This window comes from Gluconacetobacter tumulisoli, from assembly GCF_014174155.1.
GTDB classification, from domain to species: domain Bacteria; phylum Pseudomonadota; class Alphaproteobacteria; order Acetobacterales; family Acetobacteraceae; genus Gluconacetobacter; species Gluconacetobacter tumulisoli.
Genome location: NZ_JABEQM010000001.1, coordinates 228,765 through 285,749, shown reverse-complemented (window position 1 = coordinate 285,749; position 56,985 = coordinate 228,765). Strand labels below are relative to the sequence as shown.

The 56,985-nt window shown below is 65.9% G+C and carries 56 protein-coding genes (2 of these 56 running past the window's edge); 8 read left to right on the top strand and 48 right to left on the bottom strand.

Translation table 11 applies throughout. The annotated features are described in order from the left end of the window. The 4 genes from HLH28_RS01330 to HLH28_RS01315 form a co-directional block, all read left to right on the top strand. Positions 1–903, top strand: the 3' portion of a protein-coding gene (locus HLH28_RS01330) for an MdtA/MuxA family multidrug efflux RND transporter periplasmic adaptor subunit (protein WP_408869808.1). Its footprint begins 474 nt before the window's first position; the window shows 903 of its 1,377 coding nt (coding positions 475–1,377); its start codon lies beyond the left edge, outside the window; it ends in the stop codon at positions 901–903. 46 nt (positions 904–949) lie between these two features. Beyond that, positions 950–4,117 (top strand): efflux RND transporter permease subunit, encoded by a 3,168-nt coding sequence (locus HLH28_RS01325; RefSeq protein WP_182953383.1) that lies wholly within the window; start codon positions 950–952, stop codon positions 4,115–4,117. Then, positions 4,114–7,413, top strand: coding sequence for an efflux RND transporter permease subunit (locus HLH28_RS01320; protein WP_182953381.1), 3,300 nt, complete (start codon positions 4,114–4,116; stop codon positions 7,411–7,413). Before HLH28_RS01325 ends, HLH28_RS01320 begins: the two co-directional genes overlap by 4 nt. 140 nt (positions 7,414–7,553) lie before the next feature. Further along, on the top strand, positions 7,554–9,038 hold the full coding sequence (locus tag HLH28_RS01315; RefSeq protein WP_246395603.1) for an efflux transporter outer membrane subunit: 1,485 nt from the start codon (positions 7,554–7,556) through the stop codon (positions 9,036–9,038). Positions 9,039–9,151: 113 nt separating this feature from the next. Here HLH28_RS01315 and HLH28_RS01310 read toward each other — a convergent pair whose 3' ends face one another. From HLH28_RS01310 to HLH28_RS01080, 47 genes are all read right to left on the bottom strand, one after another. After that, entirely contained in the window at positions 9,152–9,325 is a 174-nt protein-coding gene (locus HLH28_RS01310; protein ID WP_182942051.1) for a DUF1328 domain-containing protein, read from the bottom strand. A 98-nt stretch (positions 9,326–9,423) separates the two neighbouring features. After that, positions 9,424–9,678: a CsbD family protein gene (locus tag HLH28_RS01305; RefSeq protein WP_182953376.1), complete on the bottom strand. Its 255-nt coding sequence runs from the start codon at positions 9,676–9,678 to the stop codon at positions 9,424–9,426. 243 nt (positions 9,679–9,921) lie between these two features. Continuing rightward, positions 9,922–10,692: an ABC transporter ATP-binding protein gene (locus tag HLH28_RS01300; protein WP_182953833.1), complete on the bottom strand. Its 771-nt coding sequence runs from the start codon at positions 10,690–10,692 to the stop codon at positions 9,922–9,924. Positions 10,693–10,730: 38 nt separating this feature from the next. Beyond that, entirely contained in the window at positions 10,731–11,501 is a 771-nt protein-coding gene (locus HLH28_RS01295) for an ABC transporter permease (protein ID WP_182953374.1), read from the bottom strand. Further along, on the bottom strand, positions 11,498–12,535 hold the full coding sequence (locus HLH28_RS01290; protein ID WP_182953372.1) for an ABC transporter substrate-binding protein: 1,038 nt from the start codon (positions 12,533–12,535) through the stop codon (positions 11,498–11,500). The genes HLH28_RS01295 and HLH28_RS01290 overlap by 4 nt, the downstream gene beginning before the upstream one ends. A gap of 171 nt (positions 12,536–12,706) precedes the next feature. Further along, positions 12,707–13,132, bottom strand: coding sequence for a 50S ribosomal protein L17 (gene rplQ, locus HLH28_RS01285; RefSeq protein WP_182953370.1), 426 nt, complete (start codon positions 13,130–13,132; stop codon positions 12,707–12,709). 26 nt (positions 13,133–13,158) lie between these two features. Continuing rightward, positions 13,159–14,178: a DNA-directed RNA polymerase subunit alpha gene (locus HLH28_RS01280; RefSeq protein ID WP_182953367.1), complete on the bottom strand. Its 1,020-nt coding sequence runs from the start codon at positions 14,176–14,178 to the stop codon at positions 13,159–13,161. A 120-nt stretch (positions 14,179–14,298) separates the two neighbouring features. Beyond that, a complete protein-coding gene (gene rpsK / locus HLH28_RS01275) occupies positions 14,299–14,691 on the bottom strand; it encodes a 30S ribosomal protein S11 (RefSeq protein WP_012227919.1) in 393 nt (130 codons plus the stop codon). Between the two features lie 91 nt (positions 14,692–14,782). Then, positions 14,783–15,160: a 30S ribosomal protein S13 gene (gene rpsM / locus HLH28_RS01270; RefSeq protein ID WP_182942063.1), complete on the bottom strand. Its 378-nt coding sequence runs from the start codon at positions 15,158–15,160 to the stop codon at positions 14,783–14,785. A gap of 230 nt (positions 15,161–15,390) precedes the next feature. Beyond that, on the bottom strand, positions 15,391–16,050 hold the full coding sequence (locus tag HLH28_RS01265; RefSeq protein ID WP_182953365.1) for an adenylate kinase: 660 nt from the start codon (positions 16,048–16,050) through the stop codon (positions 15,391–15,393). Further along, positions 16,047–17,393: a preprotein translocase subunit SecY gene (gene secY / locus HLH28_RS01260; protein WP_182953363.1), complete on the bottom strand. Its 1,347-nt coding sequence runs from the start codon at positions 17,391–17,393 to the stop codon at positions 16,047–16,049. Before secY ends, HLH28_RS01265 begins: the two co-directional genes overlap by 4 nt. Before the next feature lie 156 nt (positions 17,394–17,549). Further along, a complete protein-coding gene (gene rplO / locus HLH28_RS01255; protein WP_182953361.1) occupies positions 17,550–18,038 on the bottom strand; it encodes a 50S ribosomal protein L15 in 489 nt (162 codons plus the stop codon). Position 18,039: 1 nt separating this feature from the next. Continuing rightward, positions 18,040–18,228, bottom strand: coding sequence for a 50S ribosomal protein L30 (gene rpmD, locus HLH28_RS01250; protein WP_182953359.1), 189 nt, complete (start codon positions 18,226–18,228; stop codon positions 18,040–18,042). After that, a complete protein-coding gene (gene rpsE / locus HLH28_RS01245) occupies positions 18,221–18,796 on the bottom strand; it encodes a 30S ribosomal protein S5 (protein WP_182953357.1) in 576 nt (191 codons plus the stop codon). The genes rpmD and rpsE overlap by 8 nt, the downstream gene beginning before the upstream one ends. 15 nt (positions 18,797–18,811) lie before the next feature. Further along, a complete protein-coding gene (rplR, locus tag HLH28_RS01240) occupies positions 18,812–19,174 on the bottom strand; it encodes a 50S ribosomal protein L18 (protein ID WP_182942075.1) in 363 nt (120 codons plus the stop codon). Continuing rightward, on the bottom strand, positions 19,174–19,707 hold the full coding sequence (gene rplF / locus HLH28_RS01235) for a 50S ribosomal protein L6 (protein WP_182953355.1): 534 nt from the start codon (positions 19,705–19,707) through the stop codon (positions 19,174–19,176). Before rplF ends, rplR begins: the two co-directional genes overlap by 1 nt. Positions 19,708–19,717: 10 nt before the next feature. Then, positions 19,718–20,116, bottom strand: coding sequence for a 30S ribosomal protein S8 (rpsH, locus tag HLH28_RS01230; protein WP_182942079.1), 399 nt, complete (start codon positions 20,114–20,116; stop codon positions 19,718–19,720). Positions 20,117–20,128: 12 nt separating this feature from the next. Beyond that, complete coding sequence (gene rpsN / locus HLH28_RS01225) at positions 20,129–20,434, bottom strand: 30S ribosomal protein S14 (protein WP_182942081.1); 306 nt, start codon at positions 20,432–20,434, stop codon at positions 20,129–20,131. Between the two features lie 104 nt (positions 20,435–20,538). Continuing rightward, positions 20,539–21,108, bottom strand: coding sequence for a 50S ribosomal protein L5 (gene rplE / locus HLH28_RS01220; RefSeq protein ID WP_182953353.1), 570 nt, complete (start codon positions 21,106–21,108; stop codon positions 20,539–20,541). Positions 21,109–21,118: 10 nt separating this feature from the next. Then, on the bottom strand, positions 21,119–21,439 hold the full coding sequence (rplX, locus tag HLH28_RS01215; RefSeq protein ID WP_182953351.1) for a 50S ribosomal protein L24: 321 nt from the start codon (positions 21,437–21,439) through the stop codon (positions 21,119–21,121). Then, a complete protein-coding gene (gene rplN, locus HLH28_RS01210; RefSeq protein WP_007399629.1) occupies positions 21,439–21,807 on the bottom strand; it encodes a 50S ribosomal protein L14 in 369 nt (122 codons plus the stop codon). Before rplN ends, rplX begins: the two co-directional genes overlap by 1 nt. Positions 21,808–21,821: 14 nt before the next feature. After that, the gene (gene rpsQ, locus HLH28_RS01205) at positions 21,822–22,100 is read right to left on the bottom strand and encodes a 30S ribosomal protein S17 (protein WP_182953348.1); all 279 of its coding nucleotides are present in this window, start codon (positions 22,098–22,100) and stop codon (positions 21,822–21,824) included. 13 nt (positions 22,101–22,113) lie between these two features. Further along, positions 22,114–22,353 (bottom strand): 50S ribosomal protein L29, encoded by a 240-nt coding sequence (rpmC, locus tag HLH28_RS01200; RefSeq protein WP_182953346.1) that lies wholly within the window; start codon positions 22,351–22,353, stop codon positions 22,114–22,116. Between the two features lies 1 nt (position 22,354). Then, a complete protein-coding gene (rplP, locus tag HLH28_RS01195) occupies positions 22,355–22,771 on the bottom strand; it encodes a 50S ribosomal protein L16 (RefSeq protein ID WP_182942091.1) in 417 nt (138 codons plus the stop codon). Between the two features lie 55 nt (positions 22,772–22,826). Further along, positions 22,827–23,504 (bottom strand): 30S ribosomal protein S3, encoded by a 678-nt coding sequence (gene rpsC, locus HLH28_RS01190; protein ID WP_182942093.1) that lies wholly within the window; start codon positions 23,502–23,504, stop codon positions 22,827–22,829. A 2-nt stretch (positions 23,505–23,506) separates the two neighbouring features. Further along, positions 23,507–23,911 (bottom strand): 50S ribosomal protein L22, encoded by a 405-nt coding sequence (gene rplV / locus HLH28_RS01185; RefSeq protein ID WP_182942095.1) that lies wholly within the window; start codon positions 23,909–23,911, stop codon positions 23,507–23,509. Positions 23,912–23,913: 2 nt separating this feature from the next. After that, on the bottom strand, positions 23,914–24,192 hold the full coding sequence (gene rpsS / locus HLH28_RS01180; protein WP_182942097.1) for a 30S ribosomal protein S19: 279 nt from the start codon (positions 24,190–24,192) through the stop codon (positions 23,914–23,916). 12 nt (positions 24,193–24,204) lie between these two features. Then, the gene (gene rplB / locus HLH28_RS01175; RefSeq protein WP_182953344.1) at positions 24,205–25,035 is read right to left on the bottom strand and encodes a 50S ribosomal protein L2; all 831 of its coding nucleotides are present in this window, start codon (positions 25,033–25,035) and stop codon (positions 24,205–24,207) included. Between the two features lie 16 nt (positions 25,036–25,051). Further along, on the bottom strand, positions 25,052–25,348 hold the full coding sequence (locus HLH28_RS01170; protein ID WP_012227954.1) for a 50S ribosomal protein L23: 297 nt from the start codon (positions 25,346–25,348) through the stop codon (positions 25,052–25,054). Between the two features lie 35 nt (positions 25,349–25,383). Further along, positions 25,384–25,998, bottom strand: a complete 615-nt coding sequence (gene rplD / locus HLH28_RS01165; protein WP_182953342.1) for a 50S ribosomal protein L4 — start codon at positions 25,996–25,998, stop codon at positions 25,384–25,386. Positions 25,999–26,010: 12 nt separating this feature from the next. Further along, entirely contained in the window at positions 26,011–26,694 is a 684-nt protein-coding gene (gene rplC, locus HLH28_RS01160; protein WP_182942103.1) for a 50S ribosomal protein L3, read from the bottom strand. Between the two features lie 10 nt (positions 26,695–26,704). After that, on the bottom strand, positions 26,705–27,013 hold the full coding sequence (rpsJ, locus tag HLH28_RS01155) for a 30S ribosomal protein S10 (RefSeq protein ID WP_007282720.1): 309 nt from the start codon (positions 27,011–27,013) through the stop codon (positions 26,705–26,707). 104 nt (positions 27,014–27,117) lie between these two features. Continuing rightward, a complete protein-coding gene (gene tuf, locus HLH28_RS01150; protein WP_182953340.1) occupies positions 27,118–28,308 on the bottom strand; it encodes an elongation factor Tu in 1,191 nt (396 codons plus the stop codon). A gap of 94 nt (positions 28,309–28,402) precedes the next feature. Continuing rightward, on the bottom strand, positions 28,403–28,879 hold the full coding sequence (gene rpsG, locus HLH28_RS01145) for a 30S ribosomal protein S7 (RefSeq protein ID WP_182942107.1): 477 nt from the start codon (positions 28,877–28,879) through the stop codon (positions 28,403–28,405). Positions 28,880–28,894: 15 nt separating this feature from the next. Further along, complete coding sequence (gene rpsL / locus HLH28_RS01140; RefSeq protein ID WP_003621118.1) at positions 28,895–29,266, bottom strand: 30S ribosomal protein S12; 372 nt, start codon at positions 29,264–29,266, stop codon at positions 28,895–28,897. 436 nt (positions 29,267–29,702) lie between these two features. Beyond that, entirely contained in the window at positions 29,703–33,890 is a 4,188-nt protein-coding gene (gene rpoC, locus HLH28_RS01135; protein WP_182953338.1) for a DNA-directed RNA polymerase subunit beta', read from the bottom strand. Between the two features lie 105 nt (positions 33,891–33,995). Then, on the bottom strand, positions 33,996–38,171 hold the full coding sequence (gene rpoB, locus HLH28_RS01130; protein ID WP_182953336.1) for a DNA-directed RNA polymerase subunit beta: 4,176 nt from the start codon (positions 38,169–38,171) through the stop codon (positions 33,996–33,998). Positions 38,172–38,457: 286 nt separating this feature from the next. Then, on the bottom strand, positions 38,458–38,829 hold the full coding sequence (gene rplL / locus HLH28_RS01125) for a 50S ribosomal protein L7/L12 (RefSeq protein ID WP_182953334.1): 372 nt from the start codon (positions 38,827–38,829) through the stop codon (positions 38,458–38,460). Positions 38,830–38,930: 101 nt separating this feature from the next. Next, positions 38,931–39,449, bottom strand: a complete 519-nt coding sequence (gene rplJ / locus HLH28_RS01120; protein WP_182953332.1) for a 50S ribosomal protein L10 — start codon at positions 39,447–39,449, stop codon at positions 38,931–38,933. Between the two features lie 308 nt (positions 39,450–39,757). Continuing rightward, positions 39,758–40,453: a 50S ribosomal protein L1 gene (rplA, locus tag HLH28_RS01115; RefSeq protein WP_182953329.1), complete on the bottom strand. Its 696-nt coding sequence runs from the start codon at positions 40,451–40,453 to the stop codon at positions 39,758–39,760. A gap of 4 nt (positions 40,454–40,457) precedes the next feature. Further along, positions 40,458–40,892 (bottom strand): 50S ribosomal protein L11, encoded by a 435-nt coding sequence (gene rplK / locus HLH28_RS01110; protein WP_182942119.1) that lies wholly within the window; start codon positions 40,890–40,892, stop codon positions 40,458–40,460. 108 nt (positions 40,893–41,000) lie between these two features. Continuing rightward, on the bottom strand, positions 41,001–42,626 hold the full coding sequence (locus tag HLH28_RS01105; protein ID WP_182953327.1) for an efflux transporter outer membrane subunit: 1,626 nt from the start codon (positions 42,624–42,626) through the stop codon (positions 41,001–41,003). Next, complete coding sequence (locus tag HLH28_RS01100; RefSeq protein ID WP_182953325.1) at positions 42,623–43,906, bottom strand: efflux RND transporter periplasmic adaptor subunit; 1,284 nt, start codon at positions 43,904–43,906, stop codon at positions 42,623–42,625. Before HLH28_RS01100 ends, HLH28_RS01105 begins: the two co-directional genes overlap by 4 nt. After that, positions 43,903–47,073 (bottom strand): efflux RND transporter permease subunit, encoded by a 3,171-nt coding sequence (locus HLH28_RS01095; RefSeq protein WP_182953323.1) that lies wholly within the window; start codon positions 47,071–47,073, stop codon positions 43,903–43,905. Before HLH28_RS01095 ends, HLH28_RS01100 begins: the two co-directional genes overlap by 4 nt. Positions 47,074–47,293: 220 nt before the next feature. Further along, a complete protein-coding gene (locus HLH28_RS01090; protein WP_182953321.1) occupies positions 47,294–48,706 on the bottom strand; it encodes an ATP-binding protein in 1,413 nt (470 codons plus the stop codon). Then, positions 48,693–49,478 carry a response regulator transcription factor gene (locus HLH28_RS01085; RefSeq protein ID WP_408869796.1) on the bottom strand — a complete coding sequence of 262 codons (786 nt, stop codon included), beginning with the start codon at positions 49,476–49,478 and terminating at the stop codon, positions 48,693–48,695. The genes HLH28_RS01090 and HLH28_RS01085 overlap by 14 nt, the downstream gene beginning before the upstream one ends. A 36-nt stretch (positions 49,479–49,514) precedes the next feature. After that, on the bottom strand, positions 49,515–50,879 hold the full coding sequence (locus HLH28_RS01080) for a DNA recombination protein RmuC (protein ID WP_182953317.1): 1,365 nt from the start codon (positions 50,877–50,879) through the stop codon (positions 49,515–49,517). 217 nt (positions 50,880–51,096) lie between these two features. Here HLH28_RS01080 and HLH28_RS01075 point away from each other — a divergent pair, with 217 nt between their 5' ends. The 4 genes from HLH28_RS01075 (at position 51,097) to HLH28_RS01060 (ending at position 55,601) form a co-directional block, all read left to right on the top strand. Next, on the top strand, positions 51,097–52,464 hold the full coding sequence (locus tag HLH28_RS01075; protein WP_182953314.1) for a dicarboxylate/amino acid:cation symporter: 1,368 nt from the start codon (positions 51,097–51,099) through the stop codon (positions 52,462–52,464). Positions 52,465–52,614: 150 nt separating this feature from the next. Further along, positions 52,615–53,889, top strand: coding sequence for an MFS transporter (locus tag HLH28_RS01070; RefSeq protein ID WP_182953830.1), 1,275 nt, complete (start codon positions 52,615–52,617; stop codon positions 53,887–53,889). A gap of 67 nt (positions 53,890–53,956) precedes the next feature. Then, positions 53,957–54,349: a VOC family protein gene (locus tag HLH28_RS01065; protein WP_182953313.1), complete on the top strand. Its 393-nt coding sequence runs from the start codon at positions 53,957–53,959 to the stop codon at positions 54,347–54,349. A gap of 61 nt (positions 54,350–54,410) precedes the next feature. Continuing rightward, on the top strand, positions 54,411–55,601 hold the full coding sequence (locus HLH28_RS01060; protein ID WP_182953312.1) for a GGDEF domain-containing protein: 1,191 nt from the start codon (positions 54,411–54,413) through the stop codon (positions 55,599–55,601). Between the two features lie 48 nt (positions 55,602–55,649). Here HLH28_RS01060 and HLH28_RS01055 read toward each other — a convergent pair whose 3' ends face one another. After that, on the bottom strand, positions 55,650–56,985 hold the end of the coding sequence (locus tag HLH28_RS01055) for an AsmA-like C-terminal region-containing protein (RefSeq protein ID WP_182953311.1). The gene runs 1,979 nt beyond the window's last position; 1,336 of the gene's 3,315 nt are visible here — the last part of the coding sequence; its start codon lies beyond the right edge, outside the window — the gene reads right to left on this strand; the stop codon is at positions 55,650–55,652.

Here is a 56,985-nt window from a genome sequence, read left to right as displayed (position 1 = left end):
GCCCAGCTCGACCAGGCACGGATCGACAATGCGCGCTACCAGAAGCTGATCCGCCAGAACAGCGTCGCCGCCATGACCGCCGTGGACCAGCAGTACAAGGTCGCCCAGCTGGAAGGCACGGTCAAACAGGACCAGGCGCTGGTCGACAACGAGAAGCTGCAGATCACCTATTGCCACATCATCGCCCCCGTCGACGGCCGCGTCGGCATCCGCCAGGTGGACATGGGCAATTACGTGACGGCGGGGCAGACCAACGGCCTGGTCATCCTCACGCAGATGCAGCCGATTTCCGTCATTTTCACCCTGCCGGAAACCGAGCTCGGCCCCGTCGCCGACCGGCTGCGCACCGGAATCGCCCTGCCGGTCGAGGCCTGGGACAGCACGAACACCCGCAAGATCGCTGACGGCGCCGTCAGCGTGCTGGACAGCCAGATCGACACGTCGACGGGTACCGTGCGCATGCGTTCGATCTTCCCCAACCAGGACGAAACCCTGTTCCCCAACCAGTTCGTCAACGCGCACCTGCTGGTGAACACCGAGCATGACGTGCTGCTGGTGCCGGCGAACGCCATCCAGACCGGGCCGAACGGCCCATTCGCCTACGTGGTCAAGGCCGACAGCACGGTCGAGGTCCGCGACGTCAAGACCGGCCATTCCCATGGCGACGTCGTGGTCGTGACCAGCGGCCTGAAGGCCGGGGAATCGGTCGTGACCGACGGCACCGATCGCCTGCACGCCGGGTCGAAGGTGACCATCCCCGCCGCCACGCCGGACAGTACCACACCGGATACGACGGACACGACGGGCACGCATTCGCCCCGCCATCACGGCCAGTCTGGCGGCAACGGCGCACCGGCATCCTCCAGCGGCGCGGGCGGTTCGGGCGGACAGGGACAGCCGTGATCCTCGCCCGCCGCCCGACCCGTTTTCCCATGCCGGAGACCCGTGCGTGAATCCGTCCCGCCTGTTCATCGAACGCCCGGTCGCCACCACGCTGCTGATGCTCGCCATCATGCTGGCGGGGCTGCTGGGCTATCATTTCCTGCCGGTTTCGGCCCTGCCTCAGGTCGATTACCCGACCATCACCGTCCAGACGTTCTATCCCGGTGCGGGGCCGGACGTCATGGCGACGTCGATCACGGCGCCTCTGGAAACCCAGTTCGGCCAGATGCCGGGGCTGGACCAGATGACGTCGCAATCGTCGGGTGGGGCATCGGTCGTCACCCTGCGCTTCGGCCTGACGATGTCGATGGACGTGGCGGAGCAGGAGGTCCAGGCCGCGATCAACCAGTCGGCCTCGCTGCTGCCCACCGACCTGCCCGCGCCGCCGATCTATGCCAAGGTCAATCCGGCCGACACGCCGGTCCTGACCCTGGGCATCACCTCGTCCACCCTGCCGCTGACCGAGGTCGAGGATTACGTCGATACCCGCCTGGCCCAGAAGATCAGCCAGATCTCCGGCGTCGGCCTGGTCACGCTGTCGGGCGGCAACCGCAAGGCGATCCGCGTCCGCGTCAACGTGCCCAAGCTGACTTCGTTCGGCGTCGATCTCGATACGCTGCGCACGACCATCGGCAACGTCAACGTCAACTCGCCCACCGGCACGTTCGACGGGGCGCAGCGCGCCTCCACCCTGCGCATCGACGGACAGATCAGCGGCGTCGAGCAGTTGATGAACCAGGTGATCGCCTACCAGAACGGCGGTCCGATCCGCATCCGCGACGTCGCCACCGTCGTGCAGGGGCCCGAGAACACGCAGCTCGCCGCCTGGGCGAACCGTACGCCCGCCCTGGTCCTGAACGTCCAGCGGCAGCCCGGCGCCAACGTTATCGCGGTCGTGGACAATATCAAATACGCCCTGCCGCAATTGCAGAAGGCCCTGCCGCCCGGCATCTCGATCACGCCGCTGACCGACCGCACGACGACCATCCGCGCCTCCGTCGCCGACGTCGAATTCGAACTGGCCCTGGCGATGGTGCTGGTCGTGGCGGTGATCTTCGTCTTCCTGCGCAACGTGCCCGCGACGATCATCCCCAGCCTGTCGGTGCCGCTGTCGCTGGTCGGCACCCTGGCGGCGATGTACATGCTGGGCTTCTCGCTGGACAATCTGTCGCTGATGTCGCTGACCATCGCGACGGGCTTCGTCGTCGACGACGCCATCGTCATGATCGAGAACATCGCCCGCTACATCGAAATGGGCGACGATCGCATGACCGCCTCCCTCAAGGGCGCGGGCGAGATCGGGTTCACCATCATCTCGCTGACCGTGTCGCTGATCGCGGTGCTGATCCCGCTGCTGTTCATGGGGGACGTGGTCGGCCGGCTGTTCCATGAATTCGCCATCACCCTGTCGGTGACGATCATCCTGTCCGCGGTCGTGTCGCTGACCCTGGTGCCGATGATGTGCGCCCGGCTGCTCAGCGAACGGCCGCACGGGCCGGACGCCCGTGGCTGGTCCGCGACGGTCGAACGCTGGACCGAGGCCGTGATCGCCGCCTACGGCCGTGCGCTGACCGTGGTGCTGCGCCACCAGCCCCTGACGCTGCTGGTGTTCGTCTGCACCCTGGCCCTGACCGGCGTGCTGGCCTGGTCGATTCCCAAGGGGTTTTTCCCGGTGCAGGACACGGGCGTGATCCAGGGCATTTCGGTGATGGCGCAATCGACGTCGTTCGACGCCATGAAAGTCCGACAGCAGCAGCTGGGCGACCGCATCCTGAAGGATCCCGACGTCACCAGCCTGTCCTCGTTCGTCGGCATCGACGGGCAGAACATGACCCTCAACCAGGGCCGGTTCCTGATCAACCTGCGCCCGCATGACGACCGGGACGGCACCGCCAGCCAGATCGCCGCCCGCATCCAGCAGGAAGTCGCGGACATCCCCGGCGCCCGCCTCTATCTCCAGCCCGTTCAGGACCTCTCGCTGGATACCACCGTCGCGGCCACCCAGTACCAGTTCCTGCTGGAAAATCCCGATTACGACCAGTTCCGCACCTGGGTGCCGAAATTCGTCGCCCGCCTGCAGCAGGAACCCTCGCTGGCGGACGTGACATCCGACCTCCAGGCCGAGGGGCTGGTCGCCCAGGTGACGCTGGACCGGACCACCGGCGCCCGTTATTCGATCACGCCGCAGACCATCGACAACGTGCTGTATGACTCGTTCGGGCAGCGCCAGATCTCGACGATCTACACGCAGTCCAACCAGTATCGCGTGATCATGGAGGCCGATCCGGCCTTCCAGCAGGACCTCGCCTCGCTCGGCAAGCTCTACCTGCCGGGCATCAGCGGCAATGCCGGATCCAGCACGTCGGGCCCGACCCGGACCCCGACCTCGGGCCTGGTGCCGTTGCGCGCCGTCACCACGCTGACCCGCAGCACCGCACCGCTGCTGATCACCCATGTGGGCCAGTTCCCGGCCACCACGATCTCGTTCAACGTGTCGCCGGGCTATTCGCTGGGCGCCGCCACCGACGCGATCGACCGGGCCGAGCAGTCGATGCACCTGCCGGCCAGCTTCCAGACCTCGTTCCAGGGCACGGCCGCGGCATTCCGCAGCAGCCTGGGCAACGAGCTGTGGCTGGTGCTGGCGGCGCTGGTGGCCGTCTATATCGTGCTGGGCATCCTGTACGAGAGCTTCATCCACCCGATCACCATCCTGTCCACCCTGCCCTCCGCGGGCATCGGCGCGCTGCTGGCGCTGCAGTTCAGCGGGGCGGGCCTGGACGTCATGGGCATCATCGGCCTGGTGCTGCTGATCGGCATCGTGAAGAAGAACGCGATCATGATGATCGATTTCGCGCTGGAGGCCGAGCGCGTCGAAGGCATGGAACCCGTCCGTGCCATCCACCACGCGGCGATGCTGCGTTTCCGTCCCATCCTGATGACGACCCTGGCCGCGATGCTGGGCGCCCTGCCGATGGTCATCGGCAGCGGCACCGGTTCCGAACTGCGCCGGCCGCTGGGGGTCGCCATCGTCGGCGGCCTGCTGGTCAGCCAGTTGCTGACATTGTTCACCACGCCGGTCATCTACCTGATGATGGACCGCATCAGCCTGCGCCTGCGCCGCCGCTTCGGATCGGCCGGGAGCCCTGACGCCACGACCCCGCGGACGGCCACGTGACGCCGGTCCGTCTGTTCGTCCTGCGGCCGGTCGCGACGACGCTGCTGACCGTGGCGCTGCTGATCGCGGGGGCCATCGGCTATCGCGCGCTGCCGGTGTCGGACCTGCCGAACGTCGATTTCCCGGTGATCCAGGTCCAGGCCCGGCAGCCGGGCGGATCGCCCGAAGAGGTCGCCAGTTCGGTGGCGGCGCCGCTGGAACGCCATCTGGGCCAGATCGCCGACCTGACGGAAATGACGTCGCAATCGACGCAGAACCAGGCCCGGATCACCCTGCAATTCGCCCTGACCCGCGACATCAACGGCGCCGCCCGCGACGTCGAGGCCGCGCTGCAGGCCGCCCGTGCCGACCTGCCGACGTCGCTGCGCCAGAATCCCAGCTATTTCAAGGCGAACCCGAACGGGGCGCCGATCATGATCCTGGCGCTGACCTCCGCCACCAGCACGATGCCGCAGTTGTATGACCTGACCACCAACGTCCTGCAGCAGCACCTGTCGCAGATCCGCGGCGTCGGCGAGGTCGAGGTCGGCGGCAGTTCCCTCCCCGCCGTGCGGGTGGAGATGAATCCCCTGCCGCTGTACAAGTTCGGCATCGGGTTCGAGGACGTGCGCGCAGCCCTGTCCTCGGCCAATGCCCACACGCCCAAGGGCTTCATCGACCAGGACGGCCAGCGCTTCACCCTGGACACCAACGACCAGGCCCGCAGCGCCCAGGCCTATCGCGACCTGATCATCGCCTACCACAACAGCCGTCCTGTGCGCCTGTCCGACATCGCCACGGTCAACGACGGGGTCGAGGACGTCCGCAACGCCGGCTATTTCAACCGGCAGCCCGCCGTGCTCGCCATCATCTTCGCCCAGGCCGGGGCGAACGTCATCCACACCATCGACCAGATCAATGCCGAAATCCCCGCGCTGCGCGCAGCGCTTCCGCCCAGCGTCCAGTTGCACACGGTACTAGACCGGTCGGTCACCATCCGCGCGGCGCTGAAGGACACGCAGTACACGCTGGTCATTTCCGTGGCCCTGGTCGTGCTGGTGGTGCTGGCCTTCCTCCAGTCGGCCCGCACGACGCTGATCCCCGCCGTGGTCGTGCCGACCTCGATCATCGCGACATTCGGGGCGATGCAGCTTCTGGGCTATTCTCTGGACAACCTGTCGCTCATGGCCCTGACGGTCTCGACCGGCTTCGTGGTCGACGACGCCATCGTCGTGATCGAAAATATCAGCCGCCACCTGGAATCCGGCATGAACCGGCTGGAGGCCACGCTTCTCGGCGCGCAGGAAGTGGCGTTCACCGTCTTTTCCATCTCGGTCTCGCTGATCGCTGTGTTCCTGCCGATCCTGCTGCTGGGCGGGGTGGCCGGACGCCTGTTCCATGAATTCGCGATGACGATGGCGACGACGATCATCGTGTCGATGATCCTGTCGCTGACGCTCAGCCCGATGATGGCGGCGCTGCTGCTGCGTCCCCACACACCCGCGCGCGACGCCGTCCAGTCGTCCCGGCCCTGGAATTTTGCCGCGCGCGGGCTGGAACACGCGCTGCACGCCATGCAGGCGGGGTACGGGCGGTCGCTGGACTGGGCACTGGCCCACCGGCGGGTGATCCTGCTTTCCCTGCCCTGCACGATCGTCCTGATGGTGGCCCTGTTCGTCCATATGCCCAAGGGCTTCTTTCCGGACAGCGACACCGGCCTGCTGATGGGGCACCTGCAGGGCGACCAGTCCATCTCGTTCCAGGCCATGACCCAGAAGATCGACCAGGTGCAGCGCGCGATCCTGGCCGATCGCGACGTCAACAGCGTGACCGGGTTCATGGGGGGACGCGGATCGTCGAACCAGGCCAACATCTTCGTGGTGCTGAAGGACAAGGCGCTGCGCAACGATCCCACCACGGAGACAATCGCGCGAATCGACCGGCGCCTGCGGCACATGGTGGGCGCGCGGTTCTTCGCGATGGCCCCCGGCGCGATCCGGATCGGCGGGCGGCAGAGCAACGCCGCCTACCAGTATACGCTGGAAGCCGACTCGGCGAGCGAACTGTACGACTGGACCCCCAAACTGGTCGCGGCGCTCCAGAAACATCCGCAGCTCACGGACATCTCCTCGGACGTGCAGCAGGGCGGATCGGCGCTGAACGTCGCGCTGGACCGCGACAGCTCGGCGCGAGTGAACATCACGCCCCAGCTCGTATCCAACACGCTCTACGATGCCTACGGGCAGCGGGCGGCCTCGGTCATCTTCAACGCGCTGAACCAGTACCGCGTGGTGATGGAGGTCGAACCCCGCTTCTGGCACGATCCCAACAGCCTGAAGCAGGTCTGGGTCAGCGTCGCGGGCGGCACCGCCGGGGGCGGCACGCGTTCCAACACCATCCGCGTCACGACCACGGCCGCCACCTCGACCACCGCGGGCCTCAGTGCGCAGTCCTTCCGCAACCAGATCGCCAACAGCCTCGCCGGGGGAAGCTCGGCCTCCAACGGATCGGCCGTGTCGACCAATTCCGAGACGATGGTGCCGCTCGACATCGTTTCCACCACCCAGCCGCAATTGACCGCGCTGTCCGTCAACCATCAGGGCCAGTCGGTCGCCACGACGGTGTCGTTCAACCTGGCCACCGGGGTGTCGCTGGACCAGGCGGTCCGGATCATGAACGGTGAAATGGTCCGCCTGCACATACCCTCGACCATCCATGGCAGCTTTGCCGGCAACGCCGCGCAGTTCCAGAAATCGGTCAATAACGAGCCCCTGCTGATCCTGGCCGCGCTGGCGGCGGTCTACATGACGCTGGGCATCCTGTACGAAAGCTACGTCCATCCGCTGACGATCCTGTCCACATTGCCGTCGGCCGGTGTCGGCGCCCTGCTGGCGCTGGACCTGGCGGGCGAGGAATTCTCGCTGATCGCCATGATCGGGGTGATCCTGCTGATCGGCATCGTGAAGAAGAACGCGATCATGCTGGTCGATTTCGCGATCGAGGCCGAACGCGGCGGCCAGACGCCCCTCGAGGCCATCCGCACGGCCTGCCATCTGCGTTTCCGGCCGATCATGATGACCAGCCTCGCCGCCGCCCTGGGGGCGCTGCCCCTGATCTTCGGCAGCGGCTACGGATCGGAACTGCGCCGCCCGCTGGGCATCGCCATCGTCGGCGGCCTGCTCGTCAGCCAGGCGCTGACGCTCTACACCACCCCGGTGATCTATCTCTATCTCGACCGCTTCGGCGCGTGGTGCCGGGCCCGATACCACTCCGCGGCCGCCACCCTGATGGGCCGGCGCCGCCCCCTTAGCCAATAGGATGCCTGACCCGGATGACGCTGTTCCTGCCATCCCACCCGCCGTCCCCGTCGCCCGCGTGTCGCCTCCGCCGTCCTGTCCGGATCGCCCATCGCCTCGCGCGTCGCCTCTCCCTGGGCCTCGGCGTCGCACTGGCGCCGATGGCGCTGGCCGGCTGCATGGTCGGGCCATCCTATCACCGCCCGGATGCCGTCGCCTCGCCCCGCTTCAAGGAACTGACCCCGGCCCCGGGATGGGAACGCGCCCGTCCCGCCCTGGCGGAACTGCCGAAGGACGCCTGGTGGACCATCTATGACGACCCGATCCTCGACAAACTGGAATCGCAGGTCGCGATCTCCAACCAGAACGTCCGGATGTACGAGGCCAATTACCGCCAGGCCCGCGCAATGATCGACAGCGTACGCGCGCAGTTGTTCCCCACCATCAGCGGCAGCCTGGGCTTCAACCGCAACAGCCAGGGGCGGGGATCGCGTTCGGCCTCCAGCGGCAGCCTCGTCAGCTATAGCGGCACCGCCACCAACAGCACCGAGACGACCTATTCGATGGGTCCCAGCGCCAGCTGGGACCTGGATCTGTGGGGCCGCATCCGCCGCAATATCCAAAGCCAGGTGACCGAAGCGCAGGCCAGTGCCGCCGATCTGGCCAACGCCACCCTGTCCTATCAGACCCAGCTTGCGGTGGCGTATTTCAACCTGCGCTACCAGGATTCGCTGCAGGACCTGCTGCGCCGCTATGTGCAGTTCAACACCCAGGCCCTGCAGATCGCCCAGAACCAGTTCGATGCCGGCACGGCCGACCCGACGGCGGTGATGCAGGCCCGGACCCAGCTGGAACAGAACAAGGCCTCGCTGATCCAGGCCGGGATCGCGCGCGCGCAGTATGAACATGCGATCGCCGTCCTGATGGGCCGTCCGCCCGCCGACCTGACGATCACCCCGGGCGCGCTGACGCGCACCATCCCCGCCATTCCCGTAGGCGTGCCGGCCGACCTGCTGCAGCGCCGCCCGGACATCGCCGCCGCCGAACGCGCGATGGAGCAATATAACGCGCAGATCGGCGCCGACATGGCGGCGTTCTTCCCCACCATCACCCTGAATGCCAGCTATTCCTACAGCGGCGATCCGGTGGGCGAACTGGTGCAGGTCGTCAATCGGATCTGGTCGCTCGGCGCTTCCGCGTCCGAGGTCCTGTTCAGCGGCGGGTCGCGCACCGCCGCCGTCCATTCGGCCAACGCCCAGTATGACAGCGCCGTCGCCACCTATCGCCAGACCGTCCTGACCGCCCTGCAGAACACGGAGGACCAGCTGTCCAACCTGCGCATCCTGGCGGACCAGGCCCGGCAGCAGCAGGTCGCGCTGGACTTCGCCAACCAGGCCGTCCAGGTCTCGATGAACCAGTATCTGGCGGGAACGCAGATCTACACCACCGTCATCACCAACGAGACGACGGCGCTCAGCAACGCCGAAAGCGCGCTGGGAATCCAGCAGCAACGCATGGTGGACAGCGTCTATCTGGTCCAGGCGCTGGGCGGTGGCTGGAACGCTTCCCGCCTGCCTTCCAAGGGATCGATGCAGACTGACAATCCGTTCCTGCCCTCCTTTATCCAGAAGGACAAGAACCAGTAGTCGTCCACGGTCCCGCGCGACCACCATCGGACATGAAAAAAGGCCCCGGGGCAGGATTGCCCCGGGGCCTTTTCGTTACTGGCCGTTTTCGGTTCAGGCCGCGCCCGTCCCGGTCACAATATCGTCCGCGCTGTCAGCAAGGCGATCAGCAGGAAAACGACAAAAGCCAGGATGAAGATGAAAAACAGGATCTTGGCGATACCGGCCGAAGCCGCCGAGATGCCGGTGAAGCCGAACAATCCCGCGATGATCGAGATCACCAGAAAAAACAAAGCCAGCTTCAGCATGCTCTACACCCCATCTGCATCACCTGGGTAGAAAACGTTCCGGCGGGCCGTCGGGTTCCCCTGCGGGAACAGCACGACCGGCCCGATCGGGACGCGCCTCAGCGCCGGGACCAGAGCAACGCCGCCAGGAAGCCAATGACGGACGCTACCGCCAGCGCCAGCAGGGGCTGATCGGCCGTCAGGTCACGCACGGTGTCGCCGGCTTCGGTGCAGTACTGGCGCGACTTGGCACATGCGATTCGCACCTTGCCTTTAAGCTGCAGTTCCGGGTCGCCGAACAGACCGCCCGCTCCGTCCTGCACGCGCCCGATCCCCTCCTCCAGCTTCGTCTCGAAACGTTCGGTCTCCACCATGATGCTTCCCCTTGTTCGCACGGGCCACCGGACATGCCGGCATGTCCAGGGCGGGTTCGATAAGATCAATCATGACGACGCGCCGACGATTGTCCACCTTCGGTTCCGCACATCTGTCCCGACGCGAGCCATCCTGTCGGAGGATGGTTTGAAATTCGTTCTATCGGGCGAGAGTGCGTGCTGCCGCGGCACGCCCAGACAAAGCGCGCCAGGTCGTCAACAGGACGATGTTAAACCGGCCTCTCAGATTTCGGACGCGCGCCAGTACCCGGCTTCGGCCGGGTCCGGGTCGCCCGCGATCAGCGCGCGCAGGCGTTCGGCCAGGATCTGCATCGCCGGACCGCCCCGGTCGCGCGGCCTCGGCCCGACCGCCAGATCCCCCCGGACCGACGCCGGATGGCCCGCCAGTACGACGATCCGATCCGCCAGGATCATGGCCTCGTCGATATCATGGGTCACGAACAGGATCGTCTTGCGCGTCTGTGCCCAGATACGCAGCAATTCCTCCTGCAGGCCAGCGCGGGTGATCGCATCCAGCGCGCCGAACGGCTCATCCATCAGCAGCAGGGCGGGTTCCACCGTCAGGGCGCGCGCGACGCCGACGCGCTGCCGCTGTCCGCCGGACAATTGTCGCGGCCAGCGCCCCGCCTGCTCCGCCAGCCCTACCAGCCGCAGCGCGTCCAGCGCACGGGCATGACGCTCCACGTGTCCCAGGGCCAGCCCTTCCAGCCCTAGTTCCACATTCCGCTGGACAGTCCGCCACGGCATCAGCTTGGCATCCTGGAAGACCAGCCCCGCCGGACGCCCCTGCGCCGTCGCCGGCGGGGCAAGCGTCACTTTCCCCTCGGTCGGGGCGATCAATTTCATCGCGATCCGCAGCAAGGTGGATTTGCCGGCGCCCGACGGTCCCAGCACCGCCACGAATTCTCCCCGCCGGATTTCCAGATCAACGCCCCGCAGGATGAAGCTGCGTGACCCGTCATGGGACAGGCCGACATTGCGCAGCCGCACCATCACGTCCGATGCGGCCTCTTCCCCATTCGACACGCTGCCTACCCCTGCCACCCCAGAATCCGGTTCCGCACGAGCATGAACGCCATGTCGGTCAGCGCATAGAGCAGCGCCATCGTCAGCATGTAGATCACCACCAGGTCGGTGGCCAGCAGGCTGGACGCCTGCATCATCCGCGCTCCGATTCCCGGCACGCCGAACAGTTCGGCCGCCACGACCGACATCCACGCCTGGCCCAGACCGGTGCGCAGGCCCGCCATCAGTCCCGGCATGGCCGCCGGCAGGACGACCTTGAACAGCCGCCCCCCGAAACCGCCATGCCCGAACGCCGCCGCGACCTCGAACAGATCCCGGTCGATGGATTGCACCGCGCCATGAGCCGCATAGAAATTGATCCAGAAAACCGAAATCGCGATGACGAAGGTCGCCCCGGCCGTATCCAGGCCGAACCACAGGATCGCGAACGGCACCCACGCCAAGCCCGGAATCGGCCGCAACACCCGGACCACCCCGGACAGCAGCGCATCGAGCATCGGCACGGCGCCGCACAGCAATCCGGCCACGCCCCCCAGAACCGACCCGATCACCAGACCCAGCAGATAATGCGTCATGCTGTCGCGGATGGCGCCCTGCCAGAAACCACCCTTGACCTCATCCAGCCAGGCGGGAATCAGGGCGCTGGGGGCCGGCAACAGGCCGGACGAAACCAGCCCCATCCGGACCGATGCCTCCCACAGGCCGAACATTGCAATTAGCCCCACCGCGCCCAGAAACGGGCGATGCAGCCGCTGGTGGCCGACCCTCCTGCTCATGGATGCGCGCGGCGATAGCTGTCGAGATCGAACAGCCCCTCCACCGGCTCCGCCTTGCGCAGGGTGCCGCTGGCAACCTCGAAGGCCTGCAGGCGACGCACCGACTCCATGATCGTCGATGGGTCGGACACGAAATGGCTGCCGGAGGATTTCAGCGCCTGCAGGATCACCGCCTGCCCCAGGATCCCCCCGCCGAGGGCCTCCTGCACGAAGGGAACCGCAGCCTCGGGGCGCGACGCCAGCAGGTTGGTCGCCCGTATGAACAGACCGACCAGCGTTTCCTTCCACACTGCCCGGTCCGGATCGTCGCCATGGTAGATTGCCAGAACCGATCCCGGCTGATCCGGCATCATGTCATGGCCATTGGCCAGCACGCGGGATTCGGGCAAACGATTGCGCACCACGGACAAGGCCGGTTCCCGCAGCACGGCCGCATCGACGGCGCCCGCCAGGAAGGCCTGCTGCGCCGCGTCGATATCGATTCCGACGATGTCCGCCACCTGGGCGGGCTCGATGCCATTCTGCTGCTTCAGCCAGTACCGCAACAGGGTATCGGGAACCGAACCGACCGGCTGCGTGGCAATCTTGGGCTTCCGCCCCGCAGTATGGGAAAAGGCGTCAAAACGCTGCTTCAGCGCGTCGCCTGCCGGGCCAGCCGCGCCCTCGGTCCCCAGCCCGGCGGCAAGCGGTCCCCGGGCCACGACCTCCAGTTCCTCGATGGCGCCGGCGGCAACAACCTTTACATCCGCACCATGTGCACGGGCCAGCAGCAGCGGCAGGACGCCGGCGACATAGGCATCGATCTTGCCCGACACCAGGGCCTGGATCGCCTGCGGACCAGATTGGAACCGCACGAGACGCAGGTCGAGCCCCGCGTCGCGCGCCCACCCCTCGCCGTTCAGGACGAACAGCGCCGACGATCCCAGGACCGGAATATAGCCGACCCTGATCACCGTAGCCGCCGATGCGGGACCGATACCGGCCAGCAGCCCGACCAGCAGATACAGGCCAAAGCGGAGAAACCTGGATTTCATCGTCCGTCTACCACAATCGTTTTATTCGCGATCCAGAGTGGTGATATTATGCGCCGAAAAAGTCAATAGACCCCGGATGGATGGCACAATGGATGCCGCCTCCGCCGCGAAGACAATAAAAAACCCGGCACCAGGGCCGGGTTCTTTATCATTCCCTGTGGGCAGGGAAAATCAGGCCGCGAGGCTGTCTTCGCTCTCGACATCCTGCTTCGGGCCGCTGTCCTGGCCCTTCGCCGCCACATCGCGATCGACCAGTTCGATCACCGCCATGTCGGCCGCATCGCCATGACGGATGCCCGCCTTGAGGACGCGGATATAGCCGCCGGTGCGGGTCTTGTACCGCTCCGCGACAGTCGAGAACAGCTTGGAGACGATCACATCGTCACGGAGCTGCGCATAAGCCTGACGGCGGGCATGCAGGTCGCCCCGCTTGCCGAGCGAAATCAGCTTCTCCACCACCGGGCGAAGTTCCTTCGCCTTGGGCAGGGTCGTCGTGATCTGCTCGTGCTTGATCAGGGCCACCGCCATGTTGCGGAACATGGCAGCGCGATGGGACGAGGTAACGCCGAGCTTCCGGCCGGCAACACCGTGACGCATGATGAGGTCTTCCTGTCTTTACCGGGTCAGAACGGCTCGTCGAGCCTCTTGGCCAGGTCTTCGATATTTTCCGGCGGCCAGGCCGGCACATTCATACCAAGGGACAGCCCCATCGAGGTGAGGACTTCCTTGATCTCGTTCAGCGACTTGCGGCCGAAGTTCGGAGTGCGGAGCATCTCCTGCTCCGTCTTCTGCACCAGGTCGCCGATATAGACGATATTGTCGTTCTTCAGGCAGTTCGCGCTGCGGACCGACAATTCCAGCTCGTCGACCTTGCGCAGCAGGTTCCGGTTGAACGGCAGGTCGTCCTGCGGCTCTTCGGTGCGAACCGGACGCGGCTCGTCGAAGTTGATGAACAGCTGCAGCTGGTCCTGCAGGATTCGCGCCGCCAGGGCAACAGAATCCTCGGGCGTCACCGCACCGTTAGTCTCCACCGTCAGCAGCAGGCGGTCATAGTCGGTCACCTGCCCGACGCGGGTCGGCTCGACCTTGTAGGACACGCGACGCACGGGGGAATAGATGGCATCCACCGGAATCAGGCCGATCGGCGCATCCTCGGGACGGTTCGCCGCCGCCGGGACATAGCCCTTGCCCAGATTCACCGTGAATTCCATCCCGAACTTCACGCCTTCGTCCAGGGTGCAGATCACGAGGTCGGGGTTCATCACCTCGATATCGTGACCGGTCTGGATCTGTCCGGCGCGCACCTCGCCCGGCCCGGTGGCCGTCAGGACCATGCGCTTCGGCCCCTCGCCGTGCATGCGCAGGGCGAGCTGCTTGATGTTCAGCACGATGTCCGTAACGTCCTCGCGCACACCCGCGACCGACGAGAACTCATGCAGAACGCCGTCGATCTGGATCGCCGTCACCGCCGCACCCTGCAGGGAAGACAGCAGCACCCGCCGGATCGCGTTGCCGAGCGTCATGCCGAAACCGCGCTCCAGCGGCTCCGCCACCACGGTGGCCGTGCGCGACGGCTCTCCGCCCGGCTCGACTTCCAGCTTCTCCGGCTTGATCAGGGATTGCCAGTTTTTCTGGAGGACCAAGGTGATGGCCTTTCAAAACTGATCTGCGCAAAGGCAGATGGCGCCCGTAAGACCAGGCGCCGGATGACAATCAACTCCGTCCGCGAATCCGCGGACGGAAAACGAAATCAGACCCGGAGATCAGACGCGGCGACGCTTGCGCGGACGGCAGCCATTGTGGGGCACCGGCGTCATGTCGCGAATCGACGTGATCGAGAAGCCAACGGCCTGCAGGGCGCGCAGGGCGCTCTCACGCCCCGACCCCGGACCGGACACTTCGATCTCCAGCGTCTCCATCCCATGCTCACGCGCCTTGCGGCCCGCGTCCTCGGCGGCGACCTGGGCCGCGTACGGGGTCGATTTACGCGATCCCTTGAAGCCCTGCGCACCAGCGGAAGACCACGCGATCGCATTGCCCTGCGCGTCGGAGATCGTGATCATCGTGTTGTTGAAGGTGGACAGCACATGCGCCACCCCCGAGATAATGTTCTTCCGCTCTTTCTTGCGAATACGCGGAGCAGCAGCCTTCGCCATAGTCTTCCTGGTCCTGTCTGTTCAAAGACGCGACCCGCGCCTGGCGCCACGAAGGCGCCCGACACGGGCCGCGAATGCGGCGAAAGCCGCTTTAGCGGGTAGCCTTCTTCTTGCCGGCGATCGCAACCGCCTTGCCCTTGCGGGTACGGGCGTTGGTGTGCGTGCGCTGGCCACGAACCGGCAGGCCGCGACGATGGCGCAGGCCGCGATAGCAGCCCAGATCCATCAGGCGCTTGATGTTCATCGCGACTTCACGACGCAGGTCGCCCTCGACCCGATATTCGCTGTCGATCAGCTCGCGGATCTTCAGGATCTCGTCATCGGACATCTCGTTGACCCGACGCTCCGCCGGGATGTCGAGACGACGGCAGATTTCCTCCGCCTTCGTCTCGCCGATGCCATAGATATAACGCAGGCCAATCGTCACCCGCTTGTTGGTAGGGATGTTCACGCCGGCAATACGCGCCACGCCACTTACTCCTCGTCCACCCGCTCGGCGGGCACTTACAAGATCGTCGCCGGGGCCTTTCCACGCCACCAGCCATTCTGCCGGAGCGTCGTGAACGTGCCGGCACCGCCGGTCAACCCCATCATCAATCGGATTCGTTGTCTCAGCACCTCCACGCCACGTGCCGTGAGTGCCGATACCTTGAGGGCGCGCACTATACCCGCGCGCCCTTCAGAGTCAATGAATAACGATCACTTCTTCGTGATACCATCCATGATCTCGAACACCTTGTCCGTGACCGTATCGATGTCCGCCATGCCGTCGATGCGATACAGGCGTCCCTCGGCCTCGTAATAGGGCAGGATCGGAGCCGTCTGCCGCCGATACGCCGTCAGGCGGGCCGCCACGGTATCGCGCCGGTCGTCCTCGCGGCGCACGAAATGGTGGCCGCCGCAGACGTCGCAGGTATTCTCGACCTTGGGCTTCTTGAACAGGTCATTATAGCCCGCACCGCAATCCGCGCAGGTGTACCGCCCGGCAATCCGGTCGGCCAGGGCCTCCTCGTCGACCTCCAGAAACAGCACGACATCGATTCGCGTGCCCCGTGCACGCAACATCGAATCGAGCGCCGCCGCCTGGGCCTCCGTCCGCGGGAATCCGTCCAGGATAAATCCGTTGGCGCAATCCGGGCGTTCGATGCGGGACTCGAGCATGGCAATGATCACGTCATCGGGAACCAGCTGTCCCGCGTCCATGATCGCCTTGGCCTGCACCCCGATCGCCGTTCCGGCCGCCACTTCGGCCCGGAGCATGTCTCCGGTCGAAATCTGGGCGATGCCGTACCGGGTCTCCAGCCGCTTCGACTGGGTGCCCTTTCCCGCCCCCGGGGGGCCAAGGAAAATCACATTCATCGCATCTTGCCCTTCCCCCGCGCCTTGCGCATTAGGCCCTGGTACTGGTGGGCCACCAGATGCGACTGGATCTGCGTCACCGTATCGATGGTGACCGACACGATGATGATAAGGCTGGTCCCGCCGAAATAGAACGGCACGTTGTAATGACTGATCAGGATCTGCGGCAGCAGGCAGACCGCCACCAGATAGGCCGCCCCGATGCTGGTCAGGCGGGTCAGGATCCGGTCGAAATACGCCGCCGTGTTGGCTCCGGGGCGAATGCCGGGGATGAACCCGTTCTGCTTGCGCAGATTGTCCGCCGTTTCCTGCGGATTGAAGGTCACCGCCGCATAAAAATACGAGAAGAAGACGATCATCGCCGCATAGAACAGCATGTACAGGGGCTGCCCCTGTCCCAGCTCCTGCCCCAGGAAGGACAGCCAGCCCGGCATCGAGCTGCCGCTCATGAAACCCGAGATCGTCACGGGGATCAGCAGCACCGACGATGCGAAGATCGGCGGAATGACGCCTGCGGTATTCACCTTCAGCGGCATATGAGTCGAGTCGCCGCCGAACATCCGCTGGCCGACCTGGCGCTTCGGATACTGGATCACCACCCGCCGCTGCGCCTGCTCCATGAACACGATGAACGCGATCGTCAGCGCCGCCAGGACCAGGAACACCAGCACGAAGAACGGCGACAGCGCGCCCGTGTAGCCAAGCTGGAACAGGCTGGCCAGCGCGTGCGGCAGGTTGGCGACGATACCCGCGAAGATGATCAGCGAAATGCCGTTGCCTACCCCGCGCGAGGTAATCTGCTCGCCCAGCCACATCAGGAACATCGTCCCGCCCAGCAACGTCACCACGCACGACACGGTAAAGAACAGGCCCGGCGAAATCACCGCGGCGCCCGCCTCGCTGTGCATGTTCTCCAGCCCTACCGCGATGCCGTAGGCCTGGAACAGCGCGATCACGACGGTCAGGTAGCGGGTATATTCGTTCAGCTTGCGCCGGCCGGCCTCGCCTTCCTTCTTGAGGTTCTCCAGCGACGGGATCGCCGCCGACATCAGCTGAACGATGATCGACCCGCTGATATAGGGCATGATGTTCAGCGCAAAGACGGTCATGCGCCCCAGCGCACCGCCGGTGAACATGTCGAACATGCCGAGGATGCCGCCCTGATGGCGGGCCAGAAGCTGGCCCATGACCGTCGCGTCGACACCGGGAACCGGGATGTAGGTTCCCAGGCGGTAGACGATCAACGCCCCCAGGGTGAACCAGATTCGCTTCTTCAGCTCGGTTGCGTTGGCAAATGAGCTGAAGTTCAGATTGGCAGCCAGCTGCTCGGCCGCGGAGGCCATGCGCCCGTCCTTTCACAACAACAGCGTCGCCGCACGAGACGGGACGCTGTCATGACAAACCAGACAAGAGTGTAGGGTGTCGATCCCCTGCGGTGCAAGAGACAACGCCCCGGGGCGGGGTGGTGCGCCAGGCGGCGACATCCACCCCCGCTCGCGTCACGCGGAGGCAGGTGCCTCGGCGGTGGACGCGGCGGTCCGGACGGTGCCGCCCGCCTTTTCGACCGCGGCGATGGCCGTGGCCGACGCGCCGGCAACCTCGATGGTCACCGCGCGGGCCAGCTCGCCCTTCGCCAGCAGGCGAACGCCGGCGAACTTGCCGGTGCCGACCAGGCCGGCCTTGCGCAGGACGTCCTCGGTCACCACCACGCTGCCGTCGATCTTGCCGGTCTCGATCGCCCGGTCCAGGGCGCCCAGGTTCACCGGGGCATAGACCTTGCGGAAGATGTTCTTGAAGCCGCGCTTCGGAAGACGGCGATACAGCGGCAGCTGACCACCCTCGAAGCCGTTCAGGGACACGCCTTCACGCGCCTTCTGGCCCTTCACGCCCTTGCCCGACGTCTTGCCCTTGCCGGACCCGATGCCGCGACCCAGACGCTTCTTGCGATAGCGGGAGCCCGCGTTATCGCGCAGTTCGTTCAGGTTCATATCAACCCTCCACCTTCACCAGGTGGGACACCTTGGTGATCATGCCGCGAACCGAAGGTGTATCCTCCAGTTCCCGGGTGCGGCCGATCTTGTTCAGGCCCAGCCCGACCAGCGTCGCCTGCTGGCCCGGCTTGCGCCCGTTGCCCGAGGCCACCTGGGTGACCTTGATCGTTGCCTTGCTCTCAGACATCGGCCGCGGCCTCCGTCACGCTCGCGTCGCGGCGCCCCAGGATATCCGAAACCTTCTTGCCACGGCGGTTGGCCACCGAACGCGGGCTGGCGCAACGCTCCAGCGCGGCGAACGTCGCCTTGACCATGTTGTGCGGGTTCCGGGTTCCCAGGGATTTCGCGACCACGTCGTTGATGCCCAGGCTCTCGAACACGGCGCGCATCGGACCACCGGCGATGATGCCCGTGCCGGCGTCGGCCGAGCGCAGAACCACCTTGCCGGCGCCGAAATGACCCGCCACGTCATGATGGAGGGTACGGCCCTCCTTCATCGGAACGCGGATCATCGCGCGCTTGGCGCGGTCGGTCGCCTTGCGGATCGCCTCGGGGACCTCACGGGCCTTGCCGGCGCCGAAGCCGACGCGACCCTTCTGGTCCCCCACCACGACCAGCGCGGCAAAGGCAAAGCGACGGCCGCCCTTTACGACCTTCGCAACACGATTGATCGTGACCAGCTTGTCGACGAGATCGTCGCCATCGCGCTCACGATCGCGGCCGCCCCGGCCGCCTTCCCTCGGTTCACGTGCCATTGCGTGACCCCTTCCTCAGAAGGCGAGACCGCCCTCGCGGGCAGCCTCCGCCAGGGCCTTGATACGCCCATGATACAGATACGAACCGCGGTCGAAGACGACCAGCGATACACCCGCCGCCACCGCGCGTTCGGCGACCAGCTTGCCGACAGCGGCAGCCGCGTCCGAGTCCGCGCCGTTCTTCAGCTGCTCGCGCAGCGTCTTGTCGAGGCTCGAAGCGGCGGCAAGCGTACGCCCGGCGACATCGTCGATCACCTGGGCATAGATGTTCTTGCCTGACCGGAACACCGACAGGCGCGGACGCCCGCCGCCCTTGCGGCGAAGCTGGAAACGCAGACGCTGGCGCCGACGCTCCCGCAGATCCTGCTGCGTGCTCATTACTTCTTCTTGCCTTCCTTGCGACGGATGGTCTCCGTGTCGTAACGGACACCCTTGCCCTTGTAGGGCTCGGGCTTGCGGAAGCTGCGGATGTCCAGGGCAACCTGGCCGACCCGCTGCTTGTCCACGCCCTCGACCACGATGGCGGTCGGACGCGGCGTCGTGATCTTGATACCCTGCGGAATCGCATAGACGATGTCATGCGAATAACCGAGGTTCATGACCAGATTGCTGCCCTGGACCGCCGCACGGTAACCGGTGCCGGTTACCTCGAGGGTCTTCGAGAAGCCCACGGACACGCCCTTGACCATGCTGGCCACCAGCGCCCGCGTCGTGCCCCACATCATCCGCGCCTGGGCAGCCGTGCCGACCGGACGGACCGAAACCTTGCTGTCGGCGATTTCGGCTTCGATATGGCTGGACAGCGGCAGCTTCAGCTCGCCCAGCTTGCCCTTGGCCACGAAGACGCCATCGACGATGGAGACCTGGACGCCCGACGGAATTTCGACGGGATATTTGCCTACACGTGACATGTATCCCTCCTCAGAATACGCGGCAGAGGACCTCGCCGCCGACATTGGCAGCGCGGGCTTCCGCATCCGAGAGAACGCCACGCGGCGTCGAGAGGATCGACACACCGAGGCCGGCATAGACCCGGGGCAGTTCCTTGATCTTCGAGTAAACCCGACGACCCGGCTTCGACACCCGGTGGATCTCCTTGATGACGGGCTCGCCATCCAGGTACTTCAGCTCGATCCGCAACTGGGCCACGCCCTTGCGCAGGTCTTCCTGCGCGAAGCCGCGGATATATCCCTCGCGCCGCAGGGCTTCGAGCACATTGGCACGCAGCTTGGACGCCGGCGCCACGCAGGCCGCATGACGCGCGCGCTGCGCGTTGCGGATCCGGGTGAGCATATCACCCAAAGGATCAGAAAGTGACATCGTTCCCTGCCCTTACCAGCTCGACTTGACCATGCCCGGGATCTGGCCGCTGGAGGCCAGGTCGCGCAGAGCCACGCGGCAGAGTTCGAACTTCCTGTAGTTGGCGCGGGCGCGCCCGGTCAGCTTGCACCGCAGGCGCACGCGCACGCGCGAACCGTTGCGGGGAAGCTCTGCGAGTTTCAGGGATGCCTCGAACCGATCCTCGACCGGAAGCGTCCGGTCCATGATGATGTTCTTGAGCGCAATCCGCTTAGCCTTGTCCCGTCCTGCCATGCGCGCACGCTTGGCATTCCGGTTAACGGCGGAGATCTTGGCCATGCCTTGTTCTACCCTCCGGAACCTGTCGGGCCATCCCGACGGTTTTCCAAACAACGTGTCTAATAGGTCTTCTGACCTGTTGGCGGAAGCCCCAAACGCCGCAATTACGCGGCGAAGGGCAGATCAAACGCCTTCAGAAGAGCCTTCGCTTCCGCATCGGTCTTCGCGCTGGTCACGAAGATGATGTCCATCCCACGGATATCGTCGACCTTGTCGTACTCGATTTCCGGGAAGATGATCTGTTCCTTCAGACCCATGGCGAAATTGCCACGGCCGTCGAAACCCTTGTTCGCCGGCAGGCCGCGGAAATCGCGGACGCGCGGCAGCGCAATGGTCACCAGACGGTCCAGGAACTCATACATCCGCGCGCGGCGCAGGGTCACCTTACAGCCGATCGGCAGACCTTCGCGAATCTTGAAGCCGGCAATTGCCTTCTTCGCGACCGTCTTCACCGGCTTCTGGCCGGCGATCAGCGTCATTTCGGCGACGGCGGTGTCCAGCTTCTTCTGGTCGCCCGCAGCCTCACCCACGCCCATGTTGATAACGATCTTCTCGAGATGCGGAACCTGCATCACGTTCTTGTAGCCGAACTCCTCGCGCAGCTTCGCGCGCAACTCGTCCTGATACAGCTTCTGCAGACGCGCCACCTGGCGGGTCTCTTGCACTTCAGACATCCCCGCCTCCTCAGCCTTCGATGACTTCGCCGGTCGCCTTGGCGACGCGGACCTTGCGGCCGTCTTCCAGAATCCGGAAACCGACGCGCGTCGGCTTGCCGCTCTTGGGATCGACCAGCTTCAGGTTCGACAGGTGAACCGGCATCTCTTTCTCGATGATGCCGCCCTGCTCGCCCGCGCGGTTCGGGCGCGTGTGGCGCTTGGCCACCGCAACGCCACGGACAACCGCCTTGCCGTCATCGGGACGGACCGAGAGCACCTCGCCCTGGATCCCCTTCGAGGACCCGGTGGTCACGACGACCTGGTCGCCTTTCCTGATACGCGCAGCCATCACAGCACCTCCGGTGCCAGCGAAATGATCTTCATGAACTTGCGCGCACGCAGTTCACGCACAACCGGCCCGAAGATGCGGGTGCCGATCGGCTCCTGCTGCTTGTTGATCAGGACGGCCGCGTTACGGTCGAAGCGGATGGCGCTGCCATCGGCGCGACGCACCGGGTAGGACGTGCGAACGATCACCGCCTGGTGAACGTCGCCCTTCTTGACCTTGCCGCGGGGGATCGCTTCCTTGACGGACACGACGATCACGTCGCCGACCGAGGCGGTCTTCCGCTTGGAACCGCCCAGCACCTTGATGCACTGCACCTGACGCGCGCCCGAATTATCGGCGACGTCCAGGTTGGTCTCGGGATGGATCATAGCCTATGCCCTTCTTACGCCTGCGCGCCGGACGCGGCGTCGGCGGCACCCAGCTGGGCACCATTCCGGACAACCACGGTCCAGGTCTTGCGCTTGGAGATCGGCTTGCATTCTTCAATGCGCACCATGTCCCCAATCTTGCACTCGTTCAGTTCATCATGCGCCGCGTACTTCTTGGAGCGACGAATGAACTTCTTATACAGCGGATGAATGACCCGACGATCGACAAGAACGGTGACCGTCTTGTCCATCTTGTCGCTGGTCACCCGTCCGGTCAGGACGCGCCTCGGCATCGCCCGTCTCCCTTCAGGACTTGGCGGCCGGCGCACCTGCGCCGGCCGCATTCTTCTTCGCCGCCTGGGACGCGATCGTCTTCACGCGGGCGATATCACGCCGCACCTCGCGAAAACGAGCCTGTCCCTCATTCTGGCCAGTCGCGCGCTGGAACCGCAGGTTGAACTGCTCGCGCTTCAGGTCGATGAGAAGCGTCTCCAGTTCCTCGGCGGTCTTGGCACGCAGATCGGCCGGCTTGGTTGCCTTTGCCATCTCACGCCTCTCCGATACGGGTCACGAATTTGGTCTTGATCGGCAGCTTCGCAGCACCGAGGGCCAGCGCTTCACGCGCCAGCTCCGGCGGAACACCTTCGATCTCGAACAGGATACGACCCGGCTTAACACGGGCCACCCAGTACTCCGGCGATCCCTTGCCGGAGCCCATACGCACTTCCGCCGGCTTTGTCGAGACGGGAAGATCGGGAAAGATCCGAATCCACACGCGACCGGCACGCTTCATCGCGCGGGTGATGGCCCGGCGGGAAGCTTCGATCTGCCGGGCGGTCACCCGCTCCGGCTCCAGGGCCTTCAGGCCGAACGCACCGAAATTCAGCGTCGTCCCGCCTTTCGCCAGCCCATGAATGCGGCCCTTGTGGGCCTTGCGGTACTTTGTCCGCTTTGGGGAAAGCATTGCTCTAAATCCTCACGCGCCGCCTGGCGCCCTTCTCGGTCCTAAGTCCCGCAGCTCAGCGCTGCGGGGCCTGCTCGGCGGCGCGACGATCCTGCGCCATCGGATCCTGGGCAAGGATCTCGCCCTTGAAGATCCACACCTTCACACCGCAGGTGCCATAGGTGGTCTTCGCCGTGGCCACGCCGTAATCGATGTCCGCGCGCAGCGTGTGCAGCGGAACCCGACCCTCGCGGTACCATTCGACGCGCGCAATTTCCGCACCGCCCAGACGGCCGCCGCAATTGATCCGGATACCCTGGGCGCCCAGACGCATGGCGGACTGCACGGCGCGCTTCATCGCACGACGGAACGCCACGCGGCGCTCCAGCTGCTGGGCGATGTTCTCGGCAACCAGCGTCGCGTCGATTTCCGGCTTGCGGATCTCGACGATGTTCAGCGCGACGTCGGTCTTGGCCATGCGGGCCAGGTCCTTGCGCAGCACGTCGATGTCCTGGCCCTTCTTGCCGATCACGACGCCCGGACGGGCGGCATAGATCGTCACGCGGGGCTTCTTGGCCGGACGTTCGATGACCACACGGGACACGCCCGCGCCGGACAGCTTGCGACGCAGGTGCGAGCGCAGCTTCAGGTCGTCATGCAGCAGGCGCGAATAGTCGGCGCCGGCATACCAACGGCTGTCCCAGGTGCGGTTGATGCCGAGCCGCAGCCCGATCGGATTGACTTTGTGTCCCATGATCAGGCCGCCTTCTGCTCGGTTGTCTCAGCCTCTGCCGCGCGTTCGGCAACGACGATCTTCAGGTGGCTGAAGAACTTCTCGATGCGCGCCGAACGGCCGCGGCCACGTGCATGGAAGCGGCGCATGACGATCGACTTGCCGACCTCGGCCCGGACGACGACCAGCTGGTCGACGTCCAGCTGGTGGTTGTTCTCGGCGTTGGCGATCGCGCTCTCCAGCGTCTTCTTGACGTCGTGGGCAATCCGACGCTTCGAGAACGTCAGGATCGCCACGGCCTGCGACGCGGGCTTGTTGCGGATCAGGCCGGCGACCAGGTTCAGCTTGCGCGGGCTGACGCGGATGTTGCGCGTCAGGGCCTGCGCCTCGGTCTCCGCCAGCGTGCGGGGATGCTTAGGCTTGCTCATGATCAGCCCCGCTTCGCTTTCTTGTCCGAGGAGTGACCCGTGAAGGTACGAGTCGGCGAGAACTCGCCGAACTTGTGCCCGACCATGTTCTCCGACACCTGCACGGGCAGGAACTTGCGCCCGTTATAGACGCCGAACGTCAGACCGACGAACTGCGGCAGGATTGTCGAGCGACGCGACCAGATCTTGATCACCTCGTTACGGCCCGACGCGCGCGACGCATCGGCCTTGTTCAGTAGATACCCGTCCACGAACGGGCCCTTCCAGACGGAACGTGCCATCTTCTTTGCCCCTTACTTGCCGGTCTTCCGGCGACGGATAATCAGACTGTCCGTACGCTTGTTGACCCTGGTCTTGTAACCCTTCGTCGGCTTGCCCCACGGCGTGACCGGATGACGGCCGCCCGAGGTGCGACCTTCACCACCGCCATGCGGATGGTCGACCGGGTTCATCACGACGCCACGATTGTGCGGACGACGACCCAGCCAGCGGTTGCGGCCCGCCTTGCCGAGATGCTGGTTCATGTTGTCCGGATTGGACACCGCACCGACGGTCGCCATGCATTCGCCGCGAACGACGCGCAGTTCACCGGACTGCAGCTTGATCTGGGCATAGCCGGCATCCTTGCCGACCAGCTGGGCATAGGTGCCCGCCGACCGCGCCATCTTGCCGCCCGCGCCCTGCTTCAGCTCGATATTATGCACGATGGTGCCGACCGGAATGGCCGACAGCGGCATCGCGTTGCCCGGCTTGATGTCGACGCGCGCGCCGGCCACCACCTGGTCGCCCACCTTCAGGCGCTGCGGCGCCAGGATGTACGCCAGCTCGCCGTCCTCGTACTTCACCAGCGCGATGAAGGCGGTGCGGTTCGGGTCATACTCCAGACGCTCGACCGTGCCGACCACATCGAACTTCCGCCGCTTGAAATCGACGTGACGATAGGACTGCTTGTGGCCGCCACCGATGAAGCGCGAGGTCGTGCGCCCATGGTTGTTGCGTCCGCCGGACTTGTTCTTGCCTTCGGTCAGGCCCTTGACGGGCTTACCCTTCCAGAGCTCCTTGCGGTCGATCAGGACCGTCCCGCGCAGGCTGGGGGTGACCGGGTTAAAGTGCTTGAGTGCCATGTCTTGCTACCCCGCGTCAGACCAGCTTCGCGGTCAGGTCGATGGACTGACCCTCGGCAAGCTGCACAAACGCCTTTTTCACATCCGAACGCTGGCCGGGACGGCCCTTGAAGCGCTTGGTCTTGCCCTTCTGGACAAGGGTGTTCACGCCCAGGACCTTCACGCCGAACAGCGTCTCCACCGCGACCTTGATCTCCGGCTTCGTGGCGTCGATCGCGACCTTGAAGGCCACCTGATTCTTCTCGGAAAGCGCGGTCGCCTTCTCGGTGATCAGCGGCGCGCGGACGATGTCGTACATCGCCTCGCGCGACATGCGCTCCGCCTTCTTGCGGATTGCGAGCACGTTGGTCATGCCAGGCGCTCCTTCAGGCCTTCGACGCCGGCGCGGGTGATCGCCAGCACATCGTGGTTGAGGATGTCGTAGACGTTCGCGCCCACGGTCGGCAGCGCGTCGATCTTCGGCAGGTTGCGGGCGGCGCGGCCGAAATTCTCCTCGACCGTAGCATCCACGATCAGGACCGACTTCCAGCCCAGGGCCTTCACCTTCGCGGCCAGGTCGGACGTCTTGCCCGACACGGTCGCGGCGTCCAGCACCACCAGCTTGCCTTCCGCGGCCTTCTGCGACAGCGCGGAAATCAGGCCCAGGCGACGCACCTTCTTCGGCAGGTCATAGCCATGGTCACGGACGACCGGGCCATGAACGGCGCCACCGGTGCGGTACTGCGGCGCACGCAGCGAGCCCTGGCGGGCGCTGCCGGTGCCCTTCTGGCGGTACGGCTTCTTGGTCGTGCCGGAGACTTCGCCCATCCCCTTGACCTTGTGCGTCCCGGCGCGGCGCTTGGCCAGCTGCCAGTGCACGACGCGCGCCATGATGTCGGCCCGCGGGGTCGCCCCGAAAATCTCGTCCGGAAGGACGGCCGTACCGGCGCTTCCGTTATCGAGGGTTTTGATCTCGTAATCCATTGCCCTCTATCCTCAGCCCGCAGCCGCAACCAGGGCCGCCGGATACGGCGCCTCGGCATGACGGGCCTTCTTGATCGCATCACGAACCAGAACCAGCTCGTTCTTTCCGCCGGGCACCGAGCCACGGACCATGAGCAGATTCTTCTCGGCATCCACCGCCGCCACCTCGAGATTGAGGGTGGTCACGCGCTCGGACCCGAGATGGCCGGCCATTTTCTTGTTCTTGAAGGTCTTGCCCGGGTCCTGGCGGTTACCGGTCGAGCCATGCGAACGATGGCTGACGGACACGCCGTGGGTGGCCTCGAGACCCGCGAAGTTCCAGCGCTTCATCGCGCCGGCAAAGCCCTTGCCCTTGCTGGTGGAGGTCACGTCGACCTTCTGTCCCACCACGAAATGGGCGGCCGACAGCGTGGCGCCCGATTCCAGGACGGCGTCTTCCGCAACGCGGAACTCGGCCAGCTTCTTCTTGGGCTCAACCTTCACACGGGCAAAATGGCCGCGGTTCGGTTTGGAGACGTTCTTCACCTTGGCATCGCCGAAACCCAGCTGCACGGCGGTGTAGCCGTCGCGGTCCTGGGTACGGACGTCCACCACCTGCAAATTATCCACATGCAGGACGGTGACAGGCACATGGGTGCCGTCTTCCTTAAACAGCCGGGTCATGCCCAGCTTCTTTGCGATCAATCCGGTGCGCATCGTCTGGACCTTAAAGTTTGATCTCGACATCCACGCCAGCGGCGAGGTCGAGCTTCATGAGGGCGTCCACGGTCTGCGGGGTCGGCTCGACAATGTCGAGCAGCCGGCGATGAGTCCGAATCTCGAACTGCTCGCGGCTTTTCTTGTCCACGTGGGGAGAGCGGTTCACGGTGAACCGTTCGATATGCGTCGGCAGCGGGATAGGACCCCGAACCCGCGCACCCGTACGCTTCGCCGTGTTGACGATCTCTTTGGTGCTGTTGTCGAGCACCCGATGATCGTACGCCTTCAGGCGAATGCGGATGTTCTGGTTGTCCATCGTCTGTTCAGTCCAACTTTACTGGTTCGGGGGAACCCGAGCCGCCAAAGGAGACCCCGGCCGGATCGCTCCGACCGGGGTCGCCAGTTCTGCCTAAGAGCCGATCAGGCCGTGATCGTCGCCACCACGCCGGCGCCGACCGTGCGGCCGCCCTCGCGGATAGCGAAACGCAGGCCCTCGTCCATGGCGATCGGAGCGATCAGCTCGACATCCATGGCGATGTTGTCGCCCGGCATCACCATTTCCGTGCCCTCGGGGAGGTGCACGACGCCCGTCACGTCCGTGGTACGGAAGTAGAACTGCGGACGATAATTGGTGAAGAACGGCGTGTGACGGCCACCCTCTTCCTTCGTCAGGATGTAAGCCTCGGCCTTGAACTTCGTGTGCGGGGTGATGGAGCCCGGCTTCGCCAGGACCTGGCCGCGCTCGACGTCTTCACGCTTCGTGCCACGCACCAGCGCGCCGATGTTGTCGCCGGCCTCTCCGCGATCCAGCAGCTTGCGGAACATCTCGACGCCCGTGACCGTGGTCTTCTGCGTGTTGCGCAGGCCGACGATCTCGATTTCGTCACCGACGTTCACGACGCCGCGCTCGACACGGCCGGTCACCACGGTGCCGCGGCCCGAGATCGAGAACACGTCTTCGATCGGCATCAGGAACGGACGGTCGATCGGACGCTCCGGCTGCGGGATGTAGGCGTCAACCGCATCCATCAGGTCGCGCACGCGGTTCTCACCGATCTCCGGATCGCCGTCTTCCAGCGTCACCAGGGCCGAACCCTTGATGATGGGGATATCATCGCCCGGGAACTGATAGGCGGACAGAAGCTCGCGCACTTCCATCTCGACCAGTTCCAGCAGTTCCGGATCGTCGACCTGATCGACTTTGTTCAGGAAGACGACCAGCGCCGGGACGCCGACCTGGCGGGCCAGCAGGATGTGCTCGCGGGTCTGCGGCATCGGGCCGTCAGCGGCCGACACCACCAGGATCGCGCCGTCCATCTGGGCGGCACCGGTGATCATGTTCTTCACGTAGTCGGCGTGACCGGGGCAGTCGACGTGCGCGTAGTGGCGCTTCGCGGTCTCGTACTCGACGTGGGCGGTCGAAATCGTGATGCCGCGCGCGCGCTCTTCCGGCGCGGCGTCGATCTGGTCGTACGCCTTGAAGGTGGCGCCACCGGTCTTCGCCAGCGTCTTGGTGATCGCGGCCGTCAGCGACGTCTTGCCATGGTCGACATGGCCGATCGTGCCGATATTGCAGTGCGGCTTCGTCCGCTCGAATTTAGCCTTTGCCATCGTCTGTCTCCGTTACCTCGGCGTTCAGGCCGGGAGTCGGGTTGAAATGTTCCTAACCGGAAGCGTGCCGGTCTTTAGACCGGACCAGCAGCCCTTACCAGCGGTAATGGCTGAACGCCTTGTTCGCCTCGGCCATGCGATGCGTGTCTTCGCGCTTCTTCACGGCGGCGCCGCGATTGTTGACCGCGTCGAGCAGCTCGTTGGACAGGCGCTCCTGCATCGTGTTCTCGCCGCGCTTGCGCGAGGCGTCGATCAGCCAGCGGATGGCCAGCGCCTGGCGGCGCTCGGCACGAACCTCGACGGGCACCTGGTAGGTCGCGCCGCCGACGCGCCGCGAGCGAACCTCGACGGCCGGCTTCACATTGTCCAGGGCGCCGTGGAACATCACCACAGGGTCGGCGGACGCACCGCCGCGACGACGCATCACCTCAAGGGCACCATAGACGATGCCTTCGGCGGTGGACTTCTTGCCGTCATACATCAGCGCATTCATGAAGCGCGTGATGACGACGTCACCAAATTTCGGATCGGGAAGAATCTCGCGCTTCACGGCGCGATGACGGCGACTCATGCCTGGTTATTCCTTTTACTTCGGACGCTTCGCGCCATAGAGCGAGCGACGCTGACGACGCTTGGCGATACCCTGGGTATCCAGAACGCCACGCAGGATGTGATAGCGCACGCCCGGAAGATCCTTGACGCGGCCGCCGCGGATCAGGACCACACTGTGCTCCTGCAGGTTGTGGCCTTCACCCGGGATGTAGCTGACGACCTCATAGCCGTTCGTCAGACGCACCTTGGCAACCTTACGCAGGGCCGAGTTCGGCTTCTTCGGTGTCGTTGTGTAGACGCGCGTGCAGACGCCGCGCTTCTGCGGGCAACCCTGCAGCGCAGGCACCTTGTTGCGCTTGGCTGCGGGCTCGCGGCCTTTGGCGATCAGCTGGTTGATGGTCGGCATACGCCTTTCCCGATCCTTACAAATTTCGGCCGGCCAACCGCGTATCGGGCTGCCGACTGTCGTTCACAACAAAATCCCATCGAATGAGCATCATTCGCCTGGGCATCATATTAACATCCGGCCTTGGCGACCCCTGAGGGCCACGGCACCGCATGCCTGCATGCTGCATTCGACGGCCAACGACGTCCTGCGAGACGGGGCTAGCCGAGGGCGCGGAACCTACGAGGCGCGCGACCCGGAGTCAAGTAGTACCTCGGGATTCGCGGCCGAATTCCGCCGAAACACCCACGTCCGACCACCGCATCTGACATGCGGCGACGGCAGATCCGCGCGTGCTGACGGCCTATCCCACACCTGTCCGATTCGCGCCAGCCCGGACTCGGCCAAAAAAAAGGCCGGGTGTCGCCACCCGGCCTTTTTTCCGATTCCCGGCGGCTCAGTCCGCCTTCGTCACCACAGGGCGCGCCTGCGCGATGCGCTCACGGTCCTGTCCGGCAGCAATGGCCCGCAGCTTGTTCATGACGCTGCCCGTGCCCGCGGGGATCAGACGGCCCACGATCACGTTTTCCTTCAGGCCGTTCAGCGTGTCCTTCTTGCCCGCCGTGGCGGCCTCGGTCAGCACGCGGGTGGTCTCCTGGAACGACGCGGCCGAGATGAAGGACTGGGTCTGCAGCGAGGCCTTGGTGATGCCCTGGAGGACAGGCATCGCCGCCGCCGCCCGCTCGCCCGCGTTCAGACGCTTCGTGTTCTCGGTCTCGAACTCGATCCGATCCACCGTCTCGCCAATCAGGTAGGTCGTGTCGCCGGGCTCCAGGATCTCGACCTTCTGGAGCATCTGGCGAACGATTACCTCGATATGCTTGTCGTTGATCTTCACGCCCTGCAGACGATAGACGTCCTGGATCTCGTTCACGAGGTAGTCCGACAGGGCCTCGACCCCCAGGACCTTCAGGATGTCATGCGGCACGCGCGGACCGTCGACCAGCGGATCGCCCACGCGGACGAAATCGCCTTCCTGGACCGACACATGCTTGCCCTTGGGGATCAGGTAGTCGGTTTCCTCGCCGGTCTCGTCGTTCTTCACGATGACGCGGCGCTTGGCCTTGTAGTCCTTGCCGAATTCCACGCGGCCGTCGGTCTCCGAGATGATCGCGTGATCCTTCGGACGACGGGCCTCGAACAATTCCGCGACACGCGGCAGACCACCGGTGATGTCGCGGGTCTTCGACCCCTCGCGCGGGATGCGGGCCAGCACGTCGCCCGCGCTGACCTGCGCGCCGTTCTCGACCGACAGCAGCGAATCGGGCGACAGGAAGTAGCGGGCGTCGTTGCCGTTCGACAGCTTTATGACGTGACCGTTCGCATCCTTCAGCTGCAGGCGCGGACGCAGGTCCACCCCCTTCGCCGCCTGCTTGTAGTCGACGACGACCTTGGAGGTCAGGCCGGTGACCTCGTCCATCCGCTCCACCAGGGTGATGGAATCGATCAGGTCGAGATATTCCACCGTTCCCGACTGCTCGGTGATGATCGGCAGGGTGTACGGGTCCCACTCGGCCATCTTCTGCGCACGGGTGACCGACGCCCCCTCGTCCACCAGCAGGCGGGCGCCATACGGCACGCGGTAGCGTCCGCGTTCGGTTCCCTTCTCGTCCGTCAGCACGATCTCGCAGTTGCGCGACATCACGATGGGGACGTTCTGGCTGTTATGGACGACGTTGCGGTTGTTGATCGTCACCTTGCCGTCACGCGACGCCTCGACCATCGACTGTTCGGCGCCACGCTGTGCCGCACCGCCGATATGGAAGGTACGCATGGTCAGCTGGGTGCCCGGCTCGCCGATCGACTGGGCCGCGATCACGCCGACGGCCTCGCCGATATTGACCGGCGTGCCGCGTGCCAGGTCGCGGCCATAGCACAGGCCGCAGACGCCGACCCGGCTTTCGCAGGTCAGCACCGAACGGATCAGCACGCTCTCGACGCCCGCCTTCTCGATCTTCTCGGCCTGCGCCTCCTCGATCAGCGAGTCGCGCTTCAGCAGCACCGCGCCCGTTGCCGGGTCGATGATGTCCGCGGCGACCGTGCGGCCGAGAATGCGTTCGGACAGCGAAGACACGATCTCGCCGCCATCCATCACCGCGCGCACCGTCAGCCCGCGCTCGGAACCGCAATCGTCCTCGACGATAATGCAGTCCTGCGCGACGTCGACGAGGCGACGGGTCAGGTAGCCCGAGTTCGCGGTCTTCAGCGCCGTATCGGCCAGGCCCTTGCGCGCGCCGTGGGTCGAGGTGAAGTAGTCGAGAACCGACAGGCCTTCCTTGAAGTTGGCGATGATCGGCTGCTCGATGATCTCGCCCGACGGCTTGGCCATCAGGCCGCGCATGCCGGCCAGCTGCTTCATCTGCGCCGGCGACCCACGGGCACCGGAGTGGCTCATCATCCACACCGAGTTCGTGACCTTGCCGACCTCCTGTCGCGAGATCTCCTTCATCATCGCGGCCTGCACCTCGTCCGTGCAGCGCGACCAGGCGTCGACCACCTTGTTGTAGCGCTCGCCGGCGGTGATCAGGCCGTCCTGGTACTGCTGCTCGAACTCCTTGACCTCGGTCGCGGTGCGATCGACCAGCTCCTTCTTCTCGACCGGGATGATCATGTCATCCTTGCCGAACGAGATACCGGCCTTCGCCGCGTGACGGAAGCCCAGCCCCATCAGCCGGTCGCAGAAGATGACGCATTCCTTCTGGCCGCAATGGCGGTAGACCGCGTCGATAACGTCCGAGACGTTCTTCTTCGTCAGCTGCTTGTTGATCAGCGTGAAGGGAATCGCCGGATGGCGCGGCAGGATCTGCGCGATCAGCATGCGGCCCGGCGTCGTGACGACCGTCTGGCGCACCGGCTTGCCCTCGGCATCGACCGTGTCGAAGCGCGCGACGATCTTGTCGTGCAGCTTGATCGCGCCGGCCGACAAGGCATACTCGACCTCGCCGATCGTCGCGAACGACGACGCGCCCGTCACCGTGACCCGGCCTTCGGCGTCATATTCGTTCCGGTCCGGGGTCACCAGGAATTCCGGCGTCTCCAGGCTCAGATAATACAGGCCCAGCACGATGTCCTGGGACGGCACGATGATCGGCTTGCCGTTCGCGGGGCTGAGGATGTTGTTCGTCGACATCATCAGCACGCGCGCTTCCAGCTGCGCCTCGAGGCTCAGCGGGACGTGCACGGCCATCTGGTCGCCGTCGAAATCCGCGTTGAAGGCGGTGCAGACCAGCGGATGGAGCTGGATCGCCTTGCCTTCGATCAGCACCGGCTCGAACGCCTGGATGCCCAGGCGATGCAGCGTCGGCGCGCGGTTCAGCATCACCGGATGCTCGCGGATCACCTCTTCCAGGATGTCCCAGACCTCGGGACGCTCCTTTTCCACCATCCGCTTCGCGGCCTTGATGGTGGTGGCGTGGCCGTACTTTTCCAGCTTCGAGTAGATGAACGGCTTGAACAGCTCCAGCGCCATCTTCTTCGGCAGGCCGCACTGATGCAGCTTCAGCTCGGGGCCGACCACGATGACCGAACGGCCGGAATAATCGACGCGCTTGCCCAGCAGGTTCTGGCGGAACCGTCCCTGCTTGCCCTTCAGCATGTCGGACAGCGACTTCAGCGGGCGCTTGTTGGCGCCCGTGATCGCGCGGCCGCGACGGCCGTTGTCGAACAGCGCATCGACCGATTCCTGAAGCATGCGCTTCTCGTTCCGGACGATGATGTCCGGCGCGCGCAGCTCGATCAGCCGCTTCAGGCGGTTGTTGCGGTTGATGACGCGGCGGTACAGGTCGTTCAGGTCGGACGTCGCGAAACGGCCGCCATCCAGCGGGACCAGCGGACGCAGTTCCGGCGGAATCACCGGGATCAGATCCATGATCATCCATTCGGGACGCGAATCGCTGTCGGCGAACGCCTCGATCAGCTTCAGGCGCTTGACCAGCTTCTTGCGCTTGGCTTCGGACGTCGTGTCCTTCAGCTCCTGGCGCAGGCGCTCCTTGTCGGCCTTGCAGTCGATGCGCTCGAGAACCTTCTTGATCGCCTCGGCACCGATCCCGACCTCGATCCCCTCTTCGCCATGCTCATCCATGACGTCCAGGTACTGGTCTTCGGTCAGCAGGCTGTACTGCTTCAGCGGCGACGTGCCGGGCTCGAGAACGACATAGCTCTCGAAATACAGGATCTTCTCCAGATCCTTCAGCGTCATGTCGACCATCAGGCCGATGCGGCTGGGCAGCGACTTCAGGAACCAGATATGCGCGACCGGGCTCGCCAGCTCGATATGGCCCATGCGCTCGCGCCGGACCTTGGCCAGCGTCACCTCGACACCGCACTTCTCGCAGACGATGCCGCGGAACTTCATGCGCTTGTACTTGCCGCACAGGCACTCGTAGTCCTTGATCGGACCAAAGATCCGCGCACAGAACAGCCCGTCGCGTTCCGGCTTGAACGTGCGATAGTTGATGGTCTCGGGCTTCTTGATCTCGCCATAGGACCAGGACCGGATCTGCTCGGACGAGGCGAGCTGGATCTTGATCTGGTCGAAGGTCATGGCCTGGCCGGTCTGGCCCAGGATCTTCATGAGTTCGTTCATGCGCCGTAAACCCCCTGGGGGAACCGGGCGGAGGCGGCCCTGCCGGCCACCCCCGTCCCTGAGAAGAAAACAGTCGAAGAGAGAATGGAGCGACCGACGAAAGCGTCAGTCATTGCCGCTCTGCTCCAGATCCACGTTCAGGCCGAGCGATTTCAGCTCCTTGATGAGCACGTTGAAGCTCTCGGGAATGCCGGCCTCGAAATCGTCCTGCTCGCGCACGATCGCCTCGTAGACCTTGGTGCGGCCGGACACGTCGTCCGACTTCACCGTCAGCATTTCCTGCAAGGTATAGGCCGCGCCGTAGGCTTCCAGCGCCCACACTTCCATCTCGCCGAACCGCTGGCCACCGAACTGCGCCTTGCCTCCCAGCGGCTGCTGGGTCACCAGCGAGTACGGACCGATGGACCGCGCATGGATCTTGTCGTCGACCAGGTGATGCAGCTTCAGCATGTAGATGTAGCCGACCGTGGTCTGACGCTCGAACGGTTCGCCCGTGCGGCCATCGATCAGCTGCGACTGGCCGGACTTGTTCACCCCGGCACTTTCCAGCATCGCCTCGATGTCCGGGATCGACGCGCCGTCGAACACCGGCGTCGCGATCGGCACGCCCTTGCGCAGGTTGTTCGCCAGTTCGACCAGCTGTTCGTTCGGCAGGTCGACGATCGCGTCGTCATACACCTTGTCGCCATAGACCGATTTCAGGCGGCCCAGCAGTTCCTGCTTCTTCTCGCCGGTACGCTGGTAGTCGTCGACCAGTTCGCCGATGCCTCGGCCGATATTGGCGCACGCCCAGCCCAGATGGGTTTCCAGGATCTGCCCGACGTTCATGCGCGACGGCACGCCCAGCGGGTTCAGCACCAGATCGACCGGCGTGCCGTCCTCGAGGAACGGCATGTCCTCGACCGGCACGACGCGCGAGACGACACCCTTGTTGCCATGGCGGCCGGCCATCTTGTCGCCCGGCTGCAGCTTGCGCTTCACCGCGACGAAGACCTTGACCATCTTCATCACGCCCGGGGGCAGCTCGTCGCCGCGCTGCAGCTTCTCGACCTTGCTTTCGAAGCGCGCCTGGATCCGGGCCACCGCCGCATCGAACTCGCGCCGCAGCACCTCCAGCTCCACCATCACAGCGTCGGAGGCGACGGTGATGTTCCGCCACGCGCCACGCGGATGCTCGGCCAGAACCTCGTCGGTGATCTCGGTGCCCGAACGCAGGCCCTTGAAGCCGGTGCCGGCGACCTGACCGACCAGGCGCTCGCGCAGGCGGTTATAGAACGACCGCTCCTGGATCGCGCGCTCGTCGTCGCGATCCTTGGCCAGACGCTCGATTTCCGCGCGCTCGATCGCCATCGCGCGCTCGTCCTTGTCGACACCGCGACGCGAGAAGACGCGCACGTCGACGATCGTGCCCGTGGTGCCGGGCGGCAGCTTCAGCGACGTGTCGCGGACGTCGGACGCCTTTTCGCCGAAGATCGCGCGCAGCAGCTTCTCTTCCGGCGTCATCGGGCTTTCGCCCTTCGGCGTCACCTTGCCGACCAGGATATCGCCGGGGTTCACCTCGGCGCCGACATAGACGATGCCCGCCTCGTCGAGGTTGCGCAGCGCTTCCTCGCCCACATTGGGGATGTCGCGGGTGATTTCCTCCTGGCCCAGCTTGGTGTCGCGGGCCATGACCTCGAATTCCTCGATATGGATCGAGGTGAAGACGTCATCGCGCGCGATGCGCTCGGAAATCAGGATCGAATCCTCGAAATTGTACCCGTTCCACGGCATGAACGCGACCAGCACGTTCCGACCCAGGGCCAGTTCGCCCAGCTCGGTCGACGGACCATCGGCGATGATGTCGCCGCCGCGCACCCGGTCGCCCACGCGCACCAGCGGACGCTGGTTGATGCAGGTCGACTGGTTGGAGCGCATGTACTTGCGCAGCCGATAGATATCGACGCCCTGGGTCGCCCCGGCCTCGTCGGTCGCACGGACCACGATGCGCGCGCCGTCGATCTGGTCGATGATGCCCCCGCGACGCGCCACGATGGTCGCGCCGGAATCATGGGCGACCGCGGCCTCCATGCCCGTGCCGACCAGCGGCGCGTCCGAACGCACCAGCGGCACCGCCTGGCGCTGCATGTTCGATCCCATCAGCGCGCGGTTGGCGTCGTCGTTCTCCAGGAACGGGATCAGCGCCGCGGCGACCGAGACAAGCTGCTTGGGCGACACGTCGCAGGCCGTGACCTCTTCCGGCTTGACCAGGCGGAAATCACCGCCTCGTCGCACGGAAACAAGCTCGTCCGTCAGCTTGCCCTCGACGTCCTGCCGGGCATCGGCCTGGGCGACGATCAGCTTCTCCTCCTCCATCGCGGACAGGTACTTCCACCCGTCCTGAAGGACGCCGTCCCGCACGAGGCGGTACGGGGTCTCGATGAAGCCGTACTTGTTGACCTTCGCATAGGTCGCCAGCGAGTTGATCAGGCCGATGTTCGGGCCTTCCGGCGTCTCGATCGGACAGATGCGGCCGTAATGGGTCGGATGCACGTCACGAACCTCGAAGCCCGCGCGCTCGCGCGTCAGGCCGCCCGGCCCGAGAGCCGACAGGCGGCGCTTGTGCGTGACCTCGGACAGCGGGTTGGTCTGGTCCATGAACTGGCTGAGCTGCGACGAGCCGAAGAACTCGCGCACCGCGGCGGCGGCCGGCTTCGCGTTGATCAGGTCATGCGGCATCACGGTGTCGATATCGACCGAGCCCATGCGCTCGCGGATCGCGCGCTCCATGCGCAGCAGGCCGACGCGATACTGGTTTTCCATCAGTTCGCCGACCGAGCGCACGCGACGGTTGCCTAGATTGTCGATGTCGTCGATCGTGCCGCGCCCGTCCTTCAGCTCGCACATGATCTTGATGGTACGCAGGATGTCTTCCTTGCGCAGGACGCGGATGGTGTCCGGCGCGTCCAGCCCCAGGCGCATGTTCATCTTCACGCGGCCGACGGCCGACAGGTCGTACCGGTCCGCGTCGAAGAACAGGCCGGAGAACATCGCCTCGGCCGTCTCGGGGGTCGGCGGCTCGCCGGGGCGCATGACGCGATAGATGTCGGTCAGCGCATCGTCGCGCGTCGCGTTCTTGTCGACCGTCAGCGTGTTGCGGATCCACGGACCGTTGGAGGCGTCGATGGCCAGCGTCGGCAGACGGTCGAGACCGGCCTCCTCCAGCGCCTCGAGACGCGCCTCGGTCAGCTCCTCGCCGGCCTCGGCATAGATCTCGCCGGTTTCCGGATTGACAAGGTCATAGGCAACGTAGCGGCCGATCAGGCCGGCGGCGCCGACCAGCACGTCCTTTGTCTTCTCGGCGATCTTGCGGACCATCCGCGCCGTCAGCTTGGCGTCGGCCTCGGCCACCACCTCGCCGGTCTCGGCGTCGATCAGCGGCTCCAGCAGCTTCAAGCCACGGAACGATTCGGCGTCGAAGGGACGCGCCCAGCCCTTGGACGTCTTCACGAAGACGACCTGGCCATAGAAATAGCCCAGGATCTCGTCGGCATCCATGCCCTGGATGTCCATCGCGTCCACGTCGCCGCCCTCGGCGGCCTTGGCGGCGCGCGCGGCGGACGAGGACGCGCCTTCGAGGGCGTACAGCAGCGTCGTCACCGGCAGCTTGCGCTTGCGATCGATGCGGACGTAGATCAGGTCCTTGCTGTCGAATTCGAAATCGAGCCACGAGCCGCGATAGGGAATGACGCGGGCGGCGAACAGGAACTTGCCCGACGAATGGGTCTTGCCCTTGTCGTGGTCGAAGAACACGCCGGGGCTGCGGTGCATCTGGCTGACGATGACGCGCTCGGTCCCGTTGATGATGAAGGTGCCGTTGTCGGTCATGAGCGGCATGTCGCCCATGTAGACCGGCTGCTCCTTGATGTCGCGGATCGAGCGCGAACCCGTGTCCTCGTCCACGTCCCAGACGATCAGACGCAGAACCACCTTCAGCGGGGCCGCGAAGGTCAGGCCGCGCTGGATGCATTCCTCGACGTCGTATTTCGGCTCCTCGAGTTCGTAGTTGACGAACTCGAGCCGGCCACGGCCGGCGAAATCATTGATCGGGAAAACCGAACGGAACACTTCCTGCAGACCGGTCTGCGTCCGGCTGTCGGCGGACACGTTCATCTGCAGGAACGCCTCGTAGCTGGCGCGCTGCACATCGATCAGATTGGGCATCGGAGCGATTTCGGGTATCCGCCCGAAGCTCTTGCGGATGCGCTTGCGTCCCGTGAACGATTTCGTAATCGCGTTCATCGTCTATCCTGCCCCCATCCCCAACGGCCCCAAATCCCCGCGCCCTGCGGCAAACGCCGCGGCGACCGGAAACGGGCCATCAAATACCGCCGTGTGCGGTTGCGGGCCGGCAGCGGCCCTGCAACCTACCCACCCCCGAAGGATGGGTCCTCTACCGCCAAAGGCGCCCGAGACCTCACGGTCAGGGCGCCAGAACGGCCAAGGGGGCGGGAACCATCAGGTGTCCCGCCCTCGCTCGGTTAGATCAGGAGCGACGGCCCGCAGGGAACCGCCGGCAACCCGCAGATTACTTCACTTCGACGGACGCGCCGTTGTCTTCAAGAACCTTCTTGATCTTCTCGGCTTCGTCCTTGGTGACGCCTTCCTTCACGGTCTTCGGCGCGCCTTCGACCAGATCCTTGGCTTCCTTCAGGCCCAGGCCGGTGATGGTGCGGATTTCCTTGATGACGTTGATCTTCTTGTCACCGGCCTTCGCGAGGACCACGGTGAATTCGGTCTGCTCTTCCACCGGGGCAGCGGCAGCGGCCGGCGCGGCGGCAACTGCAACCGGAGCGGCGGCGGAAACGCCCCACTTCTCTTCGAGCAGCTTGGAGAGCTCGGCGGCCTCGAGAACGGTGAGGGCGGACAGCTCGTCAACGAGTTTGGTCAGATCGGCCATGATTCGGTCTTCCTAATTTATACACTGATTGGCGCAACACAATCCCGATTTCACGAGACTGTGCGAATTTCATCGTTCCGCGCCTGCGGAACGCAAATGGCTCAGGCAGCCTCGTCCTTCTTGGCGTAGGCCCCGAAAACCCGCGCAAGCTGTCCGGCCGGCGCCTGGAGGACACCCGCGATGCGCGTGGCCGGCGTGGAGATGAGCCCCACCAGCTGCGCCCGGAGCGTATCCAGGGACGGCAGCTCGGCCAGCGCCTTGATCCCATCCACATTCAGTGTCTGGGGTCCGAGCGCTCCACCGAGCACGACAAGCTTTTCGTTGGTCTTGGCGAACTCGACAAGCACCTTGGCCACGGCCACAGGATCCGCCGACCACGACAATGCGGTCGGCCCCTTCAGCAGCGGCGAGATGCCTTCGAATCGGGTCCCTGCCAGGGCGAGGTTGGCCAGCCGGTTCTTCGCGACCTTGTAAGTCGCTCCAGCCGCACGCACACGCCGCCGCAATTCCGTCGCATCAGCCACCGTCAGCCCGTCATTGCGGGTGACAACGACCATGGACGTATCGGCGAACACGGCCGCGAGGGAGGCAACAAACTCCCGCTTCTCCGTACGGTCCAATTCCCGTCTCCGTCGTGGCCCGCCAGACATGGCCTGGCAGGCCGGGTTTACCCAAGGAAGGCCCGGCCACCAGGGCCGCCCTTCCGGTTCGCCTGTCCTTTGCAACGGAACAACCAGTGCGGGCGGATGATCCGCCCCAATCCGGCAATCCCCGTCTTCCGTGTGCGGCCCCCGCGGGGGCCATCAAGGCATGCGCCACATCCGGTCATGGACAGGTTCGGAAGACCGGGTCGCCCCTCCCCGATGGGAACGGCGCCCCGCCTCCTGTCCGCCGCGCCCCTGGGGACGCGGCGTCATCTCTGGCGCGATCAGCCCGCCGAGAAGGCGGACACGTCGACGCGGATACCCGCCCCCATGGTGGAGGACAGGGCGGCCTTGCGCAGATAGGTGCCCTTGGCGCCCGACGGCTTGGCCTTCTGCACCGCATCGACGAACGCGCGGATGTTCTCGGCCAGCTTGTCGTCGCCGAAGGACGCCTTGCCGATGCCGGCATGGATGATGCCGGCCTTTTCGGCGCGGTACTCGACCTGACCCGACTTGGCAGCCGTCACGGCACCCTTCACGTCCATGGTCACGGTGCCGAGCTTGGGGTTCGGCATCAGCCCGCGCGGACCGAGGATCTTACCCAGGCGGCCGACCAGGGCCATCATGTCCGGGGTCGCGATGCAGCGATCGAACGCGATTTCACCGGCCTGCACCTTTTCGGCCAGGTCCTCTGCGCCGACGACGTCGGCACCGGCGGCCAGCGCTTCCTCGGCCTTCGCGCCGCGGGCGAACACGCCCACGCGCAGGGTCTTGCCCGTGCCGTTCGGCAGGGACAGCAGGCCGCGAACCATCTGGTCGGCATGACGCGGGTCGATGCCCAGGTTCAGCGAGATCTCGATCGTCTCGTCGAACTTGGCGGTCGCGCCCTGCTTCACCAGGCCGATGGCCTCGTCCAGGCCATACTGCTTGTTACGATCGATCGTGGCGCGCACGGCGGCCAGACGCTTGTTCTTCGCCATGGAATCAGCCCTCCACCACCGTAAGGCCCATCGCCCGGGCGGAACCGATCAGCATACGCACGGCCCCATCCAGATCGTTGGCATTCATGTCCTGCTTCTTCTGTTCCGCGATCTCGCGCAGCTGCGCCATCGTGACGCTGCCGACAGCGGCGGACTTGCCCACGGTCGAGCTGCCCTTCTTGATGTTGGCGGCCTTCATGAGGAAGTAGGTGTTCGGCGGGGTCTTCGTGATGAACGTGAACGTCCGGTCGGCGAACGCAGTGATGACCACCGGGATCGGCATGCCGGGTTCCAGACCCTGGGTCTTGGCATTGAACTCCTTGCAGAACTGCATGATGTTCAGGCCGCGCTGACCCAGCGCCGGACCGACCGGCGGGGACGGATTCGCCTTGCCGGCGGGAATTTGCAACTTGATGTAGCCAACGATCTTCTTGGCCATATCCGGGTCTCCTGACTGTGTTACCCGGACCGCGGTTCAGGCGGCCGCCCGCCGCCCGGGGGCAGCGGCAGCGGTCTCCCGCGTTCCGTAGGAGGCGGGTCCCTAACCCTATTTGCCCGGCGGTGTCAAGCCCGGCCCGCGCAGACCCGTGCCGGTCAGGTCGGACTGTTCCGGACTCGTGCCCACCGCGATGCCGCCGACCGATTTGGGCGTCCGCAGCCCGTCATATTGCAGCGGCGCGAACGGCATGATCGATTTCGAATCCGGCAACTGGCTGCGCGACCAGCCGCCCCCCAGCGCCCGGATCAGGGTCACATTGGCCTGCAGCCGCCGGGTTTCCACCTGAACCTCGGAAATCCGCGCGGTCAGGGCGGCGATCTGCGCCACCACCACGTCCAGGTAATTGGTCAGCCCGCCCGTATAAAGCGTCATGGTCATGTTCTGGGTGCGCAGGGCGGCCTTCACGGCGCCCTCCTGCTGCTGCTGTTCGACCCGCAGGCGGCCGGTCAGGGTCAGCCCGTCCTCGACATCCTGAAAGGCGGACAGCACGACGGCGCGATAATTATCCTCGGCCTGGCGATACTGCGACCAGGTCCGCTGTAGCTCCGCCCGGCGCAGGCCGCCCTGGAACAGGGGCATCACCGCCTGGGCGGCGTAGCTGTACATGCTGTTGGACAGGTCGGCGAGCGAGAAGCCGTTATCCATGAAGCCGGTCATGGCGTTGAAGGTGACGTGCGGATAGAAGGCCGCCCGCGATACGCCGATCGCCCGGTTGGCCTGCGCCATCTCCCGCTCGGCGCCCGCAACGTCGGGGCGCCGCTCCAGCAGGGTGGAGGGCACCCCGACCGGTATGACGATATCGGGGAGATTCAGGGCGGCCACGGGTTCGATGTGAAAGGCGGAGGGCGAGACGTTCACCAGCACGGCAATGGCATGTTCCAGTACCGCGCGTCGCGCCTGCAGGTCGGTTTCCTGCGCCTGGGTGGCGTAAAGCTGATTCTGCGCCCGCGAGACGTCGAGACCGGCCGCGATCGCGCCGGCCTGGCGTAACCGCGTGATCTGCACCGCCAATTGGTACGTGCGAATCGAATCGCGATAGACCGTATCCTGTGCATCCAGCCCGCGCAGCGCCATGTAGTCGGTCGCCAGTTCCGCATCGAGGCTCAGCCGCATCAGCGCGTAGTCCGCGGCGCGCTCCTGCGCCGACTGCCGCCGCATCCGCACCTGGTTGCGGATCGAGGACCAGAAATCCGGCTCCCACGACGCGGTGCCGCCATATTGCTCGGACGACATGTAGACCGGGCCGGTCGAACCGGCGCCACGCCACAGGCGATGGTCCGAGCCCTTGTTCTTGCTCATGGCCGCCTGGCCGGTGACCTGCGGATACAGGCCGGCCCGGGCCTCCGCCGCCATGTCGCGGGCCTGGGTGAATGTTTCGGCCGCGACCTGCAGATCCGGATTGGTGCGATTCGCCTGCTCTTCCAGCCGGTTCAGCACCGGATCGTTGAACGCGGTCCACCAGTCGCCACGCAGCGCGGCATCCTGGGGCGCCGCGAACCGCATGATGCCATCGCCCTTCCAATCGTCGGGGAGCAGCAGGTGCGCCGGATGATAGGCCGGCGCCATGTCGCAGGATGCGAGGCCGCCCAGCAACGCCAGGAGGGGGACACGCAGCCACGCACGACGGGGGGACGCGCGCCGGGGGGCGGCGCGGGAAAGGGCGGACCTGGTCATTGCCGCGCCCCTGCCTCCTCCGACCCGTCTTCCCCGGCGGGCATGGCCCGCGTGTCCTCGTTCCGGGGGGCCGACGGCGCCGCATCCGACGGCGCGCTGTAGCCCGGCGTCGGATCCACCACCTTGACCTCCTGCCCTTCCAGCAGGCCGGCGGACGGGTTGTTCACGATCCTGTCCGTCGCCTTCAGCCCGCCACGGATCTGCACGCTGGTGCCCAGGTTGGTGCCGACGACGACGTTGCGCAGGCGGATGCGGTTATGCTCGTCCACCAGCGCCACCTGCATGCCCTGCGCGCGGAAGATCAGCGCGCCTTCCGGCACGATCAGGATGGACGGATCGCCCGGCGCGCGGAAATGGACGGTGGCGTAAGAATCTGGCCACAGCTCGCGCTGGTCGTTGTCCACCGTCAGTTCGGTGGTGACGGTGCGGGTGCTGAGGTTGAAGGCGCTGGCGGTCGCCAGGAACTGCGCCTTGAAGACGCGGCCCGGATATTGCGGTACCGTCACGTCCGCCGCCAGCTTCGGGCTGAGGATGTCGGCATAATCCTGCGGCACCGAGACGAATATGCGCATCCGGTGCACGTCGGCCACGCTGAACAGCTCGGTGGCGGTGCCGCGCGACGATACGTCGCCGCCACCCGCGTTCACATAATCGCCGACATCGGCCAGGCGCGATGTCACCACGCCGTCGAACGGCGCCACGATCTGCTTGAAGCCGATCAGCGCGGCATAGCGCGAGACCTCGTGCCGCGCGGCCTCGACCTGCGCCTGCTCGGCCTCGGCATTGGCAGCCTGGACATCCACTTCCTGCTGCGAGACCGCCTGGGTGCCCTGCAGGGCCTTCCAGCGGCGGGCGGTGATCTGCGCCAGCTTGTAGCGCGCCATGGCCACGTCGAAATTGGCCTTGGACGCCGCATACTGCGCATCCACCCCGGGCGTGTCGATCGAGGCCAGCACGTCGCCGGCCTTCACCACCGCGCCGATATCCTTGTACCACATCCGCACATAGCCCGAGACCTGGGCATAAATCGGCGCCTGGTACCAGGCCGAGACATTGCCCGGCAGGTCCAGCGTCCGGACGCTGGGCCCGTGGCTGGGCGAGATCAGTTGCACGCGCGGGATGGCGGCGTCCTCGGTCTCGCGGTGCAGCGCGGCGACATGCAGCCGGCGCTCCAGGATCCCGCCGCCCACGACGGCCAGGAGGATGACGACGCCGACCCCGGCCAGGAGCTTCCCGCGCCCCGATATTCCGCGCCCGCGGGCCTGTCCTACGCCGCTCATGCACGTTCTCCTTCGGCGGTACGGTGTTTTCGGGAATGCAGCAGGGCAAAGACGCACGGCACGAACAGGAGCGTCGCGACCGTCGCGACCGCCAGGCCGCCCATCACGGCGCGCCCGAGCGGCGCGTTCTGTGAATTGCTGAGGGACATCGGCAGCATGCCGATGATCATCGCCGAGGCTGTCATCAGCACCGGCCGGATACGTTCATATCCCGCCTCGATCGCGGCGCGGATGGCGTCGCCATGCACGTCCATCCGTTCACGAGCGAAGGACACGACAAGGATCGAATTCGCGGTCGCCGTGCCCATGCACATGATCGCCCCGGTCAGCGCCGGCACCGAAAGCGTCGTATGCGTCAGGAACAGCGACCAGGCGATGCCAGCCAGGGCCCCCGGCAGCGCGGTGATGATGATGAACGGGTCCAGCCAGGACTGAAAATTCACGACGATGATCAGGTAGACCAGCAGCACCGACATCGCCAGGCCCAGGCCCAGCTGCATGTAGGCGTCGTTCATCGTCACCGCCTGGCCCCGCACCACCAGGCTGGACCCCTGCGGCAGGTCGTGGCGGGCCGCGGCGACCACGCGATTGACCTCGCGCGAGACGGCGCCCAGGTCGAGGCCCTCGTTGGCCGCATAGATGTTGAAGACCGGCATGATGTTGTAGTGCGCCACCTCGCCCGGCGTGCCGGTCTGCACGATGTCGCTGAGGCCGCCCAGGATCTGGGGCGGGACGCTCTTGGGGTTGCCGTCGCCGCGATCGATGGGGATCGTCTCCAGGTCGTTCATCGTCTGCAGGAATTGCAGCGGCGTCTGGATATCGACCAGATGCGACACCCCGGTCGCCGGATCCAGCCAGTAGGTGGGCGAGACCTGGCCGCTGCCCGACAGGGTGGCCAGCGCGTTGTTGGCGATGTCGGATTCGGTCAGGCCGGTGCCCAGCGCGTAGGTTCGCCGTGCGTTCACCCGCAGGGTCGGCGTGTTCATCGGCTCCTGCACCGAGACGTCGGCGATGCCCGTCACGTGGCGCAGCCGCGCCGCCAGATGCTGGGCGAAGGCGAAATTATCCACAAGGTTACGACCGGACACCTGCACGTCGATCGGCGAGGGAAGACCGAAATTCAGGATCTTCGCCGTCAGATCGGCGGGCATGAAGGTGATTTCGGTTCCCGGGAAATGGTCGGCCAGCCCGCGCCGCAGGATGCCGCGATATTCCGCGACCGGCGATTCGTCATTCTTCAGGGTCACTGTCAGGTCGCAATCCTGCGTGCCGACGGTGGGGGTGGGAATGAAGGCCTGGTTCAGGCCGCTGAACGGCAGGCCGCAATTGGACACGATGTCATCGACCTGGCCCGGCAGCAGGCGCGAGATGTCCTGGTTGACCAGCATCGAGATCTTGCCGGCCTCGTTCAGCTTGGTGCCCAGGCGCGCCCGCATGTGGATCGCCAGCGTGTTCGAATTGATTTCGGGGAAGAAATCCTGCCCGACGAAGAAGATCAGTCCCATCGAGGCGACGGCGCAGACCAGGAAGACCGGAATGAAGCGCCCCCGCGTCGCCACCAGATACGTCAGCAGGTCGCGATAGCCGTTACGGAACGCGGTGAAACGCCGCTCGAACCCTTGCTGGAAGCGACCGAAGAACCCGCGCGGCCGGTCGGCCGCATGCGCCTCGGCATGGGCCGCCACCTGGGCCGCCAGCATGTATTTCGCCATGGTCGGCACCAGGGTACGCGACAGGATGAAGGACGCGATCATGGCGAAGATGATGGCCTCGGCCATCGGCATGAACAGCCAGCCCGCGACGCCGGTCAACTGGAACAGCGGCATCCAGACGATACAGATGCACAGCGTCGACACGAAGGTCGGGATCACGATCTGGTTCGCCGCGTCGATGATCGCGGTTTCCAGGTCCTTCTCCATTTCCAGATGGGCGTCGATATTCTCGATCATGACGGTGGCGTCGTCGACCAGGATGCCGACCGCCAGCGCCAGGCCGCCCAGGGTCATGACGTTGATCGTCTGCCCAGCCCAGCCCAGCCCGATCACCGAGCACAGCATCGCCAGCGGGATCGACGTCGCGATGATGATCGTCGAACGCCACGAGCCCAGGAACAGCAGCACCACCAGACTGGTCAGCAGGGCGGCCGTGCCCATTTCCTGCACCACGTCGCGCACCGCCTCCTTCACGAAGGTGGAGGCATCGTTCAGGATCCGGATATGCACCCCAGACGGCAGCGTCTGGACGATCGAGGGCAGCAGGGCCTTGACCCCGCTGACGACCGACAGCGTGGAGGCGTCGCCGCTCTTCATGATGACGATCAGCACGGCCTGGTGTCCCTTGACCAGAACCATGTTCGTCTGCGGCGGCCCCCCCGGATGCACCCAGGCGACGTCACGCAGATATACGACCGAATTGCCGTCCTGCTTGACGGGGATGCTGTTGAACGCCGCGATCTCGCGCGGGGTCGCGTTCGTCTGCACCATGAAGTCGAAGGCACCGATCTGCTGGTCGCCGGCCGGCAGCACGATGTTCTGCCGGCCCAGGGCGGCGCCCACGTCGGTGGCCGACAAGCCGTGGGCCAGCAGCTTCGCCTGGTCGAGGTCGACCATGATATTGCCCGGCTGGCCGCCATACGGATTGGGAATCGCGGCCCCTGCGACCGAAACCAGGGCCGGGCGGATCAGGTTGGACGACATGTCGTAGATCTGCGACGCCGTCATCGAATCCGACGAGACCTGGAGCGTGAGGACCGGCACCGAGGACGCGTTGTAGGTCAGGATCAGCGGTGGCGTCATGCCGGCCGGCATCTGCTTGATCACCGTCTGCGAGACCGATGTGATCTGCGTCTGCGCGACCGATGTGTCGGTGCCGGGCTGGAAGAACACCTTGACGATGCCGCGCCCGTAATAGGACTGGCTCTCGATATGCTCGATATTGTTGACCGTGGCGGTCAGCGCGCGCTCGTAATAATAGACCACGCGGCCGGACATGTCCTCGGGCATCAGGCCGGTATAGCCCCACACGATCGCGACGACCGGGATCCGGATGCTGGGAAAGACGTCGGTGGGCGTCTGGACCATGGACCGGACGCCGAAGACCACGATCAGGATCGACAGGACGACGAAGGTGTAGGGCCGCTTGAGGGCGGTGACGACGATGGAATTCATGCGCGGGACGAACCCTCACGCGTGCATGCGCCCCCCGAGAAGGCCAGCACCCCGGTGCATGTCGGGACCGGGCCCGGCTGTCCGCATGTGTGCATCCTCGATCTCCCCCGCGTCTTCGGCGGCCTCGTTATCACGCCCGCGAGACAAGCCAATGAAATTTCCATTTAGAAACCGCCCCTGAACTGCGGCGGTCCTGCGTCCGGCGCTCCTGTCCGCCCGGTCAGGCCGAGGCGGAAACCGTCGGTGGAGACGGCGGAAAGACCACCCCGAACAGCGCGCCCGGACGAGCATCCTGCTTCCGGGTCTCCGATATCGTCAGGGAAGCATTGTGCAGGCGCAGGATGGCCGAGACAAGACTGAGGCCCAGGCCACTGCCCGGCACGTGCCGGCTCTTGTCCGAGCGATAGAACCGGTTGAGCACCGCCTGACGTTCCTCCGGGATGATGCCGATGCCGGTGTCCGCGACCTCCAGCCGCGCCCCGTCGCCCTGTCGTACCATGCCCAGCGTGACCTCGCCCCCCGGATCGGTAAATTTGATCGCGTTATCAATCAGGTTGGCCAGGACCTCGATCAGCAGGTCCCGGTCGCCATAGACCGGAACGGGCCCCGTGGAGGGCAGGAGGTCGAGGCGGATCTGCTTGGCCTCGGCAATCGGTTCGTAGAGGTCGACGATATCGGCTGCGATCTCGTTCAGGTCGACGACCGCGAAACCGACGCGGCGACGGGCGTTCTCGATCTCCCCTATTCTCAGCAGGGCTGTTATGATCGAGAAGCATTGGTCGAGGTCGTCGATCGCCCGCCCGACGACCGATCGCAGATCGTCGGCCGACAGCGCGTCGCCCAGCGCACGGTCGCCCAGCGCACGGTCCAGCCGCGCGCGCACGCGCGCCAGCGGCGTGCGCAGATCGTGCGCGATGTCGTTCCCGACATCGCGGATTTCGTCCATCAGATGTTCCAATCGGTCGAGCATGCGGTTCACGCTGCCGGCCAGCCGCTGCATCTCGTCGCGCCCGCGCCCCGACGGCAGGCGTTCGTGCAGGTCGCCCTCCATGATCCGGTCGATCGCCTCGTGCATCACCGTGACCCGCGCCAGCGCCCTGTGGCTGAGCACGATGCCGGTCATCAGGGCGAACAGCACCGTCGGCACGATCGACACCAGCAGCGAATGCCGCATCATCAACCGCCATTCGTCCAGCATGTGCAGCCCGCGCGCCAGCACCAGGATCCGCCCGCCTTCGACCGGAATGGCCAGGATCCGCAGGACGTAGGGGGCGTCCTCGGTCGGCCAGACCGTCAGCTCGCGCACCCGCCCGTCGGCGATCAGGCCGTCCGGCCAGACACGCAGGTCGCCGGCGACATAACGATGCGCCATGTCGAACAGCCCGGCCTCATTGATCACGACGCGCAGATCGTCGGTCGCGCGTTCGCGAATCTTGTGTTCCAGATCCTGCGCGTTTTCATGCGACAGCAGGTCGGCCTCGCGGTGCAGCAGGGCGTCCGAGCGACGAAATTCGAACGTCTTGGTCTGGCTGTAGCCCAGCGAGAACTGCAGCGCCGCCGTGCCGATCATGGCCGCGACCACCGCCAGCGTCAGGCGGAAGGTCGCGGTCCGAAACAACTCACTCAGGAGCACGCAGCATGAACCCCGTGCCGCGGATACTCTGGATCAGCGGCGGCCCGCCGGCCTCATCGATCTTGCGGCGCAGCTTGCCGATATGCACGTCCACCAGGTTGGTCTGGGGGATAAAGCGGTAATTCCACACATCCTCCAGCAGCATGTTGCGCGTCAGCACCTGGTTCGGCCGCCGCATGAGATATTCCAGCAACCGGAATTCGCGCGGCAGCAGGTCGATCTCGGTCCCGTCGCGGGTCACCGTGCGTTCGATCAGGTCCATGGCCAGCGGGCCCACGCGCAGCATCGTCTCGCGCGTGTTGTTCGGCCGGCGCATCAGCGCCTCCAGCCGGGCGGCCAGTTCCTCCATCGCGAAGGGCTTGGTCAGGTAGTCGTCGCCGCCGGCTTTCAGCCCGCTGACCCGGTCGTCGACGGCCGACAGGGCCGACAGGACCAGGACGGGGGTCGCGACCTGCCGGCCTCGCAAGGTCTCGATCAGGGTCAGGCCATCCAGTTCGGGCAGCATGCGGTCGACGATCATCACGTCGAAGCCCCCCGTGACGCCAATGGACAGGCCTTCCGGCCCGGTCGCCGCGTGCCGGACGCGGAAACCGCGGCTTTCCAGTTCCTCGGCGACTTCCTGCGCGATCTTGCCGTCATCCTCCACAAGCAGGACGCGGGGCCGGGACGCCTTGCCGCCGGTGTCCCGGCCTGAAGGCTCCCTGCCGCCCGGCTCCTTGCCGGCAATGTCCTGATCTGACCTGGAAGACGCGTTCATGGTCCGCACAGACATGGCCCCACCCCCTTTCATCCGCCATTAAATTCCGTTTCACCGCCCCGGCGCGCCATCCGCCCATCGGCGCGGTTCGCCGGATCCGCCTGCGGGCGGGGCGACAGGGCCGTCGGCCGGGTTGTCGCCAGTTTCATCCGACGCTCCGTCGGACACGGCGGTGTCCTCCGATATCGCCTCGACACCGTCCAGGCCGCGCAGTTGCCGGGCCACTACCCGCGTCCTGCGCCGGGCCTCGTCGATCGAGGAGGACATGGTCGACGCATTGCGCGCCAGCTTTTCCAGCACGCCGTCCATCTTGAGCATCTCCTGGCGGGTCGCGCCCAGCAGGCGGGCAATGCCGTCGGTGCGTTCCTCCAGCGCCATGGTAACATATCCCAGATGGATCGTCCGCAGCATGGCCGGCAGCAGCCCCGGCCCCATGACGATCACCCGGCAGGTCCGCCCGATTTCGTCCAGCAGCCCGGGGCTGCGCGCCACCTCGGCATACAGGCCGTCGGTGGGCAGGTACAATACTGCGAATTCCACCGTCACCGGCGGGACGATATATTTCGACGCGATCTTGCGCGCCTCGATCCGCAGCGTGGTGTCCAAGGCACGACGGGCGGCGCGCTCGGCCTCGGGATCCACGCGGTCGACGGCGTCCAGCAGGCGCTCGTACGCCTCGGTCGGGAATTTCGAATCGATGGCCAGCACCGGCGGCGTCGCGGCCTTGACCGGCATGCGCACCGCGAATTCCACCATCTCGGCGCTGCCCTCGCGCAGGCGGCAATTCGCCGTGTAGGCTCCTGCCGGCAGCACGTCGTCCAGAATGGCGCGCAACTGCGCCTCGCCCCAGCCGCCGCGCGTCTTGACGTTGGAAAACAGGCGCTTGAGGTCGCCGATCTGCGCCGTCATCGCGGTAACCTCGCCCATCGCCTTCTGCATCGCGCCGAACTGTTCCAGCACCCGCTGGAACGAGGTCTGCATCTGGCGCTCCACAGCCTCGTGCAAGCGTTCGTCGACGGCGGCGCGGATCGCCTCGGTCTGGCGGGCACTGGCCTCGGCCATGTCGCGCAGGGCTTCGGCCTGGCCGACCCGGGCTTCGGCCAGCTCGCGGCCGACCGACTGCGCGATCGCGCCCAGCCGGTCCGCCATCTCCATCCGCCCCTGCTCCAGCCGCGCGGCCAGCACGCGCTCGATGTCCGTCAGGCGCGCACGCAGGGCCTCGCTGTCGGCCGTGCGGGCCGCACCCTCGCGTTCCAGCATGACGTACAGCCGCGCCAGCAGGTCGCCCTCGCTCCCCGCACCGCCGCCGCTGCCGCGACGACGCAACAGCACCGCTGCCGACAGCACCACGGCGGCGACCAGGACCAGCAACCCCAGCTCCAGCCCGCCCGCCCCCGATCCGAACGCGTCGGGCATTGCCTTCCCCTTCTCCCGCAGGTGTGATTCGCCGTCAGTCCATGACGCGGATACCCGGGCGGGTAAAGTCCGTCCCCCGCACTTTGGCAACCCGCCGCGCGATGCTATGCAGGGCGCATCCGCGCCGCGGGACGGCCGAAAGGCACGCGCGGACCGCCGCCCCGCCCGGGGCCGACCGGGCGGGACGACAGGACCGTCACAGGGAAAGACCACCGCCATGCGCCTGTCCTCCACGCCGGACGACGTTCCGAAGACGCCCCTTTATCGCAGCCTGTATGTCCAGGTGATCGTCGGTGTGGTGGCCGGAATCCTGCTGGGCCATTTCTGGCCCGCGACGGGCGCGGAGATGAAGCCGCTGGGCGACGGGTTCATCCGGCTGGTCAAGATGGTGATCTCGCCGGTCATCTTCCTGACCGTGGTGACGGGCGTCGCGGGCCTGGCGGACCTGGGCAAGGCCGGGCGCCTGGCGGGCAAGGCGATGCTGTATTTCCTGGCCTTCTCCACCCTGGCGCTGGTAGTCGGCATGGTCGTGGCCAATGTCGTCCGGCCCGGGGCCAGCCTGCATGTCGACCCGGCATCGCTGGACACCCGCGCGGTCGCGGATTACGCGGCGAAGGCACACGATCATTCCTTCAGCCTGTTCGTGCTGCACATCATTCCCGACACGACGGTCAGCGCCTTCACCTCGGGCGAGATCCTCCAGGTCCTGCTGATCGCCATCCTGTTCAGCATCAGCCTGTCGCGCATGGGCGCGCGGGGCCAGGCCGTGCTGGACCTGTTCCGCCAGCTGACCGAACTGGTCTTCGGCGTTGTCCGGCTGGTGATGCTGGCCGCCCCGATCGGGGCCTTCGGCGCCATGGCGTTCACCATCGGGCGGTTCGGCATCGGTTCGGTGATCAACCTGGCCCTGCTGGTGGGCACGTTCTACGCGACGTCGGCATTGTTCGTCCTGGTGATCCTGGGCGCCGTTGCGCGCTATAACGGATTCAGGATCCTGCGGCTGCTGGCCTACCTGCGCGAGGAACTGCTGATCGTGCTGGGCACCAGTTCGTCGGAGTCCGCCCTGCCGACCCTGATGTCGAAGCTGGAGACCGCGGGATGCGCCCCTTCCGTCGTGGGGCTGGTCGTGCCGATGGGGTATTCCTTCAATCTGGACGGCACCAACATCTACATGTCGCTCGCGGCCCTGTTCATCGCGCAGGCGACGGGCGTGCATCTGGGACTGGGGCAGCAGGTCGCGCTGCTGCTGGTGGCGATGATCAGTTCCAAGGGCGCCGCGGGCGTCACCGGTGCGGGATTCATCACCCTGGCGGCAACGCTGGCCGTCGTGCCCGACGTGCCGGTCGGCGGCATGGCGCTGATCCTGGGGGTGGACCGCTTCATGTCCGAATGCCGGTCGCTGACGAACATCGTGGGCAACGCCGTGGCCGCCATCGTCCTGGCGCGATGGGAAAACGAGCTGGACGGGCAGAAGCTCGCCCTCGCGCTGTCGGGCCATCCCGACGCGTCCCTTTCGCTATCCGCCCCCCTCGCCTCGCCGGCGGACGCCGGGACGACACGGTCGACACGGACCGCATCCGTCTGATACCCGGAACGAAATCGCCCCATCCCGCGCGCCAGGGTTCCTGTCGGCGGCGCCGCTTCACGACACTGTGCCGCCTTACGCCCCATCGCCCCCAGACGGACCGTACTCATGGATTCAGCCCAGACGCCCAGTCCTTCCGGCGCCCTTCCGATGACGACGGCGCAGCGCCTGCGCGGCATCGTGGCGGGATCGTCGGGCAATCTGATCGAGTATTACGACTGGTACGTCTATTCGGCCTTTTCGCTGTATTTCGCCCGGGCCTTCTTCCCCAGGGGCGACATGACGGCGCAGCTGCTGAACACCGCCGCGATCTTCGCCGTCGGGTTCCTGATGCGGCCGATCGGCGGGTGGCTGATGGGCATCCTGGCCGACCGTTACGGCCGGCGCACGGCGTTGAGCGTATCCATCCTGACGATGTGCGCGGGATCGGCGATGATCGTCGTCTGCCCGGACTACGACCGGATCGGGGTCGCCGCCCCGATCGTCCTGGTCGTGGCGCGCCTGATCCAGGGGTTGAGCCTGGGCGGAGAATACGGCGCCAGTGCGACCTACCTGTCCGAGGTCGCGCCGGCCGCCCATCGCGGCTTCTATTCCAGCTTCCAGTACGTGACGCTGGTCATGGGGCAGCTCGTGGCGCTGGTCGTCCTGCTGGTCATGCAGTTCGTGCTGCTGACGCCGGCCCAGATCGGCGACTGGGGCTGGCGCGTGCCGTTCGGCATCGGCGCCCTGCTGTCGGTATCGGTCTTCTGGTTCCGCCGGTCGATGCATGAGAGCGAGCAATTCACCCACGCCCGCGCATCGGGCGAAAAAGGCGGCCTGAGGGTCCTGTCGCGCTACCGGCGAGAGATCCTGACGGTCTGTGGCCTGACCCTGGGCGGTACGGTATCGTTCTACACCTACACGATCTACATGCAGAAGTACCTGGTCAACACGGTCGGCCTGTCGCGGGAGCAATCGACCCTGGTGTCCGCCACCGCGCTGCTGGTCTTCGCGCTGGCGCAGCCGGCATTCGGCGCGCTGTCCGACCGGGTGGGGCGCCGGGCGTTGCTGATCGCGTTCGGGGTGCTGGGCACGTTCGGCACGGTGCCGCTGATGCATGCCCTGTCGGGCGCCCGCGGCATCCTGCCGGCCTTCGCCCTGGTCACGCTGGCGCTGATGGCGGTGTCGACTTACACCTCGATCAATGCCGTGGTGAAGGCCGAACAGTTCCCCACCCGCGTCCGCGCGCTGGGCGTCGCCTTTCCCTATGCCCTGACCGTCTCGCTGTTCGGGGGAACGGCCGAATATGTCGCCCTCTGGTGCAAGCAGGCGGGGCATGAAGAGTGGTTCTACTGGTATGTATCGGCCTGCGCGCTGTGCTCGCTGCTGACGGTCCTGTTCCTGCTGGACAGCCGGACACGGATCGAGGCGGAGGCCACGGCCTGAACCGGACGGGCCGGGCGCGCGCCGATCGGAGAAACCCACCCCGACGAGGACCAAAAGGAGCCCGAACATGAGCAATCCGCCCCCCGGCCTCCTGATCGCCATCCTGCCGTGCAACGACCTGGACGCGTCCGAGGGTTTTTACAGGCGGCTGGGCTTCGTTCGTTCGGATGTCGGCCCCGCCTCATCCCCGCAACCCGACAGCTATCGCCTGCTGTCCAACGGCGGCGGCGGGTTTCTGCATCTGACCGATGCGGTGGAGGGCTGGCTGGTTCCCGGCAGGAATCCGTTCGGACTGTATCTTCACGCCGAAAATGTCGATGAACTATGCGCCGCGTTCCGGACCGAGCTGATCGGCGCCGGACCGGAGGACAAGCCGTGGGGAATGTATGAATTCGCCATTTCGGATCCGGACGGAACGCTGGTCCGCGTTGGCTGGCCGACGCGCCGTCGCCCGCGCTGAACCCTGGGCCGACGACGCCTGCTGGCTATAATATTATACCAACGGTCCGGATATCTGCCGCATGCCCTACGCCTCGCTTCCTCCGGGACCGACCATAGCACTTCTCTGTCTCCTCATCACCTTTCTGGGCGGCGTGGTGCGCCGCTATCATCCTGAACCCGCCTTGCACCTGCTCAGCCTGGGGACATTGATCGGCGGCATCGGCCTGCCCCTGGTGATCATGCGCCCTCCGGTCCCCGAATGCATTGCCGTTCCGGTTGGAAACGGCCTCGTCCTGCTGGCGCTCGCACTGTTCTGGCAGGCAGTCATGCGACTGTATGGCCATCCGGTTTCCCGCTGGCGGCTCGCGGCGCCGACGGTGCTGTGGCTTGTGCTGTGCCTGGCCGCTCCGTTCCGCCGGTCGTTCGACCTGCGCGTCGAAACCGCGATGGCGCTGGTCGGCGTGCTCGTGTTCCTTCCGCTCTGCCAGTTGCTGCGGGTTCCGCGGGAAGCGAAATCGCACCAGGCGCTTATCGTCATCAGCAGCCTTCATGTCGTGTGCTGCGCGGTCCGCGCCGCGCTGACGGCCCTGCCCGGACTGGCGGGCTGGCAACCCCTCGCGACGACGATCATCCCGTTCGAAATGATATGCTACGTCGTCCTGTGGCCCAGCCTCCTGCTGATACTGGTCACCGAACGCGCCGTCCTGCAGGCGCGAAGCATGGCGCTCCAGGATGAAATGACAGGCGTGATGAACCGCCGGGGCTTCTGGCAGGCGGCCGAAGCCCTGCCGCGACGCGGCCTCCTGCTGTTCGATATCGATCATTTCAAACATATCAACGATACGTTCGGACATGCCTCCGGCGACCTCGTCATCCGGCATTTCAGCCGCGTCGCCACGACCCTTCTAGGGAAGGAGGTGATCTTCGGCCGGATCGGCGGCGAGGAATTCGCCGCCGCCGCCAGCGGCCTTTCTGCGGGGGAATTGCGCGCCCACGGCGAACGCGTGCGTGCGGCCTTCGCCGAAACCTCCCGCTCCCACGACATCCAGGCCACCGTCAGCGTCGGCCTCGCCGCCCCGGCCGCCGCAGACCTGCCGCTCGGCGACCAGATGGCGCTCGCCGACTGGGCCCTCTATCGCGCCAAGCGCCTGGGCCGCAACCGCGTGGAAGGGCCGCCCGCGAAGGACCCCACCATCCCGGACGGCCAGGAGGTGGAACCTGGCCCGGCTTCGGCCTTTTTCCCCGCCCCGGGACAGGCCATCGCGGGATAGCACCAGCAACCACATCGTCGCCTGTCCCCGGCCCGTCCACGGACTGTTCTATTCCACCAGCCGCCGCAGCACGCCCGGCAGGAAGACCGAGAACGGATTGACGTGCAGCGCGGGCTCGTTCATCGCGCCGCTGACCACGAAGGTCGCCGCCAGCAGCCCGCCGCCCTTCTCGGGACTGAGCAACCGCCCCACGCCGGGCAGGTGGCCCGGAATGGCGTTCACCGCGAAGGCTGGCACGATCGTTCCCTTCAGGTCCAGCCGTCCGCGGTCGAGGTCCACCGCCCCCTGCAGCGTGACGCCCAGCGACGCATTGCCGGCCAGGCCGTCATGAATGGACAGCGTGCCATCGCGAAACGTCAGCGGCAGCGACACCCGGTCGACCAGGAAGCCCGGCGCGCGCGGCGCCTGCATCCAGCCATAGATCGAGGCATTGTTCGCCAGCCGCACCGCGTCCGGCGCCTCGCGCATCATGATGGGGTCCATCGTCAGCGTGCCAGAAAACGGCGCCGTCGGCTGCCGGTCGTCGAATACTCCCGTCAGGACCGTCCGGCCGCCGCTGAACCGCCCCGTCAGGCCGATCTGGTGCATGATCTGGCCCAGGTCCTGCACGCTGGCCCACAGATGCCGGCCGTCGGCCTCGGGCGTCAGGATCGCCGTGGCCGGCGACGGGCCGGCCATCGAGAAGCGCATTCGCGTCAGGCGGACGCCGTTATCCTCCAGATGCGTCCGGACGCCCTGAAGGGCGGCATCGCGACTGTAATAGAGGGTACGGGCCTCGGCATCGATCACCCAGCCGCGGCCCGGCGGGCCATGGACCCGCCCCGACGCCGCCTCGGGCATGTGATAGCCGGCAGGGGGCGCGCCTTTCGAGGTCGCCGGGTCGGACGCCAGCAGCGGCGAAAGATCCAGCACCGGCGCATGGATCGCGACCCTAATCGGGTCGCGCGGCCCGGCGGGAATGCCCACGGTGGCGTCGCCCCGCGACCGACCGACGCGGAATCCCCGCAACACCAGGCGGCTTGCCTGTCCGTTGGTCACGTTCGCCCGTCCCTCGACCGACAGGTCCGGCCCCGTCGCATGGATGGCTTCGATCGACGAAAGACGCGCCTGCTCGAGGCCGAGCCGCACCGACGCCTGCGCGGCCTGTCCCCGGGCCTTGCGCCACACCGGGATGGTCAGGGCGGCGTCGTCCAGGTTCAGGTTCAGGTCGATCTGTCCCGCGCCGCCGGGGAAGCGGTCGTACGCAACGTCCAGATCGGCACTGCCGTCGAAACGCTGCCCCAGGGACAGGCCGGTGCGGGCCGCATCCTCGGGCGTGATATGGGCCTGCACCCGTGCGCTTTCGGTCGTGCGGACCACGGGCCCGGTCCGAAAATCCATGCTG

Bases quoted from the DNA above. Each gene is read 5' to 3' on its own strand.
- HLH28_RS01315 (WP_246395603.1), top strand. From the start codon at position 7,554: ATGGCGCTGGCCGGCTGCATGGTCGGGCCATCCTATCACCGCCCGGAT.
- HLH28_RS01310 (WP_182942051.1), bottom strand. From the start codon at position 9,325: ATGCTGAAGCTGGCTTTGTTTTTTCTGGTGATCTCGATCATCGCGGGA.
- HLH28_RS01305 (WP_182953376.1), bottom strand. From the start codon at position 9,678: ATGGTGGAGACCGAACGTTTCGAGACGAAGCTGGAGGAGGGGATCGGG.
- HLH28_RS01300 (WP_182953833.1), bottom strand. From the start codon at position 10,692: ATGGTGCGGCTGCGCAATGTCGGCCTGTCCCATGACGGGTCACGCAGC.
- HLH28_RS01295 (WP_182953374.1), bottom strand. From the start codon at position 11,501: ATGAGCAGGAGGGTCGGCCACCAGCGGCTGCATCGCCCGTTTCTGGGC.
- HLH28_RS01290 (WP_182953372.1), bottom strand. From the start codon at position 12,535: ATGAAATCCAGGTTTCTCCGCTTTGGCCTGTATCTGCTGGTCGGGCTG.
- rplQ (WP_182953370.1), bottom strand. From the start codon at position 13,132: ATGCGTCACGGTGTTGCCGGCCGGAAGCTCGGCGTTACCTCGTCCCAT.
- rpsK (WP_012227919.1), bottom strand. From the start codon at position 14,691: ATGGCGAAGGCTGCTGCTCCGCGTATTCGCAAGAAAGAGCGGAAGAAC.
- HLH28_RS01265 (WP_182953365.1), bottom strand. From the start codon at position 16,050: ATGAATGTGATTTTCCTTGGCCCCCCGGGGGCGGGAAAGGGCACCCAG.
- secY (WP_182953363.1), bottom strand. From the start codon at position 17,393: ATGGCCTCCGCGGCCGAGCAGCTGGCTGCCAATCTGAACTTCAGCTCA.
- rplO (WP_182953361.1), bottom strand. From the start codon at position 18,038: ATGAACCTGAACGAACTGCGCGATAACGCGGGCTCCCGCTATCGCAAG.
- rpmD (WP_182953359.1), bottom strand. From the start codon at position 18,228: ATGTCTGAGAGCAAGGCAACGATCAAGGTCACCCAGGTGGCCTCGGGC.
- rpsE (WP_182953357.1), bottom strand. From the start codon at position 18,796: ATGGCACGTGAACCGAGGGAAGGCGGCCGGGGCGGCCGCGATCGTGAG.
- rplR (WP_182942075.1), bottom strand. From the start codon at position 19,174: ATGAGCACGCAGCAGGATCTGCGGGAGCGTCGGCGCCAGCGTCTGCGT.
- rplF (WP_182953355.1), bottom strand. From the start codon at position 19,707: ATGTCACGTGTAGGCAAATATCCCGTCGAAATTCCGTCGGGCGTCCAG.
- rpsH (WP_182942079.1), bottom strand. From the start codon at position 20,116: ATGTCACTTTCTGATCCTTTGGGTGATATGCTCACCCGGATCCGCAAC.
- rpsN (WP_182942081.1), bottom strand. From the start codon at position 20,434: ATGGCCAAGATCTCCGCCGTTAACCGGAATGCCAAGCGTGCGCGCATG.
- rplE (WP_182953353.1), bottom strand. From the start codon at position 21,108: ATGTCTGAAGTGCAAGAGACCCGCCAGGTGGCGCGTCTGCAGAAGCTG.
- rplX (WP_182953351.1), bottom strand. From the start codon at position 21,439: ATGGCTGCGCGTATCAGGAAAGGCGACCAGGTCGTCGTGACCACCGGG.
- rplN (WP_007399629.1), bottom strand. From the start codon at position 21,807: ATGATCCATCCCGAGACCAACCTGGACGTCGCCGATAATTCGGGCGCG.
- rpsQ (WP_182953348.1), bottom strand. From the start codon at position 22,100: ATGCCGAGGCGCGTCCTGACCGGACGGGTGACCAGCGACAAGATGGAC.
- rpmC (WP_182953346.1), bottom strand. From the start codon at position 22,353: ATGGCAAAGGCAACCAAGCCGGCCGATCTGCGTGCCAAGACCGCCGAG.
- rplP (WP_182942091.1), bottom strand. From the start codon at position 22,771: ATGCTTTCCCCAAAGCGGACAAAGTACCGCAAGGCCCACAAGGGCCGC.
- rpsC (WP_182942093.1), bottom strand. From the start codon at position 23,504: ATGGGACACAAAGTCAATCCGATCGGGCTGCGGCTCGGCATCAACCGC.
- rplV (WP_182942095.1), bottom strand. From the start codon at position 23,911: ATGAGCAAGCCTAAGCATCCCCGCACGCTGGCGGAGACCGAGGCGCAG.
- rpsS (WP_182942097.1), bottom strand. From the start codon at position 24,192: ATGGCACGTTCCGTCTGGAAGGGCCCGTTCGTGGACGGGTATCTACTG.
- rplB (WP_182953344.1), bottom strand. From the start codon at position 25,035: ATGGCACTCAAGCACTTTAACCCGGTCACCCCCAGCCTGCGCGGGACG.
- HLH28_RS01170 (WP_012227954.1), bottom strand. From the start codon at position 25,348: ATGTCGCGCGAGGCGATGTACGACATCGTCCGCGCGCCGCTGATCACC.
- rplD (WP_182953342.1), bottom strand. From the start codon at position 25,998: ATGGATTACGAGATCAAAACCCTCGATAACGGAAGCGCCGGTACGGCC.
- rplC (WP_182942103.1), bottom strand. From the start codon at position 26,694: ATGCGCACCGGATTGATCGCAAAGAAGCTGGGCATGACCCGGCTGTTT.
- rpsJ (WP_007282720.1), bottom strand. From the start codon at position 27,013: ATGGACAACCAGAACATCCGCATTCGCCTGAAGGCGTACGATCATCGG.
- tuf (WP_182953340.1), bottom strand. From the start codon at position 28,308: ATGGCAAAGGCTAAATTCGAGCGGACGAAGCCGCACTGCAATATCGGC.
- rpsG (WP_182942107.1), bottom strand. From the start codon at position 28,879: ATGAGTCGCCGTCATCGCGCCGTGAAGCGCGAGATTCTTCCCGATCCG.
- rpsL (WP_003621118.1), bottom strand. From the start codon at position 29,266: ATGCCGACCATCAACCAGCTGATCGCCAAAGGCCGCGAGCCCGCAGCC.
- rpoC (WP_182953338.1), bottom strand. From the start codon at position 33,890: ATGAACGAACTCATGAAGATCCTGGGCCAGACCGGCCAGGCCATGACC.
- rpoB (WP_182953336.1), bottom strand. From the start codon at position 38,171: ATGAACGCGATTACGAAATCGTTCACGGGACGCAAGCGCATCCGCAAG.
- rplL (WP_182953334.1), bottom strand. From the start codon at position 38,829: ATGGCCGATCTGACCAAACTCGTTGACGAGCTGTCCGCCCTCACCGTT.
- rplA (WP_182953329.1), bottom strand. From the start codon at position 40,453: ATGGCGAAGAACAAGCGTCTGGCCGCCGTGCGCGCCACGATCGATCGT.
- rplK (WP_182942119.1), bottom strand. From the start codon at position 40,892: ATGGCCAAGAAGATCGTTGGCTACATCAAGTTGCAAATTCCCGCCGGC.
- HLH28_RS01105 (WP_182953327.1), bottom strand. From the start codon at position 42,626: ATGACCAGGTCCGCCCTTTCCCGCGCCGCCCCCCGGCGCGCGTCCCCC.
- HLH28_RS01100 (WP_182953325.1), bottom strand. From the start codon at position 43,906: ATGAGCGGCGTAGGACAGGCCCGCGGGCGCGGAATATCGGGGCGCGGG.
- HLH28_RS01095 (WP_182953323.1), bottom strand. From the start codon at position 47,073: ATGAATTCCATCGTCGTCACCGCCCTCAAGCGGCCCTACACCTTCGTC.
- HLH28_RS01085 (WP_408869796.1), bottom strand. From the start codon at position 49,478: ATGTCTGTGCGGACCATGAACGCGTCTTCCAGGTCAGATCAGGACATT.
- HLH28_RS01080 (WP_182953317.1), bottom strand. From the start codon at position 50,879: ATGCCCGACGCGTTCGGATCGGGGGCGGGCGGGCTGGAGCTGGGGTTG.
- HLH28_RS01075 (WP_182953314.1), top strand. From the start codon at position 51,097: ATGCGCCTGTCCTCCACGCCGGACGACGTTCCGAAGACGCCCCTTTAT.
- HLH28_RS01070 (WP_182953830.1), top strand. From the start codon at position 52,615: ATGACGACGGCGCAGCGCCTGCGCGGCATCGTGGCGGGATCGTCGGGC.
- HLH28_RS01065 (WP_182953313.1), top strand. From the start codon at position 53,957: ATGAGCAATCCGCCCCCCGGCCTCCTGATCGCCATCCTGCCGTGCAAC.
- HLH28_RS01060 (WP_182953312.1), top strand. From the start codon at position 54,411: ATGCCCTACGCCTCGCTTCCTCCGGGACCGACCATAGCACTTCTCTGT.